The sequence below is a fragment of the Rhizobium sp. 05L419 genome, assembly GCF_056397845.1.
Map to the genome: position 1 here is coordinate 1 of NZ_JBFTOF010000031.1, position 57,002 is coordinate 57,002.

51 protein-coding genes and 4 pseudogenes (1 of these 55 running past the window's edge) are annotated in these 57,002 nt (G+C 58.4%); 22 read left to right on the forward strand and 33 right to left on the reverse strand.

Features of this window, described 5'->3' with window-relative positions; translation table 11 throughout:
• Positions 1-189: 189 nt before the first annotated feature.
• Both AC1DMK_RS26810 and AC1DMK_RS26815 read right to left on the reverse strand, forming a co-directional pair.
• Positions 190-636 (reverse strand): DoxX family protein, encoded by a 447-nt coding sequence (locus AC1DMK_RS26810; protein WP_477863418.1) that lies wholly within the window; start codon positions 634-636, stop codon positions 190-192.
• Positions 637-842: 206 nt separating this feature from the next.
• Positions 843-2,375, reverse strand: a complete 1,533-nt coding sequence (locus AC1DMK_RS26815) for an MFS transporter (protein WP_477863499.1) — start codon at positions 2,373-2,375, stop codon at positions 843-845.
• Between the two features lie 181 nt (positions 2,376-2,556).
• Here AC1DMK_RS26815 and AC1DMK_RS26820 point away from each other — a divergent pair, with 181 nt between their 5' ends.
• Both AC1DMK_RS26820 and AC1DMK_RS26825 read left to right on the forward strand, forming a co-directional pair.
• Positions 2,557-3,426 (forward strand): LysR family transcriptional regulator, encoded by an 870-nt coding sequence (locus tag AC1DMK_RS26820; protein ID WP_477863420.1) that lies wholly within the window; start codon positions 2,557-2,559, stop codon positions 3,424-3,426.
• Positions 3,427-3,765: 339 nt separating this feature from the next.
• Positions 3,766-3,990, forward strand: coding sequence for a hypothetical protein (locus AC1DMK_RS26825; RefSeq protein ID WP_037068652.1), 225 nt, complete (start codon positions 3,766-3,768; stop codon positions 3,988-3,990).
• A 185-nt stretch (positions 3,991-4,175) separates the two neighbouring features.
• Here the strand turns inward: AC1DMK_RS26825 and AC1DMK_RS26830 are convergent, their stop codons facing one another.
• Positions 4,176-4,418, reverse strand: coding sequence for a hypothetical protein (locus tag AC1DMK_RS26830; RefSeq protein ID WP_477863422.1), 243 nt, complete (start codon positions 4,416-4,418; stop codon positions 4,176-4,178).
• Positions 4,419-4,480: 62 nt separating this feature from the next.
• Between AC1DMK_RS26830 and AC1DMK_RS26835 the strand changes: the two are divergent.
• A pseudogene (locus AC1DMK_RS26835) lies at positions 4,481-4,570 on the forward strand (low affinity iron permease family protein); the annotation flags it as partial.
• 41 nt (positions 4,571-4,611) lie between these two features.
• Here the strand turns inward: AC1DMK_RS26835 and AC1DMK_RS26840 are convergent.
• From AC1DMK_RS26840 to AC1DMK_RS26885, 10 genes are all read right to left on the reverse strand, one after another.
• On the reverse strand, positions 4,612-5,241 hold the full coding sequence (locus AC1DMK_RS26840) for a hypothetical protein (RefSeq protein WP_477863424.1): 630 nt from the start codon (positions 5,239-5,241) through the stop codon (positions 4,612-4,614).
• A gap of 27 nt (positions 5,242-5,268) precedes the next feature.
• Entirely contained in the window at positions 5,269-6,663 is a 1,395-nt protein-coding gene (locus AC1DMK_RS26845) for a selenium-binding family protein (RefSeq protein ID WP_477863426.1), read from the reverse strand.
• 451 nt (positions 6,664-7,114) lie between these two features.
• Complete coding sequence (locus tag AC1DMK_RS26850; protein ID WP_477863428.1) at positions 7,115-7,567, reverse strand: MarR family winged helix-turn-helix transcriptional regulator; 453 nt, start codon at positions 7,565-7,567, stop codon at positions 7,115-7,117.
• A 164-nt stretch (positions 7,568-7,731) separates the two neighbouring features.
• Positions 7,732-8,304 (reverse strand): hypothetical protein, encoded by a 573-nt coding sequence (locus AC1DMK_RS26855; RefSeq protein ID WP_477863430.1) that lies wholly within the window; start codon positions 8,302-8,304, stop codon positions 7,732-7,734.
• 762 nt (positions 8,305-9,066) lie between these two features.
• Positions 9,067-9,489, reverse strand: a complete 423-nt coding sequence (locus AC1DMK_RS26860) for a SyrB-like regulator (RefSeq protein ID WP_477863432.1) — start codon at positions 9,487-9,489, stop codon at positions 9,067-9,069.
• A 267-nt stretch (positions 9,490-9,756) separates the two neighbouring features.
• Positions 9,757-10,959, reverse strand: a complete 1,203-nt coding sequence (locus AC1DMK_RS26865; RefSeq protein ID WP_477863434.1) for an ABC transporter permease — start codon at positions 10,957-10,959, stop codon at positions 9,757-9,759.
• Between the two features lie 4 nt (positions 10,960-10,963).
• Positions 10,964-12,106, reverse strand: a complete 1,143-nt coding sequence (locus tag AC1DMK_RS26870; RefSeq protein ID WP_477863435.1) for an ABC transporter permease — start codon at positions 12,104-12,106, stop codon at positions 10,964-10,966.
• Positions 12,103-12,813 carry an ABC transporter ATP-binding protein gene (locus AC1DMK_RS26875; protein ID WP_477863437.1) on the reverse strand — a complete coding sequence of 237 codons (711 nt, stop codon included), beginning with the start codon at positions 12,811-12,813 and terminating at the stop codon, positions 12,103-12,105. The genes AC1DMK_RS26870 and AC1DMK_RS26875 overlap by 4 nt, the downstream gene beginning before the upstream one ends.
• Positions 12,810-13,922, reverse strand: a complete 1,113-nt coding sequence (locus AC1DMK_RS26880) for an efflux RND transporter periplasmic adaptor subunit (RefSeq protein WP_037068630.1) — start codon at positions 13,920-13,922, stop codon at positions 12,810-12,812. The genes AC1DMK_RS26875 and AC1DMK_RS26880 overlap by 4 nt, the downstream gene beginning before the upstream one ends.
• 93 nt (positions 13,923-14,015) lie before the next feature.
• On the reverse strand, positions 14,016-15,041 hold the full coding sequence (locus AC1DMK_RS26885) for a helix-turn-helix domain-containing protein (RefSeq protein WP_477863439.1): 1,026 nt from the start codon (positions 15,039-15,041) through the stop codon (positions 14,016-14,018).
• A 443-nt stretch (positions 15,042-15,484) separates the two neighbouring features.
• Between AC1DMK_RS26885 and AC1DMK_RS26890 the strand changes: the two genes are divergently transcribed.
• Positions 15,485-15,811, forward strand: a complete 327-nt coding sequence (locus tag AC1DMK_RS26890; protein WP_477863441.1) for a hypothetical protein — start codon at positions 15,485-15,487, stop codon at positions 15,809-15,811.
• On the opposite strand, the gene AC1DMK_RS26895 is transcribed toward AC1DMK_RS26890, so the two are convergent.
• Entirely contained in the window at positions 15,808-17,310 is a 1,503-nt protein-coding gene (locus AC1DMK_RS26895) for a mechanosensitive ion channel family protein (protein WP_477863443.1), read from the reverse strand. The genes AC1DMK_RS26890 and AC1DMK_RS26895 overlap by 4 nt on opposite strands.
• Positions 17,311-18,742: 1,432 nt before the next feature.
• Positions 18,743-19,093: an antibiotic biosynthesis monooxygenase gene (locus AC1DMK_RS26900; protein WP_477863445.1), complete on the reverse strand. Its 351-nt coding sequence runs from the start codon at positions 19,091-19,093 to the stop codon at positions 18,743-18,745.
• Positions 19,094-19,212: 119 nt separating this feature from the next.
• Here AC1DMK_RS26900 and AC1DMK_RS26905 point away from each other — a divergent pair, with 119 nt between their 5' ends.
• Both AC1DMK_RS26905 and AC1DMK_RS26910 read left to right on the forward strand, forming a co-directional pair.
• Positions 19,213-20,100 (forward strand): LysR family transcriptional regulator, encoded by an 888-nt coding sequence (locus AC1DMK_RS26905; protein WP_037068624.1) that lies wholly within the window; start codon positions 19,213-19,215, stop codon positions 20,098-20,100.
• Between the two features lie 612 nt (positions 20,101-20,712).
• Positions 20,713-20,990 (forward strand): annotated as a pseudogene (locus AC1DMK_RS26910) (alpha/beta hydrolase family protein); the annotation flags it as partial.
• 33 nt (positions 20,991-21,023) lie between these two features.
• Here the strand turns inward: AC1DMK_RS26910 and chrA are convergent.
• The 3 genes from chrA to AC1DMK_RS26925 form a co-directional block, all read right to left on the reverse strand.
• Positions 21,024-22,430 carry a chromate efflux transporter gene (chrA, locus tag AC1DMK_RS26915; protein WP_477863447.1) on the reverse strand — a complete coding sequence of 469 codons (1,407 nt, stop codon included), beginning with the start codon at positions 22,428-22,430 and terminating at the stop codon, positions 21,024-21,026.
• A gap of 1 nt (position 22,431) precedes the next feature.
• Positions 22,432-23,247 carry a sulfurtransferase/chromate resistance protein gene (locus AC1DMK_RS26920; protein ID WP_037064000.1) on the reverse strand — a complete coding sequence of 272 codons (816 nt, stop codon included), beginning with the start codon at positions 23,245-23,247 and terminating at the stop codon, positions 22,432-22,434.
• Between the two features lie 357 nt (positions 23,248-23,604).
• The gene (locus AC1DMK_RS26925) at positions 23,605-24,024 is read right to left on the reverse strand and encodes a cupin domain-containing protein (RefSeq protein ID WP_037064002.1); all 420 of its coding nucleotides are present in this window, start codon (positions 24,022-24,024) and stop codon (positions 23,605-23,607) included.
• A gap of 58 nt (positions 24,025-24,082) precedes the next feature.
• Between AC1DMK_RS26925 and AC1DMK_RS26930 the strand changes: the two genes are divergently transcribed.
• Positions 24,083-24,559: a MarR family winged helix-turn-helix transcriptional regulator gene (locus tag AC1DMK_RS26930; RefSeq protein WP_477863450.1), complete on the forward strand. Its 477-nt coding sequence runs from the start codon at positions 24,083-24,085 to the stop codon at positions 24,557-24,559.
• Between the two features lie 265 nt (positions 24,560-24,824).
• Here AC1DMK_RS26930 and AC1DMK_RS26935 read toward each other — a convergent pair whose 3' ends face one another.
• Complete coding sequence (locus AC1DMK_RS26935; RefSeq protein WP_477863452.1) at positions 24,825-25,688, reverse strand: LysR family transcriptional regulator; 864 nt, start codon at positions 25,686-25,688, stop codon at positions 24,825-24,827.
• Between the two features lie 102 nt (positions 25,689-25,790).
• On the opposite strand from AC1DMK_RS26935, the gene gstA reads away from it, so the two are divergent.
• Positions 25,791-26,408: a glutathione transferase GstA gene (gene gstA / locus AC1DMK_RS26940; protein ID WP_477863454.1), complete on the forward strand. Its 618-nt coding sequence runs from the start codon at positions 25,791-25,793 to the stop codon at positions 26,406-26,408.
• Between the two features lie 432 nt (positions 26,409-26,840).
• Positions 26,841-28,175 (forward strand): ISNCY family transposase, encoded by a 1,335-nt coding sequence (locus AC1DMK_RS26945; RefSeq protein WP_477863456.1) that lies wholly within the window; start codon positions 26,841-26,843, stop codon positions 28,173-28,175.
• Between the two features lie 367 nt (positions 28,176-28,542).
• On the opposite strand, the gene AC1DMK_RS26950 is transcribed toward AC1DMK_RS26945, so the two are convergent.
• On the reverse strand, positions 28,543-28,968 hold the full coding sequence (locus tag AC1DMK_RS26950; RefSeq protein ID WP_477863458.1) for a MerR family transcriptional regulator: 426 nt from the start codon (positions 28,966-28,968) through the stop codon (positions 28,543-28,545).
• Between the two features lie 156 nt (positions 28,969-29,124).
• Here AC1DMK_RS26950 and AC1DMK_RS26955 point away from each other — a divergent pair, with 156 nt between their 5' ends.
• Positions 29,125-30,108: an SDR family oxidoreductase gene (locus tag AC1DMK_RS26955; protein ID WP_477863460.1), complete on the forward strand. Its 984-nt coding sequence runs from the start codon at positions 29,125-29,127 to the stop codon at positions 30,106-30,108.
• Positions 30,109-30,394: 286 nt separating this feature from the next.
• Here AC1DMK_RS26955 and AC1DMK_RS26960 read toward each other — a convergent pair whose 3' ends face one another.
• Entirely contained in the window at positions 30,395-30,793 is a 399-nt protein-coding gene (locus tag AC1DMK_RS26960) for a VOC family protein (protein ID WP_477863461.1), read from the reverse strand.
• 82 nt (positions 30,794-30,875) lie between these two features.
• Positions 30,876-31,304 carry a tautomerase family protein gene (locus tag AC1DMK_RS26965; protein ID WP_477863463.1) on the reverse strand — a complete coding sequence of 143 codons (429 nt, stop codon included), beginning with the start codon at positions 31,302-31,304 and terminating at the stop codon, positions 30,876-30,878.
• A gap of 119 nt (positions 31,305-31,423) precedes the next feature.
• On the opposite strand from AC1DMK_RS26965, the gene AC1DMK_RS26970 reads away from it, so the two are divergent.
• Positions 31,424-32,056 carry a TetR/AcrR family transcriptional regulator gene (locus AC1DMK_RS26970; protein ID WP_477863465.1) on the forward strand — a complete coding sequence of 211 codons (633 nt, stop codon included), beginning with the start codon at positions 31,424-31,426 and terminating at the stop codon, positions 32,054-32,056.
• 176 nt (positions 32,057-32,232) lie between these two features.
• Here the strand turns inward: AC1DMK_RS26970 and AC1DMK_RS26975 are convergent, their stop codons facing one another.
• The 4 genes from AC1DMK_RS26975 to AC1DMK_RS26990 all read right to left on the reverse strand — a co-directional run bounded on the left by AC1DMK_RS26975 (position 32,233) and on the right by AC1DMK_RS26990 (position 36,376).
• A complete protein-coding gene (locus AC1DMK_RS26975; RefSeq protein WP_037064007.1) occupies positions 32,233-32,511 on the reverse strand; it encodes a transposase in 279 nt (92 codons plus the stop codon).
• Positions 32,512-32,518: 7 nt separating this feature from the next.
• Positions 32,519-33,967: an HlyD family type I secretion periplasmic adaptor subunit gene (locus AC1DMK_RS26980; protein WP_477863467.1), complete on the reverse strand. Its 1,449-nt coding sequence runs from the start codon at positions 33,965-33,967 to the stop codon at positions 32,519-32,521.
• Positions 33,968-33,982: 15 nt separating this feature from the next.
• Positions 33,983-35,698 carry a type I secretion system permease/ATPase gene (locus tag AC1DMK_RS26985; RefSeq protein ID WP_037064009.1) on the reverse strand — a complete coding sequence of 572 codons (1,716 nt, stop codon included), beginning with the start codon at positions 35,696-35,698 and terminating at the stop codon, positions 33,983-33,985.
• A gap of 102 nt (positions 35,699-35,800) precedes the next feature.
• The gene (locus AC1DMK_RS26990; RefSeq protein WP_477863500.1) at positions 35,801-36,376 is read right to left on the reverse strand and encodes a PE-PGRS family protein; all 576 of its coding nucleotides are present in this window, start codon (positions 36,374-36,376) and stop codon (positions 35,801-35,803) included.
• Between the two features lie 603 nt (positions 36,377-36,979).
• Here AC1DMK_RS26990 and AC1DMK_RS26995 point away from each other — a divergent pair.
• Positions 36,980-38,068: a hypothetical protein gene (locus AC1DMK_RS26995; protein ID WP_477863469.1), complete on the forward strand. Its 1,089-nt coding sequence runs from the start codon at positions 36,980-36,982 to the stop codon at positions 38,066-38,068.
• 258 nt (positions 38,069-38,326) lie between these two features.
• Here AC1DMK_RS26995 and AC1DMK_RS27000 read toward each other — a convergent pair.
• Positions 38,327-38,618: pseudogene (locus tag AC1DMK_RS27000) on the reverse strand (DDE-type integrase/transposase/recombinase); the annotation flags it as partial.
• 469 nt (positions 38,619-39,087) lie between these two features.
• On the opposite strand from AC1DMK_RS27000, the gene AC1DMK_RS27005 reads away from it, so the two are divergent.
• Both AC1DMK_RS27005 and AC1DMK_RS27010 read left to right on the forward strand, forming a co-directional pair.
• Positions 39,088-39,795, forward strand: a complete 708-nt coding sequence (locus AC1DMK_RS27005; RefSeq protein WP_196246775.1) for a response regulator transcription factor — start codon at positions 39,088-39,090, stop codon at positions 39,793-39,795.
• Positions 39,796-40,783: 988 nt separating this feature from the next.
• Complete coding sequence (locus tag AC1DMK_RS27010) at positions 40,784-41,866, forward strand: nucleotidyltransferase family protein (RefSeq protein ID WP_477863471.1); 1,083 nt, start codon at positions 40,784-40,786, stop codon at positions 41,864-41,866.
• Between the two features lie 138 nt (positions 41,867-42,004).
• Here the strand turns inward: AC1DMK_RS27010 and AC1DMK_RS27015 are convergent, their stop codons facing one another.
• Entirely contained in the window at positions 42,005-43,261 is a 1,257-nt protein-coding gene (locus AC1DMK_RS27015) for an arsenic transporter (protein WP_477863473.1), read from the reverse strand.
• Between the two features lie 312 nt (positions 43,262-43,573).
• The gene (locus AC1DMK_RS27020) at positions 43,574-43,897 is read right to left on the reverse strand and encodes a hypothetical protein (RefSeq protein ID WP_477863475.1); all 324 of its coding nucleotides are present in this window, start codon (positions 43,895-43,897) and stop codon (positions 43,574-43,576) included.
• Between AC1DMK_RS27020 and AC1DMK_RS27025 the strand changes: the two are divergent.
• Positions 43,815-44,132, forward strand: a pseudogene (locus tag AC1DMK_RS27025) (transposase); the annotation flags it as partial. The gene AC1DMK_RS27020 and the pseudogene AC1DMK_RS27025 sit on opposite strands and share 83 nt — an antisense overlap.
• Before the next feature lie 284 nt (positions 44,133-44,416).
• Here AC1DMK_RS27025 and AC1DMK_RS27030 read toward each other — a convergent pair.
• The 4 genes from AC1DMK_RS27030 to AC1DMK_RS27045 are packed head-to-tail and all read right to left on the reverse strand — an operon-like array spanning position 44,417 to position 47,391.
• Positions 44,417-45,220 carry an ABC transporter ATP-binding protein gene (locus AC1DMK_RS27030; protein ID WP_477863477.1) on the reverse strand — a complete coding sequence of 268 codons (804 nt, stop codon included), beginning with the start codon at positions 45,218-45,220 and terminating at the stop codon, positions 44,417-44,419.
• Positions 45,221-45,232: 12 nt separating this feature from the next.
• Positions 45,233-45,937 (reverse strand): ABC transporter permease, encoded by a 705-nt coding sequence (locus AC1DMK_RS27035; protein ID WP_477863479.1) that lies wholly within the window; start codon positions 45,935-45,937, stop codon positions 45,233-45,235.
• Positions 45,937-46,662 (reverse strand): ABC transporter permease, encoded by a 726-nt coding sequence (locus AC1DMK_RS27040; RefSeq protein ID WP_477863481.1) that lies wholly within the window; start codon positions 46,660-46,662, stop codon positions 45,937-45,939. Before AC1DMK_RS27040 ends, AC1DMK_RS27035 begins: the two co-directional genes overlap by 1 nt.
• A gap of 30 nt (positions 46,663-46,692) precedes the next feature.
• Positions 46,693-47,391 carry a GntR family transcriptional regulator gene (locus tag AC1DMK_RS27045; RefSeq protein ID WP_477863483.1) on the reverse strand — a complete coding sequence of 233 codons (699 nt, stop codon included), beginning with the start codon at positions 47,389-47,391 and terminating at the stop codon, positions 46,693-46,695.
• A gap of 189 nt (positions 47,392-47,580) precedes the next feature.
• On the opposite strand from AC1DMK_RS27045, the gene speB reads away from it, so the two are divergent.
• The 7 genes from speB to AC1DMK_RS27080 all read left to right on the forward strand — a co-directional run.
• Positions 47,581-48,636, forward strand: a complete 1,056-nt coding sequence (speB, locus tag AC1DMK_RS27050; protein WP_477863485.1) for an agmatinase — start codon at positions 47,581-47,583, stop codon at positions 48,634-48,636.
• A gap of 66 nt (positions 48,637-48,702) precedes the next feature.
• The gene (locus AC1DMK_RS27055; RefSeq protein ID WP_477863487.1) at positions 48,703-49,545 is read left to right on the forward strand and encodes a lysine/arginine/ornithine ABC transporter substrate-binding protein; all 843 of its coding nucleotides are present in this window, start codon (positions 48,703-48,705) and stop codon (positions 49,543-49,545) included.
• A 119-nt stretch (positions 49,546-49,664) separates the two neighbouring features.
• A complete protein-coding gene (locus AC1DMK_RS27060; RefSeq protein WP_477863489.1) occupies positions 49,665-51,050 on the forward strand; it encodes an aspartate aminotransferase family protein in 1,386 nt (461 codons plus the stop codon).
• A gap of 11 nt (positions 51,051-51,061) precedes the next feature.
• Positions 51,062-52,654 carry a gamma-glutamyltransferase gene (ggt, locus tag AC1DMK_RS27065; RefSeq protein ID WP_477863491.1) on the forward strand — a complete coding sequence of 531 codons (1,593 nt, stop codon included), beginning with the start codon at positions 51,062-51,064 and terminating at the stop codon, positions 52,652-52,654.
• A gap of 22 nt (positions 52,655-52,676) precedes the next feature.
• Positions 52,677-54,110: an NAD-dependent succinate-semialdehyde dehydrogenase gene (locus tag AC1DMK_RS27070; RefSeq protein WP_477863493.1), complete on the forward strand. Its 1,434-nt coding sequence runs from the start codon at positions 52,677-52,679 to the stop codon at positions 54,108-54,110.
• Positions 54,111-54,658: 548 nt separating this feature from the next.
• A complete protein-coding gene (locus AC1DMK_RS27075) occupies positions 54,659-54,892 on the forward strand; it encodes a hypothetical protein (protein ID WP_477863501.1) in 234 nt (77 codons plus the stop codon).
• 365 nt (positions 54,893-55,257) lie between these two features.
• Positions 55,258-57,002 carry the 5' portion of an arylsulfatase gene (locus tag AC1DMK_RS27080; protein ID WP_477863495.1) on the forward strand. The gene runs 658 nt beyond the window's last position, so the window shows 1,745 of its 2,403 coding nt (coding positions 1-1,745); it begins with the start codon at positions 55,258-55,260; the stop codon falls past the right edge of the window.

A 57,002-nucleotide genomic window follows, 5' to 3' on the forward strand; every position in this document is an offset into this window, starting at 1 on the left:
CCTTGGAGCAATGGTCAGGCGGAAGGTCAGATCAACCGCCTGAAGACGATTAAGCGCGCAATGTACGGCAGAGCGGGACCAGAGCTTCTCAGAGCGCGAATGATGCCGATCAAAATGGCCGATCTCCACACAAAGTGAGGAAGACCCCGGTTAACTGCCAAGCGACAAACAATTATTGAGACGGAAACGCTAGAGTACGGCGTCAAGCCATTGAGGCATGGCAGTCGCACGGCTTTTGATCAGTCGCGCGATGGATATTGATCCGGCGCCGGCTGTGGCAAGAACCAACATGCCTCCGGCGATTGCCAGGTCCTTCTCGAAATGCAGCAGCTCATTCTGGCTCGCAAAGTTGGTGTGGAAGAGAAAGGCAGTCGCCAGGCAGAAGAGGCCCAGTCCCACAGCGCCAAGCCGGCTGAAAAGGCCCGTCGCAACAGAAAGGCCGCCGCCGATTTGAAGGGCTATGACGGCGAGCGCAACCGGCGCCGACAGGCCGAGCGCAGCGAAAGCGTCGACGGTCGCCGTGATGTTTGCCGCGAGCGACGAGCCTTCGTGCAGGAATATCAGAGACAAAAGAAGCCTGCCTAGGAGAAGAATGAGATCGGCAAAGCGAGGCCGGATTGGTGTGTTTTCCATCATATCCTCCAGTTTGTGGGGGGCAGTCGGTTCTGCCGCCTGCCCATGCGTTCGTGTCCTCGTCACTAGCCGCGCCGCGATTGCCTTTTGCGGGTCTTCGAGTTCCTCGCACCGGCGCGGGCAAATCTGCTCCCGCGATGACATTTGCTCCTCAGCTTTCGCCATAGGCCGCAATGGACCGAGCGGCGCGAACGCTGACGTCTTGAGCGCTACCTAGTCGCTTCAGCGCAAGCGCTCGATCCTCGACCTCCAAACACTATGAAGCTGATCGCCGCCAGTACCCAGACACTGACGCCACCATAGAGCATGACGCGCCCGAATCCTTCAGCGAGAGCGTGGTGAACGATAATATCCGATACACTTTGACCCGATGTCCCAACTGTGCCTGCGGCGATTATCTCCGCGAGAGAGCGGAGGGTGGATATGTCGGTGTCGAGCGGCATGTTGGCCCTCAGCGACGTCAGTACACCCTCCACCAGGATAAATCCCATGATGGGTATATTGATGGCCAGCGAGATCATGCGCGCGCTCATGTCGATGCCCGACGCCATGCCGGAGCGCGAGGGAGGAACCGCGCCCGTTGTCGTATTTGTGACCGGTGTGTTGGTCAGGCCAAGCCCGACGCCTGCCAAGATACAACCCGGTAGCATGGTCAGCCAGTTCGCATTCTCGGCATCGCCTCCGAGCTTCATCAGCATAAAGCCGAGGCCGATGGTGAACAGCCCTACCGGAATGACAAGGCGGGGTTGATATCGCAACGACAGTCGTTCGGCCAACGGCGGCACGACCAGCGTGGGCAACGTATAAGCGAGCAGCCCCAGCCCGGCAGCGACGCTGTCATAACCAAGGCCCGCCTGGAACCAGATCGGCAGATAGATCATGAACGGCCAGAAGCTGATGTTCATCGCCGCCGAGCCAACGATGGCGCCCGAAAAGGGGCGTATCCGGAATACAGAGAAATCGAACATTGGCCTTCGGGTAAGTTTTCCGGCAATGAGGAAAGCGACGCAGCTCACGAGCCCGACCGATAGAATCGAAAGCGCCGCCGGGCTTGCGAAGCCAAGATCGGGTCCTTGGGTGATAAAGAAGGCCAAGCAGAACACCGCTAACGACAGCGTCAAAATACCGATAAGGTCGATATGGGTCGCCTCCGGATCTCGCGATTCCTGCACCCCACCAGCTGCCAGCAACAATGCAACGATGCTGACCACGACATGCACGAGGAACACCCATTCCCAGCTCCACAACGCGACGATGGCGCCACCGATAATCGGCCCGAATCCCAGTCCCACTCCAGAGGCAATGCCCCACCATCCGAAGGCCATGCCACGCTCGCGTGCTGTGCGAAACTGATGCGAAAGGATAGCGATCTGGCACACAAGCATGGCGCCACCGCTTATTCCCTGAAGAAAACGGGCGCCGATCAGCACTGGAACGCTTTCGGTCATCCCGCAGGCCAGAGAAGCCACGCCGAAGGCGACGATGCTGGTGATGAATACCCGTTTGCGACCGAAGCGATCGGCCAGCGCACCCGTCGCCATCAGCACCATCGTCACGCCGATCGTGTAGGCGTTCATCATCCACTGAAGCTGTCTGAAATCCGCGTGCAGCGCCTGTTCCAGAGTCGGCAAGATCGCCGGCACGCTGGAGATCTCCAGGCCGAACATGAGTGCGGACAGGCAAACCGCAGCCAGTGCGATGGCGCTCCTGCTGTGGGTTTTTACGGATACGGCAAGGGTCATGGTCCGGTCTTTCATCATTAGGGATGGCAGCAACGATGGCAGTGGCGAAGTCCACTCGGGACGCGATAGACACGTGCTTCGGTTCGTGTGTTGCTTCGATGGATTTCTCCATAGCGAAACCTTGACCATGACTAAACTGGATGGTTGAACATAACAGAGACAACAATTCGAGATAATTGCCATGACCACTCTGGACGTGGACGCCGTCCAGGCGTTCGTCACCATCGCCGATCTTCAGAGCTTCACCCACGCTGCTGAGGCGCTCGGCACCACCCAGGGCGCGATCAGCGTGAAGCTCAAACGCCTTGAAGACCGGCTCGGCCATCGGCTGATCGAGCGAACGCCCCGCTCAGTGCGCCTTTCGGCGCAAGGCGCTGTGTTCCTCGCGGGTGCCCGCGAATTCCTTGCGGCCCATGACCGCGCCATGGCCGGGTTGTCGGCGGCGCGGCGCCGTTTCGGCCTCGGCATCGCCGCCCATGTCGCGGGGCCAGAGGTCCCGACCCTTCTGGCGCGACTAAACGCCCACGACCCCGGCCTGACCATAGAAGTACGGATGGACCATTCGCGCGTACTGCTGGACGCATTCGATCGCGGAGAGCTCGATGCCGCCATCATTCGGCGCGATGATGACAGGCGCGACGGCGAGGTGCTTGGGGCCGAGCATTTCGGCTGGTTCGCAACCCCGCAGTTCGAACACCGTCAAGGCGAACCTTTACGGCTGGCTGCGCTCTCGCCCGCCTGCGGTGTCCGCGATATCGCCACGCGCGCGCTGGACGCTGTTTCCATGGCATGGACCGAAGTCTTCCTTGGCGGCACGTCATCAATGGTGACCGCCGCTGTTTCGGCGGGTCTCGCCATTTCGGCCTTCTCCTGTCGGCTTGCCCCTCCCGGCACGGTCGAGGTCAGCCAGCGCTTCGGTCTGCCGCCCCTGCCCTCCACCGAGATCATTATGTTCTCGACCCTCACCGACATCAGATCGCGCGAGGCGCTACGCACGCTCGCATCAGCCTTCCGTGAGCATCGGCCGGGTTTGTCAGGGAGAGAACTATGACGACCTTCGTCAGGTCTGAGTGGCAAAGCCGCGCGCGATCGCTTCGGACCTGACCGTTCTGGCGCAGAGGCTAAGTGCTCCGGTCGGTCTCATGTGCCGAGCGACCCGGTACACGGTCTGACCGGCGTTAATTGGCAAGCGTTGGCCTCAGCCGCCAGTTTTCGTTCGAGTGGTCATTGCGCCGGCAATGCTCATGCCGCGCTCGGTTCTGCTGACGATGATCGCAGGGGCGATGCCTTAATCTAGCGCCCCTTCAATGACAGGCTGCACGATACCGTCGTGCGGCAAAATCGTGCTATAGTTTTGCGGATGTTTGAATTCGGCAAACGGAGGCTGACTATGATTACACGCAAAGACATGACCGCCGACGAATGGAAGTGGCTGGTGCGGATCTATCAGCATGACGCCGGCTCGCTCCCCGCCGCAGTTTGTAAAAGGCTGAGTGAACTCGGCCTCACCGAACAACTGGTGGGTGACGCCAGCGTGAGTGCCATCGGCAGATCACTGGTCGATCACGAGCTGCTCGCTGAGAGAAGGAATAGGCTGCAAGAAGAGCGTCATTGACCCCGCTCCTGCCGCTGCTGGATTAAGTTGCACCAAAGGTCCGCACGGTGATTGCCAGTTCGCCCGGTGCCGGAAGAGAGCGATCGCGCCATGCTTGATCATGGCACTGGCGCGGGGGGAGGGCGACCGGCAAGAGCACCCGCTCCTCGCCGTATACAACTGAGGGTTATGCATAAACACCCCGATCACGCCCATGCCGGTAGCAGCAGCGCGGGGCGCGCTTTGGTTCCTGCCCCAGCGGCCAGGATCGACACCGCTTCTCTTACACGCTCGATCATCTGCTGGCCGTCCGCGGGGATCTGCGGCATATCCGAGAACAGCACCCGCAATGCCATCGCTGCCTGGGTCATCAGGGCGTCGTCGGCAAGGGCTTCGGCCAGTTCGGCAACCTTCCTATGGCTGACATCGGTTGGCCGTTTCGGTCGCATGGGACCATATTCTCGGGCCGTTCGTGGTCGGGCGGAAACACAATAGGCGACGTGCTCCGGAATCCGCACAACGAGATGGCAAGGCCCTCCCGGCCAAGCAAGACGAGCTGATCCTGACTTCGCAAGTCCAAAACAGGTTCGCTGGCGGCGAAGCTGGGTGAGAGGGGTCATTGCCCGCGATCTTGCGTCTTCGCTAGGCGATCAACAACAACAAACCGGTGACAAACAGAACGATTGCCCATACGAGATCAACGTTGATCCACGCGCCTCGCAATATCTCGAGCCCGACCCAGCGATAGACTGCCAGGGCAACGAGACTTGTGACCGCCAACATCGCAAACGTATGAACACCGACCGCTGCGATCGCCATCGTCGCGGACCCAACGCCGCCGATGTCGCGCAATGGCGACTCCGTGAGACAGAGGGGCATCAAGGCCGGCAGGATCATGAACCCCGCACCATGGGCCGTCGCCATCAGGAACGACCAGAACGCAAGGCCGGCAAGCCCCGTGCGCATGCCGATGCGAACGCGGCGTCGGTGTCCGAAGACATGATGCCAGATAGCCCATGCAACAAGCGCGCCTCCGGTGGCCGTGCGTACAGCATCCTGGTTGACGAAAAGGCCGGCCGCGACCAGGGCCCCGGCCACCAGCGCGATGGACACGGCGTGTCCGAGGGCGATGGCGGGCACTGCCTGCATCACCGCGGCAGAACTTTGCCGATGAATGCCAAGCGCGACGGCAAACAGCCATCCCGACGCCGGATTGAGGCCATGGAAGGCACCCAGTCCCGCCAGTAAAAACCAGGGCCAGAGCTCGTTCATGGGCGCCTCATCCGGGTGACGTGCACATTACGGATAACAATAGCTATCGGACGAGCAATCTCCACCCTGCAGACGGATCTGGTGCGGGCGATGCGATTTTGGCCATTCGACGAAGAATTTTTCGTCGAATGCAATGCCGCCCTCCGGGTCCGCGTCAAGCTTCACCATCCAACCAGAGACGCCATCGGGATAGAACTGCTCGTCGATCGCGCCATAGAGCGAGTTGGTGAAGTAGACCCGGCGGCCGTCGCGGCTGATCTCGACCATCTGCGGGCCGCCGTTCAGCGCGCCATTCCTCGCCCCGGGGTGCGAAGCACGCGAAACGATGCCGCCGATCCGGACCTTGCCTGTCAGCTTGGGCTTGAACGGATCAGAGACATCGTACTGGTGCATGTCACCCGTTCCCCAGCATGACACATAGAGAAATCTGTCATCCATCGAAAGATCGATGTCGGTGACGAGCGGCGGCACTGCCTTGAAACCCTTGAGCATCGGCGGCAATTGGTCGGCATCGGCCGCCTCCGCAGGAATGTCGATCACCTTTGTCACCCCCCATTTCGCGCCGTCACGGTGCCAGACCCAGATCGAGGAGGAGAGGTCCTCGAGACTGAGCACACAGTTGACGAATCCATAGGCTTTGGTCGGGTCGTGCGCGGGTCTAAGTTCGAAGACAAGCTGATACTTGTCGCCGAAATCGATCGTCTGCAGGTGCTTTCGCTTGTGCAAGTCCCAAAAATGCAGGCGGCGGCCGTATTTTGCGCCGAGCAGGATTTCCGGGATCAACCCGTTTTCGAAGGTATCTGGGGTGCCCCATTCGCTGGTGACGAGCGTATCGTGGCCGAGGTGCCACCAGACGTCATAGGAAAGCTGTTGCGGTCCGCGATCCACTTCCCACTGGCCGCGCACCTCGAATGTCTCGTGATCCATGAGGAACACGCCGCCCGGTGCCTTGCCCTCGGCATTACCAAGTGCTGCGACGTAGATCCCTTCCGGCCCACAGTGAACGGTATGAGGCCTGGAGTAACCGGCCCGTTCAGCCACTTCGCCGGGCTCGATCACCTTAACGATAGACGGATTCCTGCCATCCGGCTTGGTGTCGATGATATGGATGCGGGATGATTTCAGTCCCGGCACGACCAGGTAGCGGCGTTGCGCGTGCGGATGCGGTGCGTTCGGACATAGGCAGGACGAGCAGGCGTTCCAGCCGAAATGATGCAATTCGTCGCCGACGTTTGGCATCGCAACGGTATTTACAATCTGTCCATAAGAGGCCGATTTCGGGTCGACATCGACGACCGCGAGCTCGTCGGGGACCACTCGCGCCGGATTAAAGGCGACGACATAGGCAATTGTCTCCGGCGCAGCCTTCATGGCCATTCGCGGTGACGGATAAAAGCTTGGATCGGGTTTCCACGTTACCATGTGAAACGCTCCTGGCTCGCGTTGGCTGAACAAGGAAAATGCTCGCTAGATGCTTGCCGACAGCCGACTCATCGCTGCGGACGGGGCAGGATCCAAAGATGGTTCGACGAGATGCCGATTCGAAACCATCCCGTGCGGCTGAGCGAGCCGTAGAGGCAATCCTCCCCACTTAATTATCTCAGATAATGGCGCGTTTGGGCAGTCCTTTTTCGCCGCCTATCGCGCCCCTTTGACATTCGCTGCGTTCGCTGACTTTTGGGAGGTGTCGGCTCCGGAAAATGCGGCAAACCGGACATGGTCTAGCGCGCCGATCCTACATACAGTCGCTGTGTCAAGGCTCGCGGTCGTTGGGCATATCTTTATCGGTCCATCGCCAGCAACAGATACACGCTCGAGTTCTGGCTCAGCGAGCATTCTTGTCGGTCCGGTTGTTGCTAGAGACGAATTCCGATCATGCCATCCATGCTATCTGCTCCAGCTTCCTTCTATCCTGCAAAATACGAAGAGCGTGCATAAGCTCAGGTGCCGTCTCGCGGATTTCGTGCAGATGAGCGCCACTTAGCTGTTCCAAAACATCCTCCGCTTTGGAAGTGAGAGCCAGCGTTTGTCTTCGCGCGTCCGACGTCGCGACTGTCCGCTCTACAAGGCCGTCCACCGCGAGACTATTGGCCAGACCAGTTGCGGAATTGGAAGCAACTAGCAAGCGGTCGGCCAACATACCGATCGTCATCCGTTTTTGCTGCGGCAGTCCCTTGATCGCCAGTAGGGCCTGATGCTGCTGAGGGGTAATCGCTACCCCCTGGACCTCGCTCGCGCTGAAATCCGTGAACCGTCGCAGCGCGCAGCGGAGGTCAGCAAGGGTTTCGTACTCAGCAGAAAAAGAGACTTCGATACCCGTCAGCAAATCGCGCTGCGGCTATCGCGAATTTGTGCGTCCGATCGCCTTGAATAGGTTTCGAACGCCGATGCTGTTGCTCCGTCGAATTTCGGGATCTCGAATGAGCGCCATAAGTCAATGCTTCTGATGGTATGCAAACCTCAGTCGAGCGAGCGATCAATGGCAAAATCTCAATCTTTGCCAAAGCGTTCAAGCATCTTCAGAAGCAGAAAATTCTCTTGGTGCAGGCTTTGAGCAAAGAGGCTCTTTAGGCGCCGATTTTCTGCCTCAAGCGCTACGAGCTCATCGGAAATCGCGCCGAGTTGAGGGCTGATGGATCGCTGGTCGAGTAGGTCCTTTGCAAAACTTGGGCGACGCTTAACGTTTTCCTTGCGACGCTGCTGTGACATTTTCTTTGGCCGTGGTTCGAACCTATCTTTGTTAGGCTGTGAAACGGCAATGGAACTGGAGGCCGAGCCAGTGTCGTGCTGGGTTGCGAGAACGTGCTGGGACGCTGCCATTGAAGCCTTTTGGTTCTCGGCTACTTTGTCATCACTGTGCTGAGTGTGATCCTCTTGAGGCACTGGCACATCTTGGCCCGAAGCATCAGGGGCGGTGTTCCCCTCGAACAAATGCGGGGCTTCGGCTTTCGCCTCACGCACAAGAGCCTCGAGGTCGGTATTGCCCCAAATCGAATCCGACATTGGTGAGCGCCGGCGCGCCGATTTGATTTCGACGACGAATTTTCGCTGCTGTGTTTTCATGAATTTCCAGTCTTGATACTTTTATTGAGGTTTATGAGCAATCGAAGCGCCCTAGCATTTTCCGGAGCTGCCCGTTCTGTAATAGCAGCTTCTGGGCCGATTGGTGTCGTAAATGCTTGATCCCATCATCCGGGCTTGCGTCCTCTCAAAAAAATGAATGAGTGGACGAAGGAGGCTTGGCGCTTTGATCCAGTCCCTTGGCAACCGTGCAGGACGCGGTCTGACTTTTTTTGGCGCTGGACGTGTTGCACGTGACGTTTTCGGAGACTTTATGCCCACTCTACTTTCCGGCTCGATCGCATTCGCCTCTGCACGAGATCCAGGAATCTCATCATGCGCCTGCGCCTGATCATCGCCGATAGCGACCGGCAGCGAAAATGCGTGCGCGGCATCCATCTGGCTTTCGCGTTCATTCAACGCGGTCGCGGGAGGCTCGGCTGGCGTAATTCCTTTGTGAACGGATCGAGAGACGCTTTCCGGTGAGGTCGAGGGAAGAAGGGGCGTCTGTTGAGCCTCGCTTCGATTGCTTCGAGAGTGCTCTCCTTCCCAATCGAACGTTGCTTTGGATTTCTCTGAACCCGCCGGGGTGTGAGTTGGAGAAGGAGTTTCCATGGTGATATTATGGTGTGTGACCTTCAAGCAATTCGCACCGCGAAGCCGCGCCAAGTTTTGACCCGCCGCACGATTGTCCGGGAAACTCGCGACTACCGCAGACGAAGTAACGGAGGTCGAGCGCGCAACCGACCTTCTGCCTTCTGTCAATCAATCGAGCCCGAGCCGCTTGCGCAGGTCGGAATTTTCCGCACGCAGCTTGTCTGCCAGCGCCTTGCGGAGGCTCTTGTTCTCTTCTTCAAGTTTGATGAGATCAGCCATCTCTTCAACTGCGGTCGCTGGAGCTCTTTCAGTTTGCTTGGTCGGCTTCGCGGTAGTGCTCTTGGCGCCGCCCTTTGCCTTGCCCCTAGCCACGACTTTTGCTTCAGCCGCCACCGATTTGACTTCGGTCGGTGCGCTACCTCTCTTCCGATAGGCCCGAGTTGACTTTGCAATTTCGGCAGAGGGAGCCGTTGCTTCAGCAACTGCCTTCTGACGGCGTGGTGCGCGCTGCTTTTTCGGTGCCGGCGCTGTTGCCGAGGCATCCGTTTCCACAGTCTCAGTCGCAGAAGCCGGATTGAATTCACCAGCCATCAGTAATCTCCCCTGTCGCTAAGCTTGTTTTCTACTGAGTAAGCGTAGGAGTCAACACGATCCACAAGGGATCGCTGGCGATTTACCTCGCACACCTATCAAGTGGGAGATCGTGTCCGGATCTTGATGGGGCCATTTCAGCCGAAGGCGTGTTCGCATAAGACTTTCCAACCCTCATTTGACCTTGTCGTCCGCTAGCTTTTGCCCATTGTGGCACTGATCAAACATCGCAGCAAAAGTCAGCGGTACTTTCGCGACAAAGAACTATCATCCTCGCGCGCGTAAAGCTGCCGTCAAGGGCAGCCGGGTGGCAGAAAAAGCCGGCAGAGCCCCCCCAACGACACCGATTGCCAAACCCAAAAGACCCGCTGTCAGCATCACACCTTCGTTCATCGTGAGCTGGAAGGACATGCTGGAATAGTTTGCACCGATAGTGCTGGCCCGCCATCCATTGAATACAAACCATGACGCCACGAGGCCGAAGACCACGCCGAGCGCCGCCAGCGTCACCGCCTCTGCCCACGTCGCAATGAACGCTGACGGGCGACTGAAACCCAAGACGCGCAGCGTAGCGATCTCTACCGCCCGGTCAGAAACCGAACTCATCATTGTGTTAAGTGCTCCCGCAGTCGCGCCGAGCGCCATAAGCAATGCAATCGGCCATCCAAACATACGAATGAGATTTGCCGTGCCGGATGCTTCAGCGGCGTATAAATCGGCCTCGATTACAGCGACCAAAGGCGTGGTTGTGATGCCTCTGAGGGCTGTCATCAGTTTTCCGATTGCCCCAGTCCCGTCAAGCCGTACACGAACACTCTGAACTTCGCCCAGTCGATCGAAGGCAGAGCGAACGGCATCAAGATCGGCCCATATCTCTGATTCAAATGCGCTGCCGCCAGAGGAAAAATGCCCTACCACTGTCCAATTCACCGAACCAAGCCGCACTTGCCTTCCGATCGCAAGCACAGTGAATTCTGCGGCAATCCGTTCGCCGACCACGATTTCGCGCGCGCCTGGCTTGGAAAAGCGTCCTTCGGTCAGGACGACTCCATCTCGCAGAGAAGGCCCTGTCGGGTTCATGCCTCGCAAGGTCAGCATCTTTGCAACGCCGGCTTGACCGTTCGTCACCTCGACAGGCACTACGATCTCCTGTGACAAGACGACGTTGCCGTGCGTATCACGGACCAGGCCGATATCGCCTCGCATTGCCTCGATGGTACGGATGACGCCAGCCGGAACATCGGAGCCATTCTCTTGGTTTGTGCCGCCGCCGAGGATCACCGCCACGGTCGGAGAACCGGCGCTCTTCAATGCCCTTTCAAATCCGGCGGCCATAGACAGGAAACCAGCGAGCACACAGACGACGAGCGCGACGGAAAGTGCCATTGAGGCGGCGATGGCTAGGCGTCGCGTCAGGCTCAGGAGGTTCGCTCTGATCATTACGAGCGACTGATTGAATTGGGAGGGCATCGGCTTATCTCGATCTGAAGGCTGCAGTGATGGGTGTGCGCATGGCATTGATTGCGGGGATCAGACCGGTGACGAGCCCGAGCAGAACGATGAATGAAACAGCCTTGGCGAGCACGGCCATGGAGAAAATGAGGCCGAGCGCTGGTCCGGTCGAAACAGCAGCAATCTTTGCCAGGATGAGACCGTGAGTGCCCCCGACTGCGAAAATGAACAGCGTCTCGCCAAGGACGAGCGCCAGGATGCGCCCCCGCGAGAAGCCCAGCGTCTTCAGCACACCAATCTCAAAGGTGCGTTCGCGCACGGCAAAGACCATGGTGTTGATGACGATCATAAGCAACGTAACGAAAGCTGCGCTGACAACCAGATTGATGATCAGGCCGACATCGGCATATTGGCGCAGGAAGGCTTCCAGGAATTGCTTTTCCGATTGTGTGCGCGTCGAAGTGGCCGAATTGGCGAACAACGTATCAATGCGCGCCGCAAGGATGCCAGCAGACATGCCCTCCGCGGGACGCACGATAAATGCATCCACCGTACCCTCACCCTTTGCCCGGGCGGTGTTGATATACTCGTAGCTGGCGAGCATGAAATAGGTGTCGGTGTTGGCGTTCTCGCCTTCGAAAATACCGGCGATCTCGAAGCGCCAGTCACGGCTCCCATCCTTCCGCGCCGTTTGGAATGCTTTGACAGTGATGTGCTGTCCGACTGACCATCCCTGCGCTTCCGCCAAGTCTCGGCCGACCAGCACCCGATCCCGGGTCTCGCCGAGTGCAGCAATCAATTCTGGCGTCAGACCAAGCTCCTTGCCGTTGGCGCTGGCAATAAGCCGGGGCTCAACCGCGCTTACGGCGACCACGTTTTTCTCAACATCCACGTAGCCCCGTAGACGCGTCATGTAGGCAACCGACGCTACGCCCGGTTCCGATGCGATGCGTGTCATGTAAGCCATAGGCAGGTGCTGCGTGCGGCCAGCCGCGTTCACTACTCCGAGAAGAACATCGCTGGCGCCGGCCGAGCCTTGTGTCCCATTCAGGAAGCTAGCGGTCAACCCGTAGATCAGAAAGGCGACCGTCACGCAGAAAATCAAAAGAAGAGTGCGCAGCGGCTTTCGCCAGGCGTTCCTTCTGGCAAGATGGAGGAAGCTCATTGCGCGGTCCCCTTCTCGTCAACGAAAATTCGCTTGTCGAGATGCAGTGTCCGACGGGCGTGAAGTGCGGCCTGCGGGTCGTGGGTCACCATTACGATCGTCTTTCCGAGTTCCCGATTGAGAAGACGCAGCATATCGAGAACATCGTCTGCGGATTTCCGGTCGAGATCGCCGGTCGGCTCGTCGCACAGCAAGAGATTGGGATCCGCCGCGATTGCGCGCGCTATACCGACACGCTGCTGCTGACCACCTGACATCAGCGCCGGATATTGCTTCTCACGTCCGGCGAGGCCAACCAGGTCGAGAACCTTGCCAACGCGAATACGCCGCTCTTTCGCCGAAATGGGTTTGAGCAGAAGCGGCAACTCTACATTCTCCGCTGCATTGAGCATCGGCAGCAAATTGTAGAACTGGAAGACGATGCCCATGTTGTGCGCTCGCCATGCTGATCGTGCCGTCTCCCCCATCCGATCGAGCCTGGCGCCGCCAATGTTGATCTCGCCCGCATCAGGGTTCTCGACCCCAGCCAGCAGGTTGAGCAGCGTCGACTTTCCTGATCCGGATGGTCCCATGATGGCGACGAAATCACCACGAGGAATTTCGAGATCGAGGTTTGTAAAGATCGGAATGGTTTCGCCACCGATCCTGTATCCCTTCCGCACGTCTCTCAACGTGATGTATGGCTCTTCTGTATGAAGGTCGATCATGGCCGGGCTTCTCCGATTTGACTTCGAGGTTCGGGGATAATGATGCGGATGCGCGCCGCCATATTGGGTCGTATGCCGACAGGTGGGTTGATCAGGGAGAGCCGAAGCCCAATCGTGCCTTTTTCGGCCGACGCAATCGGCGCTACCCGTTTAAGTTCGATACCAAAAGGCCGGTCGGGAAAGCCGTCGAGTACGGCCTCTCCTCGCAGGCCGGGTCGGAGCAGGGAGACATTCGTCTCGGCTATGTCAGCGTCGATCACCATGTTGGACACATCCGCGAGTGCCAAGATGCTTTGGCTTTCCCGAACGCTATCGGCGCGCGCCAGAACGGTGTCGCCAATGTGAGCGTTGAGCTGCGTCACGGTCCCGGCAAAGGGTGCACGAACAGTCAGTTCGTCCACCTGCTCTTGGGCAACAAGGATTGCGAGATCAGCTCTGACAAGGTCCTGGCGGCCCTGCTCGACATTGTTCTGGGCATTCTTCCAGGCTGTTCCAGCGTCCTCCAGGTCCTTTTTGGATGTCACATCACGTTGCACTAGAGATTCGGTGCGTCGAAACGAAGTGGTGGCCTGCGTTAAGGCGATTTCCCTTGCGGCAAGCACAAGATCGGCTGAAACCTTCGCTGCCCTTGCTTGCTCAAGTGCCAGACGGGCGCTGGCGTCTTCCAAAACGACGAGCATCTGACCGGCTTGGACCTGGTCGCCGACTTCAACTGCAATTCCAGTGATCTTGCCCTCATACCTGGAGAAGACAGTGGTAGAACGTGGCGCGACGACATAGCCCGAGCCGGTAGTCTCACGCCCGGCTCTTCCAGATGTCCCCGAACTTGGCGAAGGGTTGTCACTATCCGAGGTCGCGCGGGGCCGTGTTCCTGGGGCAGCCTGATCGAGTTTGGACGGCTTAGGCTGACTTGAAAATGATGTCTTTAGGTCATTCACCGAGCCCGGCGAAACCAGGGCGACGATGACGAGAGTGGCGGCGACAAGCAGAACGCCCACAATCCAGCGCATGATCTTCGGGCGTGGCTTTTGCGGGTCCGCGGGCGGCTCCAGAGAAAGAGACCTGAGCGTTTCGGCGAGTTTGCGATCGTGTTCGGTGAGTGTGTTCATGTCGCCATTGAAGCCGGCTTAATGCCCTGAACTCGACCTCAAACACGTTGTTGATCGTACTGAATCGCGATTTTGTACGTTGGAAATGCCGGCTCAGCCTGGTTTCGCCCGATTCTGTCGCCACTGAGCAGGCGTTGCGTCCGTGACACGGCGAAACTCGCGATTGAAATTGGATTTGGTCTGGAAGCCTACTTCGAACATGATTTCGGTCACAGGTTTTTCCGTCTCCTCAAGCAGCCGGCATGCTTCTGAAACGCGAAACTCATTGACGTATTGCGAGACGTTTTTACCGGTTGCCCGGTTGATCGCAGTGGAAATCTGCCGCGCTGGAATAATGGCTTTGCGCGCAAGCCGATCAAGATTGAGGTCCGGATCGCGGTATGAACGCTTTGTCTCCATGAGCAATTGGACAGCTGTGAGTGTCTCCTTATCACCCACGTTGTCGATACGCAGGGCCGCCATATCGATCTCAGAAGCCTCTCTACCCTGAACCACGACCGCAGCGGCGATCGACAGAACAATCAGTGCAACAAGGTTGCCGATCGCCACCATGCCTGGTGCGTGCGTGCCCTGCGTCCACGAAAAATCAAGATACACGAACAGATCAAGTGCCGCCGACAGCAACAACGCCGACGCGGCAAAGATAAGCGCCCGATAGACCGGAACTGCACTTTCGAACGGAGTTCTTCGCAAAGCGTCAGGTCCCGACCGCATGAGATGCAGGATCGCCCCGGCATAGCCTATGAAGATCGCCGGTAGAAGCACATCAATTGCGCCTCGCCACGCTGCCGTCAGCAAGACGATAGCAATAGCGACAGCGGGAATTGCGTGAAGGCCGAGAGATAGATGGCGAGAAGAGCTACTTTTGCGCACCAGCCTTGCTACGCCGCAATAGACGAGCGGCGGCACAAGCGCTGCGCCCACGGGCGCGACATACATCACTTCGACGATGCCGTAACCCCACCGCAGCCCCGAGAGGAGTGCCTGGAAAGCGCTCAACAGGATCAACGCAAGGAAGGGAAAGTTACGAGAGTTGCTATCGGCACCGGTCCTCACCACGGCGACAAACAGGATAAGGAGCAGCAGCGCAACGACAAACGAAAGCGGAATGAAAGGCATGAGGTCGGGCATCGGAAAACAGAGTGAAGCGATGAGGCGATCTTGACCTTTATTACCACCACGTGCGACCTGATACGTGTTTTAGGCCCTGCTTTTGTCGCAAATCTCCCAGGCAGACTATCCTAAAACCCGCCTTCTAAGCGGAATCTGTATCTTGTCTGGCTGCCAATAGAGAGCCGGTTCCCAAAACCGCGACACCGCCTATCTGATTGGTATCCAGAGCCCGTGCTATCAGATAGCTCCGCAGACCAAACATCCCAACCATCGGGACCGCAACTGCAAGAAGGTCGCCGCCMGTGTAGGTAAAAGCCCAAAGGATGGTCGCTGCTGATACCGCGAGCAGTAGTCCCGAATACTTCCAACGGCTCCTCTTAGGCAGGCCGTCTGTTCCAATAAAACCACGTTGAGAGAAGACGGTCAGCGCACATCCGACCAAGAAGACGGTGCGCCCCGGGGATGAGGTCATACCCGGGATCGTCGCGCTGGACACGGCGGGCCACACACCGGGGCACCTGTCATTCGAAGTCGCTGCAGACGAGGGCCTGATCATCACCGCTGACGCCACCACGAACCATGTTATTTCGTTCGAACACCCATCCTGGCGCTTCGGCTATGACATGCTGTCGGACCTGGCGATCAAAAACCGACATATCCTGCTAGAAAGGGCCGTGTCCGAGAAGCTGAAGCTGCTTGGCTATCATTGGGCTTATCCTGGCGTCGGATTTGCTGAACGCAAGGGTACCACTTTCCAGTTGGTCCCGGCGCATTAGCGCCGGTGATTTCGCCGATGGTCCTCGTTGTCGGAGCTCTCCGATATCTTCCGCAGGAAACTGCGCAGCTTCGACAGAAACATTTCGGGCTCATCGAAGTGATCGCTTTCACGCGCAACCACATCCCTGCGCTGCATCTCCTGTCCTCTGCGCGCCAACACCTCGAGGCTCTTGACGAGATCCGGCCGTGAAGCGATGGCGTCGCTCACGCCCTTCCTGTTCAGGCAGTAGGCCGAAACCGGCGTCAGCGCGGTTGCGGTCGCGGCATAGGGCGTTCCCGTGATCATGCCTATGGCGCCAAGGCTGCCGCCTGGCCCTAGCCGGAAGATCACAGTGCTCAACGGCGGAGCCTCGCTGGAAATCTCGACCGTACCGGAGGCAAGAATAAAGAGCACCTGCGGGTCTTCGCCCTCCTTCATCAGCTTGTCACCAGTCGCAAACCAGACCTCGATCAAATGCTCAGCCAAAAGGTTTCGATCGGCCTCGGCAAGCACCCCGAACCAATCCGACTCCTGTAGCAGCTTTGCAGCGGTCGGTACTTCCAAACGTGTCTGGATGGGCACGCCCGGTACGGCAAGAGCGATGCCCGCGTGTCGTAAATGGCTTTGCACATGTCCAAGCAGTTCGGTTCGGGCCGCGACGAGCACCTCTATGCTCCTAATGGAGAAGCTGATGTCATAAGCGACGCCGTCCCCCTGCAGTTCCGTACGCGCTACGCTTGGCGGGGGAGTGTCGGACATCAGCATGCAGGTCTTGACGGCCGCCGTCAGCACCGCCATGCACCGATCCGGCGGCTCGTTTGCGGCCAGCCGGACCGTGACTGAAACGCCGCGAACGGTCGTCGGCATACTGTGATTGACGAGACGCGCTTTCGCCATAACGCTGTTCGGCACAATGGCGACGTCCCGGTTCATTGTGGCGATGTGCGTGGAACGCCAGTTGACCTGGATCACCCGGCCCTCAATCCCCCCTTCGACCCAGACCAGATCGCCCGGACTATAGGGCCGCTCAATGCCGACGGCGATGCCTGAAAAGACATCCGACAGACTGCTTTGAAGCGCCAGGCCGAGCACGATGGCGATGACGCCGGACGTGGCGAGAAGGCCGCCGATCGGCACTGCGAAGACGAAGTTGATGACCGCGAACAGCGTCAGGAGATGGATCAGCCCAGCCAGAAGATCGGACACGATCCGGGACTCGCGTGGCTTCGTTTCGAAGACCACGAACAGACGGGCGAGGCCGATCGCGCATTGGGCGGCAACTAGCCACCAGCCGATTTCAATGAGTTGCTGCCATATTCGCTCGCCTGGCTGTTGCGTATCGAACGAAGGAGCAAACGGCGAGCCGACTGCTCGGAAAGCCAGATATGTCAGGATGACAAAGACCACGAGCCGCCACGACGCTCTCGCCCAAAGCGGCCACCGCCGGATGAACCATGGAACAATCACGGCGGCAAGCAATAACAAAGTCGCACTGATCAGTGCTGCCTCTTCGGTCATAGGATTCCTAACACGCAATAAGAAGTCGAGCGAACTGCCGCGTATTGCGGACGCACAGCCCACACGAGATCAATACCAAAACGCTAGTTGCATCTCCACTGGTCTCATCGGTTGATCACGGCGTTGGGCTGTGTTCTCCCCGGCCCGCCGCTGGGCGTGTGGCTGACCTCGGTCTGGCTCAACGGACGGACAGCTTTCGGTTTTGCCCTGGTGACAAGTTCATGGCTGCGGATCGACCTACAGCCGGTATCGCTCATTGCTTTCACGATCGGCGTCATCCTTTTTGATTTCACGGTTCAGGCGGCGCACGTGACCAGTTTAAGTGCGATCTTCACGCTTCGCCCGGATGCGCATAGCCGCCTTCTTGGCGGCTGCATGGCTTTCCATTCGGCAGGAAGCGCCGTGGGCGCCATCGCCTCGACTTCCGTCTATGCGGGGTTCGGCTGGATCGGCGTTTTGTTTCTTGGGTGCAGCCTTCGGCGGGCCGCTCTTCTACTTTGGCACCGCGTGAAAGTTGGACAGAAGCCGACGTGGTCTTCGCGGCCGAAGAATTCGTGTTGAGATTGAGCCCTCGACTGGATTCGAACCGTACACGTTGGTTCTCGCATGGGGCTTGGTCAGAGCCGCGACATCGATGGCCATTTGCTAGCCGGCTTGACCAGCTACAGCCCGTTTTATGCAAACTGCTGATCGGGCAGCGCCCACAAGCAGGGCAATACTTGTCCACGGCAGTCCAACCGCTCCCGCAGTGACGAGGATGACACCACCGCGGCGGCTCCACCGAAATGGCGATATTCCATGCCGTGACGATCATCGCTTGGGCCACATCTGCCGCCGGCCCCGGTGCGCGCGTCGACGCGGTCTGCTGAACCGCAAAGACCTCGGGCCATGAAGGGACTTCCGTTTCAGCCTCGGCGAAATCCGGCGCCTTCAAGATGATCCTGCCGACCAGCAACAACGCGTGACGCTGAGCGAACCGAACGTCAATTTCCAACCGATGAGGACGCCCAGAAAGGCGCCGGACGGGATGCCCGTAGAGAGCGCCAAGGGTGTCCCCACCATTCGATGGCCATCGTTCGCCTCGCGAGACGGGATGGCGCCATGCGAACCGAATAACCGGCCAGTAACGCCCATAGCAGGCCGGCCGATACGCCTCCGACGAAACTCACCGCCACTGCGACGATGAAGCTCGCCGTCATTGCCGTGATCAGATTTGCGATTGCGAAGCCGATGATAGCGCCAGCTTCGCGTTGCTGCCGTCAGCGGGATCACGGCGAGCAGCGACCCCAATGCATAGATACTGATCGATGCCCGGCCATGGCCTCGCTTACCCCAACGATGCCCCGATCTGCGGGAGCAACCCGCCGGCAGAGCCTCCGTCAGAGGAAGCCGGCCACCGCGAGCGCGCAGAGCCCGCCTCCGGCAGCCGATTTTACCCGTGCCGTAGCGAAGGGGCTTTCGGCAGCACCAGATCCCCGACGGTGTAGGTGTGAAACTCGCTGGTTGAGACAGTGTCGAGCTTGCGGAATTTCTCGAGGAAGACCGGATCCGAAAAGAAGATTTCGACATCGCCGGGATCAGAAATCGCCTCGATATTCACGACGGTCAGCCCATCGGTGCTTTTGGCGAGGTTGCTCCACAGAAAGCCCGGCTTACGCTCGGCGACATAGCGGACGACATCCTGGATGATCTGGAACGCTTCCTCCTGTTTGCCGGCGTGAACGTGAATGACGTTGACGATGAAAGTGGTTGGTGCGGGCTGGATAGCGAAGGCGGGGATCATGTTCGTCTCCAATGAAAGAACTCAAGGTTGCGAAGACCCAGAGATAGTCGACGTCGTTTATCGGAAAAACGGGCCTCTATTCCGATGACTACGGACAAGCATTCCGCTATCCATTGGCAATGGATAGATTCGCTGCACTGAATGCCTTCGTGCAATCGGCTGAAACAGGCAGCTTCGTCGCCGCCGGCCGCAAGCTCGGCCTTTCTGCCTCGGCAGTTGGCAAGGCGGTGGTTCGACTTGAACAACGGCTGGACGTGCGCCTATTCCATCGCAACACCCGCAATATGACGCTTACCGAAGAAGGGCGGCTGTTCCTCGAACGCTGCCGCCGCATCTTCGAGGAGGTCGAGGCAGCCGAAGCTGAGCTTGCCCGTTCCAACCGAACGCCAAGAGGTCGGCTGCGCATCAGTCTGCCGCTGGTCGGTATGCTGCTGACACCTGTTATGGCTAAGTTCATGCGCGCCTGGCCCGAGGTGCAACTCGATCTGGATTTTACCGATCGGCTGGTGGACGTTGTGGAGGATGGGTTCGATGCGGTCATTCGCACCGGGCAACCATCGGACAGCCGGTTGATGAGCCGCAATGTTGGACGGTTCCGACAGAAAATCGTCGCCTCACCCGACTATCTGGCGAGATGCGGCGTGCCGAAAACCCCTGACGATCTGGCGCATCATCAGTGCCTGCACCAACGGTCGCCCAGCAAGGGCAAGCTGCGACCTTGGCCGTTCGCGCGTGCGGAGAGGCGAGAGAAGATCATTCTGCCGGAGCGAATGAGCGCAACGGCGGTCGACCCTCTGATCGAGTTGGCGATCGAGGGGCTGGGAATTGCCTGTCTGCCGCCATTTGCGATCCGTGCCGAGATCGCTGACGGCCGTCTCGTGTCAATCTTAGAAGAGTGGGTCACCGAGACCGATCAGTTCAATGTGCTCTGGCCGGCCAGCCGCCAGATCACGCCCAAACTGAGGGCGTTCCTCGACTTCATGGCCGAACATTTGCAACCGCAATAGGTGCCTCCCTAAAGCGGCACAACCCGGTCCGGATCGCCCCCCCGCAACGCCGCCGCGTTCCGCAAACTGGCGGGGCTGGCGCGTGTCACGTCTTCCCCTGGTCCCAACGAGCAAGTTGTTCACGCAACTGCCGGGACTGCTGCTTCCCTTTCCAGCGTCGCCGAGACTGAGGGGCGCACCTCTATCCGCCGCATGTAGGCTGCGACTTTCGGCCAGCGGCTAACGTCGATCCCGAAGCCCTTCATTTAGCCGAGGACCGTGAAGAGGTAAGCGTCCGCCACCGTGAAGCGGTTGCCCATCAGATAGCGCGGGGTCCATCGATCTCGGCGCCCCTTTGGGCGCGTGCCCACTTGCCCGGACGTTCCCAACGTCATTTAGGAGCCAGATGCAGGCGAATGGCGATGTCGCGGCCGGGGTCCGCTTCCCACCCACTCTAGGCGTTCGCCGACTGCCCATGCGACCACCGATTCTGCGCACGCGCTGCTCAAGCAATTCGAGCAAATTTGGCTTCACCGCAGTTTTGCGTTCCTGTGGCAACGACGAAGCTGGCCGCGACGTCTTCCAGTTCATTGAAGGCAATGTCCCCTCGGACCTCGCTATCTACAACGATAGGCAGTCGCTTCAGCAAGGGTTGCCGCAAAGGTGCCCGACCGCCCGCAATCATCCTGTCGGGCGGCGTCCACGATCTCAAGGAAGCTTACCAAAACAGTTCGTGGGTATTGCAACAGGCGATCGAGAAGGAGGCTGGCCTTTCAAATGAAGCGTTCTTGGATCGCTCTGCCTTGTATCATTTACACATGATCCGTGCAGAAACATTGCTTTTGCACGGCAAGCACGATGACCACGCCTCGGCTGATCAAGCCGAAAGGTTTTCAGAAGCCACAACTCGCCGCAACGCGATTTGCGGCCAGCCCCACCGTCGATCAGGCCGAGTTAATGATGCTCCACACCACACCCACAAGAGCGCATGCCAGCAAGGTTGGGATGACCGACACCTTGAAGCGGAAAATCGCGATCGCCGCTGCTAGACTGAGCATGAGCGCAGGCGGGGAGAGCGAAGACCAAACCGGCAGTTCGATCCAAAGCGGCCCCAGACGGTGGACCTTAGCCTCCGCGAAGAGGAAATGAAGACCGAACCAGATCGCCAGATTGAGTATGACGCCGACGACTGCGGCGGTGATTGCTGACATCGCACCTGCAAGTGCGGTGTTCCCTCTTAGCTTCTCGATGAACGGTGCTCCGAGGAATATCCAAAGGAAACACGGTATGAACGTCACCCAGGTGGTCAGGACCGCGGCAAGTGTAGCGGCTACTATGGGGTTGAGACTTCCCGAATCTCGATAGGCTCCCATGAAGCCGACGAATTGCAGCACCATAATGAGTGGTCCCGGCGTCGTCTCCGCCATGCCGAGGCCGTCAAGCATCTCGGTAGGTTTGAGCCACCCGTAGTGTTGAACCGCTTGCTGCGCAACGTACGCAAGCACTGCGTAAGCTCCGCCAAACGTTACGACAGCCATCTTGCTAAAAAAGAAACCGATCTGAGTGAACACGTCGTCGCCACCGAGGAACACATACAGAAGGAGCAACGGAACGAGCCACAGCGAAAGCAGTATTGCGGAGATACGCAACGACCATTGCAGGTTCGGGCGCGCATGCGGAGGTATTTCTTCGCCCAGCGCGGATTCGGCGTCCGACAGCACCGGTCCACCCCCAGACTTGTGGCCTCCGACCCGAAAGGAGCCGGAGCCGGACTTCGAACCGACAAAGCCAATCGTCGCAGCAGCCACAATGATCAGAGGGAACGGCACATGGAATACGAAGATCGCAATGAACGCGGCTGTGGCGATTGCGATCATTGCGGTGTTCCGGAGTGCCCGCCCACCGATCCTGACGACCGCTTGTATGACGACCGCAAGGACGGCGGCTTTGAGGCCGAAGAACATCCCTCCGACGGCATCGACGTTTCCGAAAGCCACATAGAGGTAGCTGAGCAAAAGGATGGAGAGGAAACCGGGAAGTACGAACAGAATGCCCGCGACCAAACCGCCTGCAGTCCGGTGCAACAGCCAGCCAATATAGATGGCGAGCTGCTGTGCCTCGGGTCCGGGCAACAGCATGCAATAGTTGAGAGCATGCAAGAAGCGATGCTCACCGATCCATTTCTTCTCGTCGACCACGATGCGGTGCATGACGGCGATCTGTCCTGCCGGTCCCCCGAAGCTGAGGGCGGCGACCCGCACCCAAACGCGAAAAGCTTCACCAAAGGACACGCTGTGGTGAGCCTCGCAAATCGTTTGGTCGTTCGCCTTGTTTGTGGAAATGATCGTCATCTTAGGCCCCCTTCTTTGCGGAGGGCCAATTGTGTGTCTCCTCCTTGGCGTCTCGGCACCAGCGATAGAAGGCATCGTAAAGTACCATCCCTGCCTCGAGTTGTTCCAGGTCGTCGGTGTACATCCTGGAGAGCCCAAGCGATGCCGCAAGCAAGCCAGCGGCCTCAGGCGCGAGATCAAGTCGCGAAGTATCGGCGGCGCGGACGATAGTCGCGAGGCGCAATAGCGGCTCCGATTCCAGTGCGAACTCCTGGATCATGGTGTCGAACGAACACAGATCGCCGCGATGACTCCAGAATACGTCTTCTATATCGAACGGCGTCGCGCCGAAGCGATCTCCCACCATCGAAACCTCGGAGGCGACAACGAAGAGGAAGATCGCGGACGGGTCGACGAAGCGGCGGATCAACCATGGACATGCAATGCGGTCGATCTTCGGCCTCGCCCTCGTCACCCAAACCGTTCTCCCCTGCCTATCGCGCGGCGGCAGCTTCTCCTCGGGAACAGCCAGTCCACCCGCTTCTATCCAGGCCTTGAAGCCGCCCTCAAGAGTTTCGGCGGCGACGCCCATCACGCGCAAATGCGCAGCCACGCCGTGGCTGAGTTTGGCACCGTGGTCGCAGATAACGACGGTCGGGCCAGAAAGGTCATTGCCCCATTGGGCGACTTCGGCAAAGGGGAGCCGGAAAGAACCCGGAATGAGCCGGGGATCGGCGGAAAAATCCTCGTCGTTGCGAACGTCGATAAGCCTCGGAGCCCCGGGTGTCCCGATCAGACGGTTTAGCTTTTCAGGTGATATTTCAGTGAACGACGGCATCGCGCGTCCCTCCGTTGTGACGGTTCGTTGGACGCGATACTTCAGCGTGACGCCTCGTGGGGTGATCGCGACCCCATACATTCAGTCAGACATGAGATCAAAGTGATGTCAACTGTTTGCGACTGCCAGCTGCTTCCTATGGCCCGAAAGGCGCCGTGAAACCTCGCTGGAGCTTAACCGGCAAGGTCGGGTCTCGGTGAAGCGGGAAGGGGGCTTCCAGCACGGTGAAAGTGGTCGCCAGAGCTTCACCCGGGCTCGGCGATGACGGCTCGGCCAGAAAGCGCCAACAGCGGCCTTAGTCACGCTCCTATTTCCTTGCGCAATCAACTGGAAAATTGCGAGGCTTGGGTGAACTGATCAGACTGGGACCAGTCCGTGGCGGAGCATGATCTCATTGGCCTTAGCGAGGTCCGGTTTGCCGGGTACGTTCACCACCTCGGCAATTTCCTCGAAATAACGCCGTCCAATTGTACCCGGCGTGATGGTCGCCAGGACCTTGGCTGTGCCATGATGCAGGTTCTCGTGATGGTGCACCGCCCCTCGCGGAATGAATATGGCATCGCCGGCGCGAATCTCGTGCGTTTGCCCGTCGACGATGACAGTAAGCGCGCCTTCAAGGCCGTAGAGGAATTCGTCGGCATCCCGATGATGATGCGGAGCCGGGACGCGCGCCCGAGATGGCACCGTGAATTCGAACACCGTCGCGCCGACTTCACTGATGAGAAAACGCAGTTCGAGTTGCCCGATCCGCACAATATCGTTTCGTACCGCTTCCATATAAGGCCCCCACAATGTAAAGTAGCTTTACATCAACAAGTAAAGTGACTTTACATACATGTCAATCCTATTGCCCTCGGATTCAATTCCCGACGCGTTGCCCGGTCCGCCGTTCTTCGGCGCGCTGCTGCGCGTTGTCTGGCAGCATGTGCGCGACCGCATGCTGCAAGCCATTCACGAGGCAGGGTTTGTTGACTTCCAGGAGGCGCATTTTGCCGTGTTCTCGTTTCCGCTGCCGAATGGAATGAGACCGTCCGAGCTCGCGCGTCAGAAGCGGATGTCGCGACAAGCTGTGAACTATCTGCTCAGCCAGCTTGAAGACCTGGGCTATGTCGAGCGGCGCGCAGCCGACGGCAGCGATCGCCGACTGGTCTATCTAACGCTACGGGGACATGAAGTAGTCGCAGCCATTTTCGGATGTCTTCGGCAGTTGCATGAACAATGGTCCAAAGAGGTTGGAAAGGAGCGCTTCGATGACTTCGTAGATGTGTTGCAGCAGCTGTCGACCAAAGCGCAAGAACCGACAAACCGCTGAAAAACTCAACTTGGCGATGGTGGTAGGGACCGTCTCAGAACGGTTCGAGAACCGTACCTCCCGAGGTGAGCCGGCCTGATGAAAGCGATACCTTGCGCCGCGCGGGGGTGGCCCCCTAGCCAAACCCGCCCGGCATGAGCGCCAGCGGGCGCCGGGCATCAGGATATGATCGGGATGTGAAAAGCGGCAAATCCTGAAAACCGCACATCCTGATCGCCATATCCTTGAGCCTCGTCACCTGCGTAAGCAGCGTGATCCGCCACGCCTATTCTTGCTGTCGCGCCAATTCGATCAACAGATTTGCCGCCCGCGAGCGTTTGCGCACCGGCGACGTCATCAAGCCGAAGCGGCGGCACAGGGACGGATCGAGCCGCGCCGTTCGCAGGCCTTTCCGGTTGTCGGGCAGTGTCGATTCCGGCACGAGGCTGACACCCACACCTTCCCTGACCAGGGCAATCGCGCTGGCCCAGTCCCGCACCTCCATTCGCACGTCAGCGAGCGACAGGCCGGCGGCCTCGGCGAGCGTTCGTGCATGGACGTGGCACCCGCCGGTCGCGAGTACGAAAGGTTCGACGGCCAGTGTGACGAAGGACAGTGTGCCACGTCGTCCAAGACGGTGCCCCGACGGCAGCACGGCGACCCACGCGTCCTGTCCGATGGGGACCGCATCGCTGTCCGGCGACGGGTTGAGGACGACGCCGAGATCAATGGACCCTGCCTTCAGCCAGGCCTCGACCTCCCGATCGTCCGTTTCGAGCACAACCAGCTCAATGCCCGGATGGAGAGCGCGGAAGCGACGTAGAAGCGGCGGCAACACTGTGGCGAAGACGCTGGGAAAGGCCGCGATCCGCACGGATCCCGCTTCCTCACCGGTTGCCTCCGCCGCCTCATTCCGAATCGCCTCCAGATGCACGAGCGCAGCACGGGCATGGTCTAGCGCCCGCTCTCCGAAGGCGGTGAGTTCGACGCCGTGCCGCTGGCGCGTCAATAGCTTCACGCCCAGGCTTTCCTCCAACGCCGCCAGTGCCTGGCTCATGCCGGATTGCGTGACGCCGACGCTCGTCGCGGCGGCGGTAAAGCTGCCCGCTTCGGCGACGGCGATCAAACTCCGGAGTTGGGTCAGGTTCATAGTAGCTTAACTTATATCAGTTATCTGTTGCAGTAATTTTCCTTATTCTTGCTTCTGCGTCAATGTCAAAGGTGACAATCCACCGACTGCGGAACCTTCATCATGAAACTCTATTTCGCTACCGCCACCTGCTCTCTATCGCCGCATATCGTGCTTCAGGAACTGAAGCTGCCTTACGATCTCGTCCGGGTCGACAACCGCACGAAGCGCACGTCGGAGCATGGCGATTTCCTCTCCGTCAATCCGAAGGGCTATGTGGCGGCGCTCGCGCTCGACACCGGAGACGTGCTGACGGAGGGGCCGGCGATCGTCCAGTATCTGGCAGACCTGAAGCCGAATTCAGGACTAACACCGCCCAATGGCACCCTGGAGCGTGTGCGGCTTCAGGAATGGCTCAACTTCATCACCAGCGAAGTCCACTCTGGATCGAGCCCGCTGTTCAACCTAGACCTGCCGGAGACGCTGCGAGACCTCTTCAAGACGAAGCTGTCCCGGCGCTTCGATCTCATCGAAGCCGGTCTCGCGACGCGAGACTATTTGATGGGCGACCGCTTCACGGTGGCGGACGCTTACCTCTTCACGGTCCTCGGTTGGATGAAAGGCTTCGGCATCGACCTCAGCCGCTGGCCGAAAGTTGCAGCCTACATGCGTCGGATCGAGGTTCGCCCATCGGTCGCGGCCGCGCTGGAACGGGAAGCAGCAGTTCCGTTAGTCGTATGAGCAACCTTCTCTGGGGACCGGGGGAAGACCGTGACACGCGCTGCCGCCATATCGCGGGACGCGGTGGCGTCGCTGGCGGTCGGATATTGGGGGTATCGAGGACGCGCTTCCGATCGACGACTCCGACCGCGTTAAGATTGATGGTGGGCGAATTGCCATCGGGAAAGCAATTGAGGACCTCAACGAGACACGCGATCCCGATGTCGAAAGTCGAGTGGAGTCACCCGTCGGCCGAACCGCCAGCGCACGCTCCAAAATTCAGTCAATCTTCGACGACGTAGACCGCTAGACTAGTGCCCGTCCACAAACGGTAAACTGCTGAAATTATTGTATGAATCGCGATTTTTGCGCGGGCAAAGCCCGGCGGTTTCAGGTATACTTCAGATCAAGCTACTGATTCTAAAGACAAACCCGTAACCGCCGGAGCCGACAATGCGCCAAGAACGCACGGTCCAAGCCAGTGTATTCGATCTTTTCGCCGAACACGAGATCGGTCGTGAACTGAAGGCGATATCGCAATGGCTGGATGAGCATCGTGATCTGCTGGGGCTGGTGACGCGAGATCTGCGCCGGCATGGTCTCAAAGAGACCGGTCGCGAGGGTCTACCGGCCGAGGCTGTGCTGCGCTGCGCCCTGCTCAAGCAGCATCGCCAGTTAAGTTATCAAGAACTGGCCTTCCACTTGGAAGACTCCGCCTCGTTCCGCGCCTTTGCCCGGCTACCGTGGGGATGGAACCCGAAGAAGTCGGTCTTGCACAAGACAATCAGCGCGATCCGGGCGCAAACCTTTGAAGAGATCAACCGGCTGCTGCTGGCAAGCGCGCGGCAAGAGAAGCTGGAAAGTGGCAAGGTCGTGCGTGTGGACAGCACCGTCACCGCCGCACTGATCCATGAGCCGAGCGACAGCAGCCTGTTATGGGACGCTGTGCGGGTGATAGTGCGGCTGTTGCAGCAGGCCGATGCACAGGGTCGTGCCACCCTATGGCATGACCACCGTCGCGCGGCAAAGAAACGGGCTCAAGCGATCCAATATACCCGCGGACGACCGAAACGGGTGAAGCACTACCGCGAACTGCTCAAGATCACGCGCACCACCTTGAGCTATCTCGAACAGGCGGTTGAACGGCCGACCCTGGCGGCGAGCCCGGCGGTTGAACTCTGGCAGGCGCAAGTCTGCCACTATCAGCCGCTGATCAAGCGGATCATCGATCAGACCGAGCGGCGGGTCCTGGCCGGGGAGCCGGTCCCGGCTGGCGAGAAGCTGGTGAGCCTGTTCGAGCCGCATGTCGACATCATCGTCAAGGGCAGCCGCGACGTCGACTACGGCCACAAACTCAATCTGACGACCGGCAGAAGCGGGCTGATCCTCGACCTCGTCATCGAAGCCGGCAACCCGACCGACAGCGAGCGCTTCTTGCCAATGCTGGAACGCCACATCGCTTTTTACGGCGAGCCGCCGCGCCAGGCCGCAGCCGACGGCGGCTATGCCAGCCGCGAAAATCTGAATGGAGCCAAAGCCCGCGGCATCCGCGACATGGCCTTCCACAAGAAGCGCGGCCTCAGCATCGAAGACATGGTCAGCAGCCGCTGGGTCTATCGCAAGCTCAGAAACTTCCGCGCTGGCATCGAGGCCGGCATCTCTTGTCTGAAACGCGCTTATGGCTTGGGACGCTGCACCTGGCGCGGGCTCGACCACTTCAAGGCTTATGTCTGGTCCTCGGTGGTCGCTTACAATCTCGCCCTCTTCGCCCGCCTCAGACCAACCTGACACCCCTCATCCGGCAGTGTTCAGAACACTTCCCGCGAGCGGCGGCCGATACCACATTGCCGCCAAATCGCGCTTCGCGCCATAATCTGACGGGTTCTGTACCACCACCCGTCCCAACCAACATCCTTCAGTGGACAAGAAACCTTGAAAACCCGAGAAAAACAGGCGTTTATGGACGGGCACTAGACTAAATGTTCGCCTGGCCAGGGCGACATTTAGTCTAGAGATACTGCGGGCGGCGTTAGAGGGCGATAGCGTAGACGTAGTGCTCATCTTCGTCGAGCGTGGCCCGCCAGCCCTGCCGATTCTACGCTATGGCGCGATTTTCTGCGCGATGACGACGCAAACGCCACCGATTGCCGCACGGTTACCTGACGCCGGGCAGTGTTGAAGCCAGGCAAAGCGTCTCATCGGTAAATCGCGGTTCATCGCCCGGCTTGCCGCGCACAACCCAATCGCGCTCTGCCCGCAGGTAGTTGGTCAGTTCGGCCAGTTCGGCCGCCTTCTGCTCCAGTTTGGCAAGCTGGACTTCCATGATCTCGATTTCACGCGCCTGCGAGAGACCCTCGCGCTGTAGTTCCGTGGCAATCTCCGCGATCTCCTTGAGCGACATGCCCAGCGATTGCGCGAAGCGAATCATTCGGGCCGTCGAAGCATCCCGTTCGGTGAAAATCTGATAGGGATTGCGGCCGCCCTTGGCGCCGAGTTGCGGCGCGAGCAGACCCTTGCGGGCATAGAAGCGGACGGTGTCCTGGCTAAGTCCTGTCCGCCGGGCGAATTCCCCTATCAGCATTTTGTTCCTCAAGCTCTTGACCATGGACCTTGGTCCAGTCTTATAGAGCATGCTCCTTCAACTGTGGAGCAGTTTCATGCCGAACGATCCCAATAGCCCATCATCCTCCCCCTTGCCTTCGTGACGGGGGCCACCGGGCTTCTTGGCAACAACCTTGTGCGTGAACTGACCGCCGAAGGTTGGCGTGTGCGGGCGCTGGTCCGCTCCCCTGAAAAGGCGGCGCGGCAATTTGCCGGGCTCGACCTGGATGTCGTCACCGGCGATTTGCTCGACGTGCCTGGTTTCGCGGATGCGCTTCGGGGCGTCGATGTAGTTTTCCATACTGCGGCCTATTTCCGGGATTCCTACAAAGGTGGCCGCCATTGGGATGCTCTCTACGCGGCCAATGTCGAGGGCACCCGCGCCCTGCTCGATCACGCATGGAACGCCGGCGTGCATCGCTTCGTCCACACCAGTTCGGTTGCCGTGCTGCGCGGCGCACCTGGACAGATCATTGATGAGACCATGCAGCGGGATGAGCGGGACGCCGACGATTATTATCGCAGCAAGATCCTGGCGGACCGCGTGGTGCTCGGCTTTCTCGATACGCATCCCGACTTCTGGGCGGCCATGGTGCTCCCCGGTTGGATGCACGGGCCGGGCGATGTCGGACCGACATCGGCAGGTCAAACCGTCCTAGATACGGCGCTTGAACGCCTACCGGGCGTTCCGCCCGGATCCTTCTCTGTGGTCGATGCACGAGATGTGGCACAGGCGATGATCCTTGCCAACCATCAGGGAAGACGAGGTGAACGCTACCTTGCTGCCGGTCGGCATATGACTATGGCCGATCTGCTGCCGTTGATCGCACAGTCAACCGGGGCCAAGGCACCGGCCCGGCGCATTCCGCTGATTCTTCTCCACCTGATCGGTGCTGGCAATGAGCTTTACGCTCGGATGACCGGCAAGCCGGTCTTGTTGAGCTGGGCCATGGCGCGCACCGTCGCGACGGAGAATGACCGCTCTCGCTACGATCCCGCCAAAAGCAAACGAGAGTTGGGTTTGAAATTCCGTCCGATCATCGAAACGCTGCGCGATGAAGTGGTCTGGTTTCGAGCAAACGGCCTCTTGCCCACACAAAAGGATCAAATGCGGCGTTAGAGGGTTAAAGCGTAGACATAGTGCTCACCATCGTCGGGGGCCGCCGCCATTTGCCGCCGATTGCCGCACCAATTGATCCAATATATCTTTTGCTATCAACATGATAGGCGAATCTCGCGTGGACAATCAAAACCGAGGTTCACTCACCCCCACCAAGCGAGATAGGCTCTGCTGAGATATCCGCCGATCATACGTTATAGCTGCCCCTCACTTTGGCCGAGATCATGATTATTCTGCGCGGCAGCTACATGACGCTCCGATCACCGCATGGCTATCGCACGGCAGCCTACGATAGACAGTCGAACATCCACTGGACACCGAACCGATCGGTGAGTTTACCGTAATAACTCCCCCACGGCTGCACCGCGAGATGTGTGGTAATCTTGCCGCCGCCATCGGCAAGCGCCGTGAATAATCTGTCTGTAGTGGCGCGATCGTCCATGATGAGCATGTGAGCGGAGCCTCGCATCGGCTCGGCATCGTGATTGTCCGAGGCGAAGAACAGAAGACCAGGTCCCTCGAAGCGGGAGTGCATGACTTTGCCGCGCATACCTTCACTGGCGAGCGGCACTCCGTGGTCGCCATGACGCATGAGCGCCGTGACCCGACCAAGGCCACATTTGGTATAGAAGTCGAGCGCTGCTTCACACTGGGTCGTAAAAAAGAGATAGTTAGCAAGCTGCATGGCATGGCCTCCAATAAGGTACCAGACCGCGAAATCTTCGCGTCTCGCAGTCCAGCCTTGAGGAATTTAGAGACGCGAAACGCTACAGGGCGACACCGGTGCCCGCTATGGCCTCGATCAAGCTAGCATTGTCGTAGCTGCGGCCGGCGATGCCCCAAGCTCCTTCGGGAGCGTAGACGATGTTTGACCAGATATGTTCACGCTTCAGCCGTCCCCCGGCCGCCTTTTCGACGATATCCGTTGCCTTCCTAATAAAAGCGCTTTTCGCCTCAGGCGTCGCCAGCGCGATCTCGGGGAGCTTAAGTTCGACAAAAGCTGCCGCCACCACCTTACCGCCGGCGAGTATATGCTCCTTCGGCAACACGTTGATCGAGCCGACGATGTTGGCCGTCATGAAGGCATTCCCGGTCAGACCCGAGACTTCGAGAATCGCGTCTGTTAGTCCGGAAAAAGCCTCGGCCTGCGCTTGTGGCGATAGCAGACCTTCGGGCACGGTGAGCGTAATGGGCATAGAGTTCTCCTCATTTGAACAGAAACGGCATTTGATATATACCGAATGCTCTCTATCTATAAACATGGATCACTCTCTATTCAAGAGATAAAGAGCGAACACTCTCAATGAGGACGGCGATGCGCTACAGCCCGGAGCATAAACAGGAGACCAAATCTAAGATCGTGGCGGCGGCGGGCCGGGTTTTCCGGAAGGAGGGCTATGGTGGCGGCGGCATCGAAGCATTGACCAAGGCCGCTGGCGTGACCAACGGCGCCTTCTATGGGCACTTTAAGTCCAAGAGCGAAGCCTTCCGCACCGCCGTGCTGTCAGGCTTGGAAGAGTTGCGGCAAGGGATTGCAGCGCTCAAAGGCAGCGAACAGACGAGTTGGCTGACGACCTTCGTGGGATTCTATCTTGGTTACAAACGGACCTGCGATCTCGGCGAAAGCTGTGCCTTGCCGAGCCTGTCCACCGACGTGATGCGCGCGGATGACGATACGCGCGCTGCTTATACGGCAGAGTTGAAGCGCCTCGTCGAAGAGGTCGCCGCAGGTTTACCGGAGAATGATACTCCAGGCACGCCCGCCGGTTCGCAAAAAGATCAGGCGATCGTACTGCTCGCCATGCTCAGCGGGGGCGTCACGCTTGCCCGAGCCGTATCGGACCCGGAGTTGTCTGACCGCATCGCCCACCTCGTAGCGCAGGCAGCGTTGCGCTTGACCGGCCAGAAAGAATTGGACAGCGCCCATTCGAGTTCTGTCGACCATTAAAGTTGTGCGGCGTTGGTGGGCTATAGCGTACATATAGTGCTCATCTTCGTCGGGTGCGGCCCGCCACGTTGTGGCTTGCTACTTTTCGAGCCGTATCCCTTCGCCCCACTTGGGGAGGTGCCGCGCTCCTGATATGCAGGGCCAGAAGGCTGCCAACAAACCCCTCTGTTTAGAGGTTAGTTTCGCCCTTTCGATGTCTTCGCCAGCATCTCGCTTAGCGTTGCCGCCGAGAGCATGGCTTCGGCCAAAAGCTTCTTGAGCTTCTGGTTCTCTTCCTCCAGTGCTCTCACCCTTTTGGCATCGAGACCGACATTTCCGAACTGCATGGATTGCCACCGATAGAAAGTCGGCTCGCTAATGCCGTGCTTGTGGCAAACATCTGCCACCGTCACTCCGGCTTGGTGCTCCTTCAGAATGCTCGCAATCTGGTCGTCGTCGAATTTTCTCTTGCCCATCACCGCCTCAGTCCTCACGAAATGCTCTGTTGAAGCTGTCGAGAAGTGGTCGGATAGCATAGAATGCCACGCTGCTTTTGCCCGTTTCGATCAGTGCCTGTGCGGGCATGCCTGCGACCAATTCGACATCACTCATTTTCGCCAACCGCTCGTCCGTTACACGGATTGTCGCGGCAAAGTAGGGCTGGCCGCTTTGCGCATCGGTGAGACGGTCCGCTGATACATACTCGACCCGACCTTTCAGGAGTGGAACACGCCGCTGGTTGTATGGAAGGAGGTGAACCTGTGCCTCGAGTCCCGCGCGGACGAGATTGATGTCTTCCGGTCTGACGTGGGCAGACACGATAAGCCGATCGGCGCGTGGCAGAAGATCGACGAGCGGTTCGCCCGCGCCGACCACGCCACCGGCTGTGTGGATGCGCAGGTTCATGATTGTTCCATCTTCGGGAGCACGAATATCGGTCCTTGAAAGTTGGTCGTCGATCGCCCGCAAGCGCTCGCGCAGTTGCATGATCTGGCTTTCCGTATCTCGCATGCCTTGGGCGACTTCGCTCAACCGGTCGCTCTCAAGCTTTGCGAGATCGGCCTGTGACTCGCTGATCACCTGGTAGGCGCGAGAGATCTGTGCCTCTACTTCACCCTGCCGGCCATCAAGGTCTGCTTTTTCCCGCTGGAGGTTGAGAAGCCTGCTCCTTCTTTCCAGTCCTTTGGCGCTGAGGGCCGTAACCTGATCCAGTTCTTGCTGCGAGATTGTGGCTCTGTCGGCCAGTGCTGCCTTCTGCGCGCCAAGTCCGACGATTTCCTGTTGCACCTGCGCGATTTTTTCATTGGTGATTCCGATTTCCGCCTGCATGACCCGGCGACGGGCTTCAAAGATTTTCTGTTGGCCAGTCAGAATCGCGCTGACCGTAGAATATCTCTCCATTGCTGCCCTGAGGTCCTGCGGATAGGCGACATGGTCGCCGCCCGTCTGCTCCGCAAGCAGGCGGGCGCGACTTCCTTCGGCGTCCCAAAGTTGCCCTTGAACGCTGTCGCGCTCCGAGCGGGACTTCGTATCGTCGAGTTCTATCACGATTTGCCCGGCCGTGACTGCATCGCCGTTTTTGACGAGTATCCGTCGCACAATTCCGCCTTCCAGATGCTGAATGGTCTTACGGCTGGACTCCGGTTCGATAACGCCCGATGCAATCGCAGCGCTTTTGAGCGGCGCCAGAACCGACCAGATTCCCAATCCGACTATAAAGACACAGATCAACAGGTTACCCGTCCAAACAACGCCTCTTAGTCCCGGCATGGGGGAAGGGGGTGCGGGTCCGCGCTGTTTCGACCTGATCACCGGCGAATAGGCGGCAGCCTGTTGCTTGGCTGTCGCTGTCGATCGTTGAGCGAACCGCTGGCCCGTCCTTTGCGAATTTGAAAATCTCGCCAGCGTTGCGTCCAGTTGAACAAGGGTCATGGCAAACGTCCCTCCCTACGTTCCTGTTCGAGATGGCGGTTGAAGATAAGTTTCATAAATCCGCTCACTGTCGCCGAAGGCCGCCACCGCCCCATTACGCATAATGGCAATCTTGTTGGTGACTGGCAGGATGCCCATCCGGTGAGTTATGATAACGACGGTCATCCCTCTGGATTTCATGCGTTCAATTGCCTTGAACAGCATACATTCGCCGTCATAGTCCAGGCTCGAGTTCGGATCGTCGAGAACGATAAGAGACGGATTTCCATAGGCCGCCCGTGCCAGTCCCAGCTGTTGGCGCTGAGCTCGAAGGAGCAGGTTTCCGCCTTCACCGATATCGGTCTCGTAGCCCTGAGGCAGCCGCATGATCGCTTCGTGCAATCCAACCAGCTTTGCGGCGTCGATCGCTTTGCCGGGATCTCCTCCGTCCAGCCGGCCGATCACATCCTTGATTGCTCCGCCGAAGAGTTCGATGTCCTGCGGCAGGTATCCAACGTGGCGCGTCCCCCCGCAAAGGCGCAGAGCTGAGATATCTACCCCACCGAGAAGAGCACATCCGCTCGTTGCTTGCACAACGCCTGCGATGACGCGACCTAGTGTCGATTTTCCCGATCCCGACGGACCGATGAGCGCTATGCAATCGCCTGGCGCGAGGCGCAATGTGATGCCGGTCAATATCTGCCGATTGGCGAATGGTTGAGTGTAGCTAACGTTATCGAGAACGAGTCCATTGGGTTCAGGTAGCGGCACCATTCGAGCATCGCATTCCGATGCAACGGCGATCAGCATTCTGTTCAATCGATTGAAGGCATTGCGCGCAAACATAAGGGAGCGCCATGCACCTATTGCGCCCTCGATTGGTGCGAGCCCGCGCCCGAGCAGCAGGCTCGCAACGAAGATGATTCCGGGACTACTGTTGTTCGCGAGCACCAGCCATGTAGCGGATCCCATCATAAGGATCTGCGCAATTGTGCGGATCGATTTGGAGAAACCAAGAATGATCTCCGTCCGATGCATCGCGATGTCCTGCGCCCTTCTTGCCATTTCCGCATCGCGATAGACGATCAGCGCTGCACCCTCTTGCATCCCCATTGCCCGGATCACCTCGATGTTTTTGAGGGCGGTCGCAAATCGCAGATAGCTCCTCGAAAGGGCAAGATTGGCATAGGCAAGCGGCTCTCGCGTCGCCAGTTCCGTCAGGAACGCAAACAGCAGAAGTGCAAGTGCGCTCAAAAGACCGATGGTCCCAAGCAGCGGATGAACAAGAAAGAGCAGGAGCAGGAATACCGGCGCCCAGGGAACGTCAAAAAAAAGAGAGCTAGCCGGTGAATCGAGGAACTGGCGCAATGCGGCCAGGTCCCTGTAGCACTCCGTGGCGGCTCCCGTATCGGCGCGAGCGGCATATTCGAATGATGCGGTCAGCACCATGGGGCGTAGCCTGTGATCCAGCCAGCTGCCGATGCGCGAAAGAGCTGCCCTGCGCACGATATCCAGCGTGGACCCGACCAACACGGCGACGGCGATGATCATCGTCAGCATCAGGAGCGTGTCAGCGCTTCGGCTCGACAGGACCCTGTCATAGATCTGCAGGAGATAGATGGAAGGTGCTAAAAGGAAGAGATTGTAGCCGCAGCTATAGAGGAAGACCAACCCGAAGGCTCCGGCACAAGCCCGGAGCGCAACAACGAGGTGTGTCTGCGGGCGCGATAGCTTTATAGAAATCGTTGTCATTATCAGATCTCGCTACACTTGATACTGATAAGAAGAGGCTGTTGTCTGGTTCAGCAACCCTGAGGGTCGCCAGCCGAAACGGGCGACCCTCAGGGCCAGAGTTCATGAGCCAAGATGGCTGACATCGATATGGCCGAAGGCGTTTATGAAATGATCGAGAGCATTGTTCACCGTCGTCGTTTCGGGATCCGAGTGAACCAATGCTGACGAGATATCGCCACCCAGAGCCACGTTCCCGTTACCGCCGTTGCCGCCGACGCCTGCGAGGATGGTGGCATGCTGATCAGCCAAAAGCTGCGTATACTGTGTCGCGGTCGTAGCCGCACCCACCGCAGCCGTGTCGCCGCCGCTCGAGTTTCCTTGACTGCCGTTGGAGTGAGCATCTCCCCCTGCGCCGCCGGCGCCGGTGTTCGTGACCGCCGCCAGGAAGCCGTTCTGGGCCTGGGCAAAGCCACCGCTTCCGCCACCGCCGGCGTCCCAATCTGCTATCTGCCAAACGTGATCGCCGTTGTGCAGATGGGTAGATGCCCCTTCGACCGTTTGCGAATTGGCAACATACGCAACCGGGTTGTAGTCAATGTCTCCATGGTTGTAGCCGTTACCGCCGTTACCGGCCTTCGCGTCACCCGCATCTGGGTTGTTGAGATGAATCGTGTCAGAAATTTGTGGAATAGGCATTGATGTCACTCCTTCTACTTCGTTTCGTCCGTGTTCCTTACTACGGCGTGGGTATCCAGCATGTCACCGCCAGCCAATACAACCGCGGGCGAATATTGCGCGCGATTTAATCTGCTAACTATCTAGATATTCGGCGACGTTCCTTCGGATGTATACTCGGAGACGACAGGGCGTTATTTTGGATTAGTACTTAGTGATTTGGCGCCGGATGACATGGTCATGATCATGTCTGCGACCTCGTCGAAGCGACACCGGTTTTCGAAGCAACGGCCGCCCAAGCGAACCGGCTGTATTCCGGGGTTCTGATCAGGCTGCGCTTGGCAGAGGAGATCCTGTCGGGGCTAAAAAACTTTCATGGCCTGCCGCGAGAAAGGGGGCGCAAGATGCAGAACCTCTAATCCAAAGGCGGATTTGGTGCTCTCAAACTCGCACAACGGGACGCTGCGGCCATGACAGCCAAATGGCTACAGAACTAGCCGATGAGATGTAGACGAATTGCAGGCTCTGCTTTTCTTACGTTCAGATGCACAATGCTTGAACAATTCAGGCTACATACACTGCACGCTCGGTGGACGTGCGGTTGACCGCGGAATGGAGACGATAATGACGGAGATTCGTCCCTTATTGGAAGACTTGCCCAAAGCGGGCACCGATCAAAACCTCGCCTCCAATTTGGCCGCGGCGCATCTGGCACTGGTGCCGACTTGGCTTCCATTGGATGTCGCGTCTGGTCCGAGCTATAATTCAGCCGGTAGCGGTGGCGACGGGATAAGCGAAGGCGTGATCGGGAGCAACGCATCGGCCATCTTCATGCCGTCCAATGCCGCTATTGCGGGACCTCATTCGGGTGCCGACGCCTTCCAGGGCAACGACGCGCTCATCAATCAGCATCCCACCGAAATCGCTGGGATAGGCGGGAATGGCGGAAGCGGCAATGTTGCCATCGGCGGCGGCGATGGCGCCAATCATGCCGGCACGKGGGGCGATGGCCTCTTCTACGGCGGACTCGTAAGCTCCGAAGTCGCGCTGTTTGCCCCCGTGAATACTGCTGTGGCTGCAGGCCCTGGCGCGGCGGCTCACTCTGAGCAATCGAACAACGCACTGTTCCTGCAGGGCGCAACCCAGATTGGCGGCATTGGCGGCTCGGGCGGAGACCATAACGTCGCGAGCCATGGCCCGTCGATGAGCCCAGGAACTGGGCTTACATTTACCGGCGACAATTATGCGGGCCACGGCGGCGATGGATTTTTCGTCGGCAGCATGGTCGACGTGAGTGTGGCCATCTTCTCACCGATCAACGTCGCCGTGGGCGCCGCAGGCGGCTCAGCGGAGGCTCATCAGACAAACAATGCAATTTTCGATCAGGGCACTATGCAGATCGCAGGCATCGGCGGCAACGGCGGTGGCTTCAACATGTCGTCAGAGACAATTTTTACCGGCAACCATGAGGGTGGCGGTGGCGGGGTCGGGTCGTCAACCGGCAGCATGGTAGACGTCAATCTCGCCTATTTCCATCCCATCAACATTGCCGTTCCCGCCGGTGGGACGGCGGACGCCCAACAGATCGATCATGTTCTCTATGATCAGCATGCGCTTCAGCTGGCCGGCATCGGGGGCCACGGCGGAGACGGCAACCTCACGGACGCCCATTCGGCTCTCGTAGACGACATTCTGAGCTTCATGCATACCTAGCGGATAGACTCCCCACTTGCATCGCGGAGGCTCAACTGCACGAGACTGTTTTCGTGCCATTTTTCAAGCCATATGTTGAATCGCTTCCTCCGCCCGGCTTTCGTCTCTTGGGGCCAACATGGCACGGAACGGCCGGCTCACTGAGATACCGAACATTCCACCATGACCTTATCCGCATTGTCGTTGATGGGCGGTCATGGCAGGCTGGTGATGCTCAACATCACCTGATGCCCTGGAAGGAACGCCACTGGATTGGCTCAAGGCAATGCCCTGTTTCTCAGCCCATTCCATCAGTTTGCCACTGTCATATTGGCCCGTTATCCACACGAATGGCGAACGGTTTGCCGCGCCACTCGATGATCTGGTTCAGACTGCGGATGACGCGTTCAGCAGGCAGCGAAAAATCCACCTCGATGCCCAACCCCTCGCGGTTGAAGTCGTCCAAGACATTCAACAGCCGGAATTGCCTACCACCTTCCAAACGATCCGCCATGAAATCCATGGACCAAACCAGGTTCGGCGCATCCGGCACAATCAAGGCATCGGGTTTGAAGGATTCGTGGCTCGCTGAATCTGCTCGTTTTCATCAAAATCTCCTCGATCATACTGCCGAGAAAATTCTACTTTTGAACCCGATTAATTTGCGGGGGGATTACCTATATCCAACAGCTCTTCCTGAATGGGTCTGTAGCAGATCGGTTGCCGTTTCAGTGCCTTTGGGAGCTTTGTTGATCCGCTTGCCGTACGTGAATTCGGCGAAGACTGGAAAGTCTCCAGCGACAAGTCGCTTCACCAGCTCGTCATGGATAAGCTTTCCAACGTGATCTGCAGGCTCAGTTATCTCTCGCTGAGATCTCATAGACTATAAGAATTATCATGATAGATCAGACTATTGATATCGAGAATACGCTCGTTTTTTATCATGACATGAAGCGAGAACAGGAATAATATGTATAGCTGTTGTTGCAAATATTCTGGGGAGCACGCAAGTGTCCGACAGTGCTAGAACTAAGCGCCGTATGGGGCGCAATGCACCAACTGTGATCGTTATTGAGCATTCTACACTGGCGCGCACCACCGTGGTGAAGCTTCTCGAGCGTGAACTTGCCGGGTGGAGTTTTATCGATTTGATCTCGACCGAGAGTCTTGATCGAGCTCTTGGAGCTGAGGTGCGTTTGATTGCATTAGATTTGGCCGGCAGAGGTGTTGAGAGCACCAGCCTGCGTGATGACCTCGCGGCAATTGCTGCACGTTTTCCTGAGGCTCCTATTACGTTGCTCTCAGGTACGGATGACGTCATCATAGCCCGTCAGGCGCTCAAGATGGGCATCCGCGGCTTTTTCTCGACTTCACTCCCCGTTGACATTGCCCTTGCAGGACTTCGTCTCGTTCTGGCAGGAGGAACATTTTTCCCGCAGCTATTGGGAGCTGTTACCAACGGCTCAAATGAGCATACTCCGACCAGAAATGAGGCCGAAAAAAGCTTGGATGACAGGACGCAGTACTTGGCGATTGCTGATTTTACTCCCCGGGAAGCGGATGTCCTCGCAGAGTTGCAATGCGGCTGTTCAAATAAGGTAATTGCAGGAAAACTCAATTTGTCGGGGCATACGGTGAAGATGCATTTGCAACACATAATGCGCAAGCTTCAGGCGCAGAACCGCACTGAAGTGGTTGCCCGCTTGGGTCAAAGAGCCGCCGGCGGACATGACGCCTCGCCGAGTTAGGCTGCGAAGCGACGACCTGGCGAACCAAACAAAATCACCATAGATTTCGCTTTTCACGCGGCTCTGCAGTTTCGGACGACGGGGTCGTTGCACGACGAGTACGTCGTCTTCTCGGTGGATGACGGATCGGTTTCGCCTTTGACCGCAACGCAGGAATTGGCGGTCACTATCGACGCTCGGTCAAAGGGAACAGTGAATGGTTGCAAAGTTAGCGGGTCACCCGAATCTGGCGGCGAAAACGCCAGCACGCATCTTCCAGCCCTGACTCCAGACAATCATTGTCGAAAACCAGTCGGGGACTCGCTATGTCATGAACGATTGCTGCGCGTTCACCGCACGCTTCTCGCTTTCTTCTAGACGCGCTGCATGAGCCCGGCCAAGTGCTCTTTGACCGTGACGAGGCTCGCCTCTATCGCACGCAATCTGGAGCAATCGGACGCAGCGTCTGGCGGGCGAGAAGCTCTATCTCTCGCCGGTCATGGACCTCTTCAATGGCGAGATCATCGGCCTCGAAACAGCAAGGCGTCCTGTCTTCAAACTTGTGGAGACCGCTTTGCGACAGGCATGCCGCGTTGAGGGCCAGGGTCAAGGGCATCTTCGAGGACCACAAGGGCGTCTCCTGCGGTTTACCCACAGCGTTCTTCGCTATAATGTTTTCGTCAGAACATTATAGCTCCGCGAAATCCGACGACAGCTTTTCCCGGTTTGGAACGTGCTGCGCGACAGCCCTGCCAGCTGCAGGAGACCGGCAAGCGGATGAAGCGGCCTTAACGCCTGAACGGGTTGCGCTTCCGCTCGTTCGGCAGATGCGTTGACAAGGGGCAGCCGCGCTATAATATTTTGACAGAACATTATAACGGACGGCTGCCCGAGATGATTTCTTCGAGGCGTGGCTGGCGAGATTCGAGAAGGCAATGGCCTCAAGGCCGAGAAGGCACCGGCGGCTTTCGAAGAGGCCGCTGCACTCACGAATGAAGCGCAAGCAGCTATGAAGCAGATTGACATTGCATACCGGACAATGTTCGCGGAGCTGGCGCAGCGGTCGCTCGATGGACAATTCCAAGCAGACTTTCCTCTGGAGGGTCGTTTCGTTACGGTCCCGGTCAAAGGCCGCAATTACTGGTATTTCGATCTCCCTACTCCCGACGGCGACAAGCGGCGCTATGTGGGGCCACACAACGACGAAGAGATCACAGCTCGGGTGAACACCCACAAGGAGATCAAGGACAACATCAAGGATCGACGGCGCATGGTTAGCTCGCTGCGCCGTATTGGCCTTCCGGGTCCCGATCCGTTCGCGGGCGACATCACGAAAGCCCTTGCAGATGCAGGATTGTTTCGGCTGCGTGCAGTCTTGATCGGCTCGGTGGCTTTCAGCACCTACGCGGGGCTGCTCGGCGTTCGAATGCCCTCGGCTGCCATGCAGACAGGCGACGCCGATTTCACACAGGATTTCGCAACCAGCGCAGAGGTCGGGGACACCTTGCCTCCGGTGTTGGAAATCCTCCAGTCGGTCGATCCGGCGTTCCGTCCAGTCCCGCACCAGGCGGACAAGGCGAACGTCGTCGCCTTCCAGAATGCCAAGGGCTACCGGGTGGAATTCCTAACGGGTAACCGGGGATCGGACGACTACACGGGCAAGCCCTCCCCCATGCCCGCTCTCGGCGGTGCGTCGGAGGAAAACCTGCGGTTCTTGGATTACCTAATCTATGAGCCCGTGCGGACAGTCCTGCTGCACCGGGAGGGCGTGAACGTCCTCGTCCCAACCCCCGAGCGGTATGCTGTCCATAAGTTGATGGTGGCCTCCAGGCGGCTTCCTGACGCGCTCGGTCGGGCGAAGCGGGACAAGGACCTCCTGCAAGCCTCGCTGCTCACACAGGCGCTGGCAGAGACGCGACAGAGCGATCTCCTTGCCGATGCCTACATGGAGGCATGGGAACGGGGGAAATCGTGGCAGGAGGCGATCATATCTGGACTGCCTGCCATGCCTGATCATGGCAAGGCGGCACTGGCGGCAGCCTTGAGCGTTCCGGTAGAAGAACTCGGCAAGGCCAAGGTAGTAGAACGGTGATCGATAGCCCAAACGATGATGGCCCTTTCCAGCGTTGTGGCAAACCGTCGGAAATCATCCTCAAGACAGCAATTCGTGAAGGGCAAGGTCAGGTATTTGCCGGATCGTCGGCTTTCGGATCCAATAGGTGACAGTATGCTATTGCAGCACGAGAACGGCGAGGGATGCTGCAAGGGCGGGCGCCATCACGACGAAGCCGATCTTCATGAATGTCCAGGCTCCGATCTGTAGACCCTCCCGCCGAAGTGCCGTCAGCCAGAGTATAGTGGCGAGCGACCCGGTGACGGAGAGATTGGGGCCAAGATCAACGCCGATCAGCACGGCCCCGGCGATCTTGTCGGACACGTGCGCCAGCTGAACCGCGCTTCCGGCGACAAGTCCAGCCGGCAGATTGTTGACGAGATTGGACGCCAGAGCCACCACCGCACCGCTGGCAGCAGCGGCCTGTGTCGGAGAGGTCAATGCAATTTGGGAAAGGTACTGCGCGAGATGGTCGATCAATCCTGTCCGGTTCAATGCCTCGACGACCACGAACAGTCCGGCGACAAGCGGCAGCACACTCCACGAGACACCCTTTAGCGTCTCAGCCGGATTTTTCCTTGTGATCAGTAGGACTGCTGCAGTTGCCGAGCAACCGGCCAGGAACGTCGGCAGACCCAGATCAAAATGCACTGCCGATGCGCCGAGCAGTACGACGGCAGTCCCACAGAGCGCCAGACCAGCAAGCTTCGCGCTGGAAGACAATGGCGCGGCCTGCACATTCGATGCGACGCTGTCAGCCGCAATGATCGAGCGCTGGGTCCAGGCAAGTGCAAGAAACGTCACGATAATGGAGACGACTGAAGGCAGTGTGAAGGTGGCGAGCCAACGCGATAGCGGCGGCATGTCCCCGCCTCCGAAAATCACCAGGTTGGCCGGATTGGAGATCGGCAGGACGAAGCTCGCAGCGTTCGCGATGAAAGCGCAGATGAGGAGGTAAGGCATCGGGTCCCTCACCTTCGCTGCCCGGCATGCCGCATAAACGGCAGGCGTCAACACGACCGCTGTCGCATCATTCGACAGGAATACGGTCACGACGATCCCGACCAAGTAGATTAGGACAAACAGACGTTTGGGCGATCCCTTGGCATGAGTGGTCGCAATCGAAGCCAACCAGTCGAAGAGCCCTTCCTGGCGAGCGAGCTCGGAGAGCAACATCATGCCGATCAGAAACAGGTAGACGTCGACACCGTTCGCAACCCCAGCCCAGGCGTCGGCCGGACCGATAAACCCGAACCCCACGAGCAGAAACGCACCGAGAACCGCCCATATTGCTTCCGGCCAGGCGAAGGGCCGCGTGATCACGCCGAATGCGGTCAACCCGGCTATGCCCCAGGTCATGGTCAATGTGTTCATCCTATTTCCAACAAAGGTTTCGTACCAGCTGCCGACATGTCGCGGTCAGCGTGTCCGCTGCATCCATAACGTTCTTTTGTGGCGAAGCAATACTCTTGGGCCCGGCAAGAAAGGCGGCAGCTGCGAGCACGGCGACGCCGCCGTGGACCCAGTAGGCAAGCCCATACCCGTCGATTTCAGCCAGCCAGCCTGTGACGACAGTGCTGAGTGACGCACCAATTCCCTGTCCGTTTATTCCGGCGGCCAGACCAACGTTAAACCAACCGGTATACGAGAGAGTTCCCTCCGCCGCGATCGGGGTCGCAATTCCGATCAGGCCCCCGCACCTACGCCATCCAGGATTTGTACCGGAAAGATCCCGGCAAAATCGCTGAAGGGCCCGGTAATCGCCCCACGGATCGGCAGCGCCATCAGAGCGATGACGAAAACACTAGCCAACCCGTAACCGCGGGTAAGAGACGGTGCGGCCAACGCCATAACGATCATCGAAAGTTGTGAAACGCCAGTGGTCACCGCCGTCATGCGAAACGGCGTGTCAAGTTGAATCGAGAAATCCTGGCTGGCCAAATGGTCGACCCGGTATCCGCGTCTGACCAGTTGGGTCGAGGAGACGATCGAACAGACGCTGACCTTCATCCGATTGCCACGTCAGCATCACACCTGAAGTCGACCAACATGCTTGAACGCCTCAACGAGGAAATCCGCCGCAGGACTTATGTCGTGCGGATCTTCCCAAATACCGAGAGCTGCTTGCGCCTCGTGAGGGCGCTTGCAGTCGAAACCCCACGAAAACTGGATGGAGGCAAACCGCCACATCGACATGGACGACCTACGCGAGCACAAGAGACTCGCTCTGCGTCAAGCCGCATAACCAGTCACACGACCGTTCCATTTTGCAGAACTTGACGCACACGACCTGCGGCTTGGGGGAAGGTTTCGGATTTAAAGGCCACAAGAGACCCCCCAGGCGGGCATTTGGAGAAACCGCGCAACGCGGGGCGGCTATACACCGAGTATCTCCGAGCGCGGACTTGTCATTTTGGCGAACCACCCAAGTCTGGCTGCTCTCGTTTTTATGCGGCTGGTGGCAACTGGAACCGAACGTAGTGAAGGTTGGAAGTTTGAACCTCGATTCATCGTGTGCTGGCGCTTGGGCTACCGTTCGCTCGACAAAAATTGCTTGAAACGGTCGGATTTTGGGTTTCGAAAGATCTCGCCGGGAGCACCCTCTTCCTCAACAACGCCCTTGTGCAAAAACACGACCTTGCTCGATACGTCGCGTGCGAACGCCATCTCGTGGGTGACGACAAGCATCGTCCGGCCTTCTTCGGCCAGGGAGCGCATGACCTTCAAAACTTCGCCGACAAGCTCAGGATCGAGCGCGGATGTTGGTTCATCGAAGAGCATGACCTTGGGCCGTTGCGCGAGCGCTCGTGCAATGGCCGCACGCTGCTGCTGGCCACCCGACAGGTGTGCGGGATAGAAATTTCGCTTGTCGGCAATCCCCACTCGCTCAAGCAACGCTTCTGCCTCCTCGACGCATTCCGCCCGGTTGCGCTTCTGGACGTGCACGGGCGCTTCGATCACGTTCTCGAGGATCGTCATGTGAGACCAGAGATTGAAATTCTGGAACACCATTCCAATGTGCTCGCGAAGGCGATCGACCTGTCGCCGGTCTGTGGGCTCGGTCTTATGCCGCCCCTTCCTGAGAGCGAACATTTCGCCACCAATGCGGATTTCACCGCTGTCGGGAACTTCGAGCATGTTGATGCATCTCAGCATGGTCGACTTTCCGGACCCGGACGAGCCGAGAATTGAGATGACGTCGCCTTCCTGGGCTTCGAGAGAAATCCCTTTTAAAACTTCAAGCGGACCAAAGCGTTTGCGGAGGTCCTTAACTGAGACGGCGGCCAGACTATTTTTGTTGTTGGTCGCTTGAAATGTTCCCCTGTCAGACATGCGTTCTCCCGTTTATGGCAACGATGGTGGCCTCATGCGAAGATGAGGCGAGAGCCAGAATTCGATGATCATCAGCAACCGCGTGACGAGGAAGGTGATCGCGAGATAGATCGCACCGGCGACAATAAAGACCTCGAAGGCTCGGAAGCTGTCGGCAATCAGCTTTCCCGCAAGGCCGGTGACTTCCATGATGGTGATGACAGACGCCAGCGCGGTTGCCTTAAGCATCAAGATGACTTCGTTGCCGTAGGCGGGAAGCGCCTGCCGGATTGCAATTGGAAAGACGATGCGCCTGAACAAAAGCGGGCCCGACATGCCGCACGCACGGGCCGCCTCCACCTGCTGAGCGGAAACTGCCTGTAATCCACCGCGGAATATCTCGCTCGAATAGGCCGCCGTGTTTAACGTCAGTGCGATGACCGCACACCAATAGGGCTCACGAAAGATTACCCATAGCCCTAGTTCCTGCAGCAGCGGCCGGAATTGCCCAAGGCCGTAGTAGATCAAGAACATCTGTACAAGCAGCGGCGACCCTCGAAAGACGAAGACGTAGCCACGGGCGAAGCCACGGCCGATCGGCCCGCCCACCACCGCAATGAGGGAAATGACCAGAGCGAGGATACCGCCGCCAAGAATGGATGTCGCGGCAAGCTCCAATGTGAGCGGGAGACCTGGCAGCAGGGTGAGAAGCGTGTCCCACATGAAGGCAAAGTCCATTACAAGGCCCTCCGGGTGCCACGTAGGGTTCTCGTTTCCAAATGGCGGAAAACGATTGACGATGCCCAGGTGATGACGAGATAAAGAACCACGGCTGTTAGGTAGAACTCGAATGGGCGGCGTGTCGAACCGGCCGCGATCTGAGATTGACGCAGAAGTTCGACAAGGCCAGTAACGGAAATCAGCGCCGACTCCTTCAGCACCAGTTGCCAGGTATTGCCCAAACCGGGGATCGCGTAGCGCAGAACCAGCGGCGCGATGATACGGCGAAACTTCGGCCAAGGTCGCATTCCAACAGCACTCGCCGCCTCAAGCTCGCCGCTTGCAACGGACTTGAAAGCACCGCGAAAGACTTCGGATTGGTAGGCAGCGGAGACGACGCCCAGCGCCAACGTACCGGTGAGGAAGGCAGGCATGCCAATGAAGCCCCGATAGCCAACGAGACCGCCGAGATACTGTAGAAATGCACTCCCGCCAAAATAGAACAGGTAGATGACAAGGAGATCCGGCACACCGCGCAGGATGGTCGTGTAACCATCCGCTAGCCACCGCAAAACCATGTAGCGCGACAGTTGCATGAACGTGATGACCGATCCAAGGACCGTACCCGTCAGGAAACCGCAAATGGAGACCCCGAGGGTCATAACCGCCGCACTCAGGAGCAACGCGCCCCAACCGATTTCACCAAACCCGACGAGCGCCAAATATCTTTCAACAAGCTCCATGCCAATCCTGGCCTCTCTGCGCCGAGCGAGTTAATCCGCAGCCCGTCGATGCGCCCAAATACGCTGGAGCTTCGACATATTCTTGAGTGAACTCTGAACGTGCGCTCGCGCAGCCGCCTCGGCTGCCTCGGGATCTCGCGCACAGATGGCATCAGAAATGGCCCGATGTTCGTCCAAGTCAGTGTGCTCAAGATCCACCCACAGAACCTCGAGCCACAGCGCCAGCCGCAGCTGTTGATACACCTGGTCGCTTACCCGAACGAGCGCATCGTTGCGCGTCGCCTCCAGGATTACCCGGTGGATGTAGAGGCCTAGATCGAGGTTTCGCGCCGCATCGGAAGGCGTGTCGTTCGCACTCTCCTTGAGTTCGACCATTTGTGCGATGACGCCGCGGAGCCTATCGTGGTCTTCGTCTGTCGCCGTGGCGCACGCGAGCCGGGCCGCACACACATCGAGAGCCTCCCTGACAATAAGAAGATTGCAGAACGCGGTGATATCCAAATCCGAAACGGTGTAGCCAAGGTTTCTTTGGCCGACGACCAAACCTTCCTCTTCGAGCTTCATCAGTGCTTCTCGAAGTGGTGTTCGGCTTACTCCAAACCTCTTTGCGAGAGTGTTTTCGGAAAGCCGCTCGGACGGCCGGAGCTGTCCCGTGAGGATCAAATCCTTCAGTTGAGCGTAGGTCGTTTCACGCAGCGAGCCGCGCGGCTCGTTTTTGCTGAGTGTCAATCCAATCCCCTTTTCGTTGTCAGCAGAACCTAAATTCGGGTCTCTGCAAAGGACGATATCTTTTTTCCTCTTGCAGGATCAAGTGGAATACGAATATGTATACAATGTTGCCCACAACATACAAATGGTTTTTGTCGATCGCTGAGAATCGGCCAGAACGACAGGCATAGAGGCGAATGGAGGACTTGCATGCCGGAGATATTATGCCTTGAGGAACTCCGCGCCCGGTATGAGAACGCATCCGGGGCTGACATGTTCGATCCGGAGTTTCGCAAGGTTGCGGACCTGGTCTTCGGCGAAGGTGACAAGCGCCAAGCCCCTTATTGCGGCGTTCCGACATTGCTGAAGGCCCCACTTCTGCAGGACGCCGCACCTCGTTTTAAAGGTATCGATGTCGCACTTTTGGGCATCCCACTGGATCTAGGAGTGACCAACCGCCCTGGTGCGCGTTTCGGTCCCCGCGCCGTTCGCAACGTCGAGAGAGTCGGGCCGTATGACCACGTGCTGGGCGCGGTTCCGGCTGCCCACGTGCGCGTCGCAGATGTGGGTGATGTGCCCTTTCGCAGCCGTTTCGATCTGGTCAGCTCGCACGAGGATATAGAGCGGTACGTTCGAAGCATCGTCGAGGCTGGAGTTGTCCCGCTCTCGGTCGGCGGTGACCACTCCATTGGGCTGCCATTGCTTCGCGCCGTCGGCCGCGATCGTCCGGTTGGTATGATCCACATCGATGCTCATTGCGATACGAGCGGCTCGTTTGAGGGCTGCAAGTTTCATCATGGCGGCCCATTCAGACAAGCCGTGCTCGACGGCGTGCTGGACCCGCGCCGGACTATACAAATCGGTATTCGCGGCAATTCCGAATATCTCTGGGAGTTCTCCTACGCCTCTGGGATGACGGTTATTCACGCCGAAGAGGTCGAGGAACTCGGCATCAAACGGGTGATCGAAAAGGCCCGCGCGATAGCAGGCGACGGCTCGACCTATGTCAGCTTTGATGTGGACGCTCTCGATCCGGCATTTGCGTCGGGCACCGGCACACCGGAGATCGGTGGGCTCACTTCCACGCAGGTGCTTGGCATCCTTCGCGGCCTTTCCGGTCTCGACATTGTCGGCGGCGACGTTGTCGAGATCGCCCCTCAATACGATCCGACAACGAACACGGCGCAAGTCGCCGCTCAGGTGTTTTTCGAACTCCTCTGCCTGGCTGCAGAGGCGATAAGGATCCGCGCGTCTCGGCACGATTGAGCCATCACGCGGATCAAATGCGACCGCCGCTCACCAACGGGCGGCAAACCAAAAAGGGGAATGAAAATGATGAAAAGCAAACTCGCACTCGCCAGCCTGGTTCTCAGCATCGTTGCTGCCAGCAGCACCTACGCCCAAACCAAGCCAACCGAAATCACCATTGCCACCGAAGGCGCCTACGAGCCCTGGAATTTCACCGGCCCCGACGGAAAGCTTGCCGGTTTTGAGATCGATCTCGCCAACGATCTTTGCGCACGCATGAAGATCAAATGCAACATTGTTGCGCAGGACTGGGACGGGCTCATCCCGTCGCTGAACGCAAAGAAGTTCGATGCCATCATGGCATCGATGATCGTCACGGAGAAGCGCCTTGCCGTCATTTCCTTCAGCGAACCCTACGCTCCGACCGCGGCGGCTTTCATGGTTGAAAAATCGGGCCCGCTCGCAAACCTTCCTGGCACCGGAACGACTGTCGACCTCGCAGGCGACAAAGCCAAGGTCGAGCAGGAATTGCAGCCCCTTCGCGACGCCCTGAAAGGCAAAGCAGTCGGCGCGCAGGTCTCCACCGCAAACGTCGCTTTCCTTGACACTTATTTCAAGGACGTCGTCGACGCGCGCGAATACAAGACCGTCGAGCAACACGACCTCGACCTTCAGGCAGGTCGCATCGACGCTGTGGTGGCACAGAAGACCTCGCTGACTGCGACGCTGTCGAAGGAGGACTTCAAGGACTACACGATTGCCGGACCGACCTTCACCGGCGGCATATTCGGCCAAGGCATCGCCGCCGGCCTTCGCAAGGACGACACCGAACTGAAAGCCATGTTCGATAAGGCGATCGGCGCTGCGAAGGCTGACGGTACAATCAATAAGCTCGCGACAAAATGGATGAAGGTCGGCCTCGAATAATCAACCTATTGCCTTCGAACCCCAGAAAAAGACAGCCGTCGAGCGCTCGAATAGTTCGGCGGCTGCATCAGACTGCTGCGAAATTTTCAATCGCCCTAGATCACCACCGGAGAGCTATCGTGACCATTCTTCTCAATTCCCTGGAAGCGCGCGACGCGGCGTTCGTTCTTCATCCCTATACGAATGCGTCTCAGCATTTGAAGGACGGTCCGCTTGTCATTGCAAAGGGTGAAGGCATCTACATCATCGACAGCGACGGCAATAAGTATATCGAAGGGCTCGGTGGACTGTTCTGCGCTTCGCTTGGGTTTAGTGAGCAACGGCTCGTCGACGCTGCCACACGGCAAATGCAGGAGTTACCGTTCTATCACAGCTTTGGCGGCAAATCGCATGAGACAGCCATCGAACTTGCCGAGCGGCTGATCGGCCTTGCTCCGGTCCCGATGTCGAAAGTGTTCTTCGCCAATTCGGGTTCAGAGGCCAACGACACGGCCCTGAAACTCGTCTGGTACTACCACAATGCAATCGGCAAGCCGGAAAAGAAGAAGGTCATTTCCCGTTGGCGCGCCTATCATGGGGTAACAATTGCCTCGGCAAGCCTCACGGGGCTGCCCAACAACCATCGCGATTTCGATCTGCCGATCGACCGGGTGCTTCATACCGATTGCCCTGAATACTATCGCTACGGTCTTCCCGGCGAGACTGAGGAAGAATTTGCGACGCGCTGTGCTGCCTCGCTGGAGGATCTAATCCTCACTGAAGGGCCGGAGACGATCGGAGCCTTCTTCGCCGAGCCCTTGATGGCGTCCGGCGGCTGCATTGTTCCGCCGCCGACCTATTACGAGAAGATCCAGGCTATCCTGAGGAAGTACGATATTCTCCTGATTGCCGACGAGGTGATCTGCGGTTTCGGCCGGCTCGGCACGATGTTCGGGTCCGAAAGTTTCGGGCTGCAACCCGACATGATCGCCATGGCCAAGCAGTTATCGGCGGCATACCAGCCGATCTCTGCGCTGATGGTCAACGAAAAGGTTCACGCAGCCATCGTCGCCGAAAGCGAAAAGATCGGCACCTTCGGGCACGGTTTCACCTATAGCGCGCACCCGGTCGCCACCGCCGTCGCACTCGAAACGCTGAAAATCTATGAAGAGCGCGACATTGTCGGGCATGTGCAAGACGTGGCGCCGCTCTTTCAACGAAGACTCCGTGCGCTCAGTGAACATCCGCTTGTCGGAAACGCACGCGGACGCGGCCTGATTGGTACGCTCGAGCTTGTTCGCAATAAGGAAACCAAGGAGCCGTTCAAGCCGGCAGACGGTATCGCGATCCATGCCGGCAAGCGGGCACAAGTGCATGGGGTCGTCACGCGAGCGCTCGGCGACAACTATTCTCTTTGCCCGCCCCTCATCATTGCGGAAGCACAGATCAATGACATGTTCGACCGTTCCGAGAGGGCCCTTGATGACACCTACACCTGGGCGCGCGCCAACAACCTCTATCGATAAGGGAAGATAGCATGCGGAACTTCGAACATCCGGGGCGCTCGATTGCCGTGGGCCGTAGCGGCATGGCTGCAACCTCCCATCCTATGGCAACCCTGACGGCTATCGATATCCTCAAAAGTGGCGGCAAGGCCATCGACGCAGCAGTGGCGGCCTGTGCCGTCCAGTGCGTGGTCGAAGCCGGCTCCACGGGTATTGGCGGTGATTGCTTTGCGTTGCTGGCCCCCAACGGAGGCGGCCATGTGATCGCATTTAACGGTTCTGGTCGCACGCCCGCAGCCATGGACCTCAAATGGTTCAAGGATCAAGGTATCTCCGAGATCGCGCGGTCTTCGCCTCATGCGGTGACCATTCCCGGCGCCGTCGATGCCTGGACACGCCTCGTCGCCGATCACGGGCGCATGACAATGGCCGATATCCTGGCGCCAGCGATCGCGCTTGCGCGTGACGGCTATGGCGTTACACCGCGCGTTTGCGCTGATATTTCGCACCAGCGCGCCATGCTCGCCCTCGATCCATCAACGCGTCGCATTTTCCTCGACAACGATGAAGTTCCCGTAGTTGGATCCATTCAGCGTCAGCCGGAACTGGCCGAGACGTTGTCGGCGATCGGCAGCCACGGTCGGGATGCATTTTATCAGGGTGACGTCGCCGAAGACATGGCCTCTTACCTTCGCTCGCTCGGTGGTCTGCACACTATCGAGGATTTCTCGTCCGCCGCAGGGGAATATGTAACGCCGATCAGCGCAACCTATCGCGGATGGACGGTTCACGAATGCCCTCCGAATGGACAAGGCGTCATTGCACTGATGATCCTCAAGATTCTCGAGCGTTTCACGCCGTCTGGTGATCCTCTAAACGCCGACAACCTGCACATCGAAGTCGAGGCAACTCGGCTTGCCTACGCTGCACGTGAACGCTGGTTGGCAGACGCGGCGGCCTCAAATGTCCCCGTCGATTTTCTTCTATCAGACGAACTCGCCGATAACCTTGCCTCAAAGATTAAATCGAATGAAGCTTGCGATGCCGGTGGTTTCATCGATGGTGTCGAGCACTCTGACACCGTCTACATCTCGGTGGTCGACAAAGACCGCAATTCCGTCAGCTTCATCAATTCGATTTTCCATCCCTACGGCAGTGGCCTCATGGCACCGAAGTCCGGGGTGTTGTTCCACAATCGCGGCCAGAGCTTCGTGCTGAAGGAGGGTCATCCAAACGCGATCGGCCCCCGCAAGAGGCCGATGCACACGATCATCCCAGGAATGGTGACGCGAAACGGCAAAGCAACCCTTTCGTTTGGTGTTATGGGCGGCCACTATCAGGCTATGGGACATGCCCACTTCCTGTCGAAGCTGTTCGATTATGGCATGGATATCCAATCGGCGGTCGACCTTCCTCGTCTGTTCCCCCTCCCCGGCACCATGACAATTGAAGCCGAGGAAGCCATTCGAACCGCGATCGGCGAAAATCTCAAGGGCCGAGGCTTTGAGGTGATTCCACCGAAATGGGCCATCGGCGGGGCACAGGCAGTCTGGATCGATCATCAACACGGAACCCTGCTCGGCGCCTCTGATCATCGCAAGGATGGTTGCGCCCTCGGTTACTGATTTCAAAGCATCGGAGAACGTGATGTCGGACTATCCGCAAACCAAACTCTACATCGACGGTGCCTGGCGCGACGGCTCGAATGAGCGTTTTTCGATCGTCAATCCTGCATCCGATGACGTCATTGGAACCGTAGAGAATGCCGGGCGGGACGACCTGGACGACGCCCTTGCCGCAGCCTCAACCGGGTTCGCGGTCTGGTCTCAGGTCAGCGCATTCGATCGCGCCAAGCTGTTGCACACGGCCGCGCAGTTGCTGCGGGACCGGGTCGAGAAGATCGCGACGATCATGACGCTCGAGCAAGGGAAGCCGCTCGCGGAATCCAGATTGGAAACTTTTGGGGCGGCCGACACGATCGACTGGTTCGCCGAGGAGGCGCGGCGCGCATACGGACGGGTCGTGCCTGCCCGGTCTCTCAATGTTCGCCAGATTGTCATCAAGGAACCGGTCGGTCCCGTCGCCGCGTTCAGCCCTTGGAATTTTCCATTGAACCAGGCCGTGCGCAAGGTAGCTGCTGGTCTTGCGGCAGGCTGCTCCGTTATTCTCAAGGGGCCGGAAGAGACGCCCGCGAGTTGTGCCGAGCTCGTCCGCGCATTCGTCGATGCTGGCCTGCCTGCCGGCGTGCTGAATCTCGTCTATGGCGTGCCCACAGATATCTCCAATTACCTCATCCCCCATCCTATTATTCGCAAGATCTCGTTCACGGGTTCGACACCCGTCGGCAAACAGCTTGCGGCTCTTGCCGGTGCCCATATGAAGCGGGTGACCATGGAACTTGGCGGTCACGCGCCGGCGATCGTGTTTGACGACGCCGACATCGATCTCGCCATCAGGATCTTGGCGGGAGCGAAATTCCGCAATGCGGGGCAGATCTGCGTTGCTCCAACCCGGTTCCTCATCCATGAGAAGGTCTACGCCAGATTCCTCGATGGCTTTGTCAAGGCGGCAGAGGCGATCAAAGTGGGCAACGGACTGGATGCGGGCGTCACAATGGGACCGCTTGCAAACGGCAGACGAATCGAGGCCATGGAAGCGTTAACGGTCGATGCTGTATCGCGGGGAGGACAGATTGCGACTGGGGGCCACCGCATTGGCAACCGCGGGAATTTCTACAAACCCACCGTCCTCACCGACGTGCCGCTAGACGCCCGGGTATTGAACGAAGAGCCTTTCGGCCCAATCGCCGTGGTGAGCCCTTTTTCGACCTATGAAGCGGCCATCACGGAAGCCAACCGCCTCCCGTTTGGTTTGGCAGCCTATGCCTATACGACTTCTGCAAGAACAAGCGCCGCCCTCGGCCGTGATATTCAAAGCGGAATGGTGTCGATCAATCATCATGGTCTCGCGCTGCCGGAACTGCCCTTTGGCGGAACAAAGGATTCTGGTTATGGATCCGAAGGTGGCACGGAGGCGATGGACAATTATTTCAACACCAAGCTGGTTACAGAATCCGTCTGATCGTGCGGTTCGTCACATACCTTTGATACATACGTCAGTTCCTTTGACGCCGGCTGCAAATCGCCGAGGCATCCATCCTCGAAACTCTGAAGCTCATCCACTGCGATGACGTTGCATACGAAAACTCGGCGATCAAAATCAAAGGTGACGCCGACAAGATGGAAGTCGACAAGACCATCGCTGTCGAGATATCCGATCCCCGTACTGGCCTCGGACAGCTTGCCCGCGATGTGGACGGATTGATCGCGGCACCCGCGAACCGTGTCAGGTCGGGCGCCGCGATACTATGTGATCGGGGATCGGTATGCTTATAACGATTTCGTCATTCCAAAATCGATCACACGGTACAGAAACGCCCTCAGGCTTGTGAAAGCGCTGTCCGAAGCTCCTGCATTCGTCGACCCTCATCGAGCGGAGGCAACGTTCCTCGGCCCCGGTCGGCTACGCATTCCAATCGCCTATAAAATTGCGGCCCTCGGTTCTCTCACTTCCCGTCTCCTGATGAACTCGAATCCTTCGTTTTCGAGAAAGTCCACAAGGATCAGAAGATGGCGATCCTGGCTTCCAATGGCATCGAGCTGTGCCGTCAGCAACCGGAAGCCGACCGCTTCAAATATCTGGTATTCCATCTGCGCGAACTGGTTTCGAAGACTCAGGAGGGGTACAAGCTCTTCGCTTCGGAATTCTCATACGAGAAAATCAAAGGGAAGACCGAGGAAGCGCGATCAGCGAATACACCAACAAAATCCACAAGGCCTTCCATGATATCCAGAACCAGGTGATGGGCGTCCCGGTCGCCACGTGATCGTTGCCTTCCAGCTCAAGAATGTAACCACCTGCGGCGTTGAGTTCTGGGGCAATTTCGCCGTATCCGTCGGTGCCTCGATGTTTGTTGTCCTGCTGACGCCGAACTGGCTTGGATTCGAGCGTCGCTCACGAAGATTCTTGGTACCGCCGCGCCCGCTTTCCAGCAATCGTGCGTGTATTTCACGGATCAGCTGCAGCGACATCGGCAGGCAACGGGGTCGCCAACGCCACGTGTGAAGGCCCCCGCGCCGTATTTTACTGTAACTTACTGCCCTGGCGGCTGATAATCTGACACTCTCTGGAGCCTGTTCATGTTGCATTTCATGGGGAGCATTCAGTGATGAAAACCTGCGCCTATTTAGCATTGCTCGCCGCCAGTTGCTTTTCGTGCCTCCCCGCTGCCGCTCAACAGGTAGTCACCGGGGCAGCGGGGTCACCCAGCGCCACCTCAACGATCGACGGCCAGTCGCTGCCAGCAGCGCCGCCGCCGTTTGGCGGAACGATCAATCTTGATGCTCAGGATTCGAAGCCATGGTGGCCACCGACGGTTGTGCCGCCCAAGGGCGCACCAAACGTGTTGCTGATCATGACAGACGACGCGGGCTACGGCGTCTCAGGTACCTTTGGCGGGGTCATACCCACGCCCACCCTCGACCGGATTGCGGCGGACGGGCTGCGCTTTACTCAGTTCCATTCCACCGCCCTCTGCTCCCCCACGCGCGCAGCGCTCATCACCGGGCGCAATCACCACTCGGCAGGTTTCGGGGTGATCGCCGAACAGTCCACCGGCTTTCCGGGATACGATTCGATCATCGGGCCGAACAACGGCACCATCGGCACGATCCTCAAGGAACATGGCTATGCCACCTCGTGGATCGGCAAAAACCACAATACGCCGACCTATGCGATCTCAACCTCCGGCCCCTTTGACCAATGGCCCTCGGGGATGGGTTTTGACTATTTCTACGGCTTCATGGGCGGGGAGACGGACCAGTGGACTCCATGGTTGTTCCGCAACCACAGTCAGATCTTCCCTTGGAACGAAAATCCCAACTACAACATGATCACGGGCATGGCGGATGATGCCATCACGTATCTGCGCGAGGTCAATGCCGCGACGCCGGACAAACCGTTCTTTATGTACTATGTACCGGGCGCTACCCACGCCCCGCATCAGCCCACGAAAGAATGGATCGACAAATTCAAGGGCAAGTTCGACATGGGCTGGAACGCCATGCGTGACCAGATCTTTGCCAATCAGAAGCGGCTTGGGGTGATCCCGGAAAACACGCAGCTCACCCCTTGGCCCGACGACCTGCCTCAATGGGACACGCTGGCGCCCGACGAGAAGAAGATGTTTGCCCGCCAGGCCGAGGTCTACGCCGCCTACGTTGCCTATGCGGACAACGAGATCGGCCGGGTCATCGATGAAGTCCAAAAGCAGGGCAAGCTCGACAACACTCTCATAATCTATATCGAGGGGGACAACGGCACCAGCGCTGAGGGTTCGACCATTGGCACTGCATTTGACCTCGCGGCCATCCAGGGCATCAACATGCCGGTCGCCGATCAGTTGAAATATTACGACGCCTGGGGCGACGCGACGACCCAGCCGCATATGTCGGTCGCCTGGTCCTGGGCCTTCGATACGCCCTTCAAGTGGACCAAGCAGATCGCTTCGCACTTCGGGGGTACCCGGCAGGGTATGGCGATGTCCTGGCCCGGCCACATCACCGACAAAGGTGGCGTTCGCAGCCAGTTCCATCACGTCATCGACATCGTGCCAACGATCCTTGAGGCGACCGGCATTGAAGCACCGCAGACCATCGATGGTATCGCTCAGAAGCCAATCGAAGGCGTAAGCATGGCCTACACCTGGACGAAGGGGGGCAAGGACGTGCCTTCCGCTCGCAAAACCCAGTATTTCGAGATGTTCGGCGACCGTGCGATCTACCACGATGGCTGGATTGCCTCCACCACGCCGCCCGCCGGCCCTTGGTTGATGGGACTGGGCAAGCTTCCCAACGTGATCGATGGCTATAACTGGGAACTCTACAACCTCACCGAAGACTACTCGCAGTTCAA

Excerpts from the sequence above, each read along its gene's own strand:
- AC1DMK_RS26975 (WP_037064007.1), bottom strand. The coding sequence starts at position 32,511 with ATGGGCAAGAGAAAATTCGACGACGACCAGATTGCGAGCATTCTGAAG.
- AC1DMK_RS26900 (WP_477863445.1), bottom strand. The coding sequence starts at position 19,093 with ATGATCCCCGCCTTCGCTATCCAGCCCGCACCAACCACTTTCATCGTC.
- AC1DMK_RS27020 (WP_477863475.1), bottom strand. The coding sequence starts at position 43,897 with ATGAAGGTCAGCGTCTGTTCGATCGTCTCCTCGACCCAACTGGTCAGA.
- AC1DMK_RS27010 (WP_477863471.1), top strand. The coding sequence starts at position 40,784 with ATGAAGCAGATTGACATTGCATACCGGACAATGTTCGCGGAGCTGGCG.
- AC1DMK_RS26830 (WP_477863422.1), bottom strand. The coding sequence starts at position 4,418 with ATGCGACCGAAACGGCCAACCGATGTCAGCCATAGGAAGGTTGCCGAA.
- AC1DMK_RS26965 (WP_477863463.1), bottom strand. The coding sequence starts at position 31,304 with ATGCCCATTACGCTCACCGTGCCCGAAGGTCTGCTATCGCCACAAGCG.
- AC1DMK_RS26870 (WP_477863435.1), bottom strand. The coding sequence starts at position 12,106 with ATGAGCTTCCTCCATCTTGCCAGAAGGAACGCCTGGCGAAAGCCGCTG.
- AC1DMK_RS26990 (WP_477863500.1), bottom strand. The coding sequence starts at position 36,376 with ATGCCTATTCCACAAATTTCTGACACGATTCATCTCAACAACCCAGAT.
- gstA (WP_477863454.1), top strand. The coding sequence starts at position 25,791 with ATGAAACTCTATTTCGCTACCGCCACCTGCTCTCTATCGCCGCATATC.
- chrA (WP_477863447.1), bottom strand. The coding sequence starts at position 22,430 with ATGACGATCATTTCCACAAACAAGGCGAACGACCAAACGATTTGCGAG.
- AC1DMK_RS26865 (WP_477863434.1), bottom strand. The coding sequence starts at position 10,959 with ATGCCCTCCCAATTCAATCAGTCGCTCGTAATGATCAGAGCGAACCTC.
- AC1DMK_RS26815 (WP_477863499.1), bottom strand. The coding sequence starts at position 2,375 with ATGACCCTTGCCGTATCCGTAAAAACCCACAGCAGGAGCGCCATCGCA.
- AC1DMK_RS26920 (WP_037064000.1), bottom strand. The coding sequence starts at position 23,247 with ATGCCGTCGTTCACTGAAATATCACCTGAAAAGCTAAACCGTCTGATC.
- AC1DMK_RS26945 (WP_477863456.1), top strand. The coding sequence starts at position 26,841 with ATGCGCCAAGAACGCACGGTCCAAGCCAGTGTATTCGATCTTTTCGCC.
- AC1DMK_RS26840 (WP_477863424.1), bottom strand. The coding sequence starts at position 5,241 with ATGAACGAGCTCTGGCCCTGGTTTTTACTGGCGGGACTGGGTGCCTTC.
- AC1DMK_RS27070 (WP_477863493.1), top strand. The coding sequence starts at position 52,677 with ATGTCGGACTATCCGCAAACCAAACTCTACATCGACGGTGCCTGGCGC.
- AC1DMK_RS26855 (WP_477863430.1), bottom strand. The coding sequence starts at position 8,304 with ATGAAAACACAGCAGCGAAAATTCGTCGTCGAAATCAAATCGGCGCGC.
- AC1DMK_RS26925 (WP_037064002.1), bottom strand. The coding sequence starts at position 24,024 with ATGGAAGCGGTACGAAACGATATTGTGCGGATCGGGCAACTCGAACTG.
- speB (WP_477863485.1), top strand. The coding sequence starts at position 47,581 with ATGCCGGAGATATTATGCCTTGAGGAACTCCGCGCCCGGTATGAGAAC.
- AC1DMK_RS26930 (WP_477863450.1), top strand. The coding sequence starts at position 24,083 with ATGTCAATCCTATTGCCCTCGGATTCAATTCCCGACGCGTTGCCCGGT.
- AC1DMK_RS27075 (WP_477863501.1), top strand. The coding sequence starts at position 54,659 with ATGGCGATCCTGGCTTCCAATGGCATCGAGCTGTGCCGTCAGCAACCG.
- AC1DMK_RS26935 (WP_477863452.1), bottom strand. The coding sequence starts at position 25,688 with ATGAACCTGACCCAACTCCGGAGTTTGATCGCCGTCGCCGAAGCGGGC.
- AC1DMK_RS26860 (WP_477863432.1), bottom strand. The coding sequence starts at position 9,489 with ATGGCTGGTGAATTCAATCCGGCTTCTGCGACTGAGACTGTGGAAACG.
- AC1DMK_RS26950 (WP_477863458.1), bottom strand. The coding sequence starts at position 28,968 with ATGCTGATAGGGGAATTCGCCCGGCGGACAGGACTTAGCCAGGACACC.
- AC1DMK_RS26905 (WP_037068624.1), top strand. The coding sequence starts at position 19,213 with ATGGATAGATTCGCTGCACTGAATGCCTTCGTGCAATCGGCTGAAACA.
- AC1DMK_RS26960 (WP_477863461.1), bottom strand. The coding sequence starts at position 30,793 with ATGCAGCTTGCTAACTATCTCTTTTTTACGACCCAGTGTGAAGCAGCG.
- ggt (WP_477863491.1), top strand. The coding sequence starts at position 51,062 with ATGCGGAACTTCGAACATCCGGGGCGCTCGATTGCCGTGGGCCGTAGC.
- AC1DMK_RS26875 (WP_477863437.1), bottom strand. The coding sequence starts at position 12,813 with ATGATCGACCTTCATACAGAAGAGCCATACATCACGTTGAGAGACGTG.
- AC1DMK_RS26985 (WP_037064009.1), bottom strand. The coding sequence starts at position 35,698 with ATGACAACGATTTCTATAAAGCTATCGCGCCCGCAGACACACCTCGTT.
- AC1DMK_RS26820 (WP_477863420.1), top strand. The coding sequence starts at position 2,557 with ATGACCACTCTGGACGTGGACGCCGTCCAGGCGTTCGTCACCATCGCC.
- AC1DMK_RS27035 (WP_477863479.1), bottom strand. The coding sequence starts at position 45,937 with ATGGACTTTGCCTTCATGTGGGACACGCTTCTCACCCTGCTGCCAGGT.
- AC1DMK_RS26880 (WP_037068630.1), bottom strand. The coding sequence starts at position 13,922 with ATGAACACACTCACCGAACACGATCGCAAACTCGCCGAAACGCTCAGG.
- AC1DMK_RS27040 (WP_477863481.1), bottom strand. The coding sequence starts at position 46,662 with ATGGAGCTTGTTGAAAGATATTTGGCGCTCGTCGGGTTTGGTGAAATC.
- AC1DMK_RS26895 (WP_477863443.1), bottom strand. The coding sequence starts at position 17,310 with ATGACCGAAGAGGCAGCACTGATCAGTGCGACTTTGTTATTGCTTGCC.
- AC1DMK_RS26970 (WP_477863465.1), top strand. The coding sequence starts at position 31,424 with ATGCGCTACAGCCCGGAGCATAAACAGGAGACCAAATCTAAGATCGTG.
- AC1DMK_RS26810 (WP_477863418.1), bottom strand. The coding sequence starts at position 636 with ATGATGGAAAACACACCAATCCGGCCTCGCTTTGCCGATCTCATTCTT.
- AC1DMK_RS26825 (WP_037068652.1), top strand. The coding sequence starts at position 3,766 with ATGATTACACGCAAAGACATGACCGCCGACGAATGGAAGTGGCTGGTG.
- AC1DMK_RS26885 (WP_477863439.1), bottom strand. The coding sequence starts at position 15,041 with ATGCCTTTCATTCCGCTTTCGTTTGTCGTTGCGCTGCTGCTCCTTATC.
- AC1DMK_RS27030 (WP_477863477.1), bottom strand. The coding sequence starts at position 45,220 with ATGTCTGACAGGGGAACATTTCAAGCGACCAACAACAAAAATAGTCTG.
- AC1DMK_RS27015 (WP_477863473.1), bottom strand. The coding sequence starts at position 43,261 with ATGAACACATTGACCATGACCTGGGGCATAGCCGGGTTGACCGCATTC.
- AC1DMK_RS26845 (WP_477863426.1), bottom strand. The coding sequence starts at position 6,663 with ATGGTAACGTGGAAACCCGATCCAAGCTTTTATCCGTCACCGCGAATG.
- AC1DMK_RS27055 (WP_477863487.1), top strand. The coding sequence starts at position 48,703 with ATGATGAAAAGCAAACTCGCACTCGCCAGCCTGGTTCTCAGCATCGTT.
- AC1DMK_RS27005 (WP_196246775.1), top strand. The coding sequence starts at position 39,088 with ATGGGGCGCAATGCACCAACTGTGATCGTTATTGAGCATTCTACACTG.
- AC1DMK_RS26980 (WP_477863467.1), bottom strand. The coding sequence starts at position 33,967 with ATGACCCTTGTTCAACTGGACGCAACGCTGGCGAGATTTTCAAATTCG.